Source organism: Pedobacter sp. ok626 (assembly GCF_900100435.1).
In the GTDB taxonomy this organism is placed as follows: Bacteria; Bacteroidota; Bacteroidia; order Sphingobacteriales; family Sphingobacteriaceae; genus Pedobacter.
The window spans coordinates 230,686-288,356 of sequence record NZ_FNEX01000004.1 but is presented as its reverse complement, the minus strand read 5'-3'; the positions used below and the strand labels follow the sequence as shown (position 1 = coordinate 288,356).

Genomic DNA, 57,671 nt, shown 5'->3' with positions numbered 1-57,671 from the left:
GCTCCAAAACCATTTGTTTTATTCCAGCTGATCACCAAATTGTCCATGATTGGCTGTGAGCTTTCTATATTCATCCCCCCTCCTGTATCCCCATAGTTGCCTATAATATTCAGGTTTCTTAACCTTGGTGAAGAAGACTTTAGGACCATCCCACCGGCATCAGAATTTACAAACTGGATACCATTTATCGTCCTGTATATCCCATAGTTTCCATTGCCCCCAGTAATGGTAAAACCATCTAATATGGCCTGTCCAACTTCGCCCATACTAAATACGACATGGTAGGCATTATCACCCCGGTTAACAATGTCAAAAGTACTCTTAGCCCCCACCCGCACATCGTCATTGTTAAAATCACCACTTAAAATACTTTTGTTAGCCATTTGCGTCAAATCTCTTTCGGCCAAACGGGTTTCAGTTCCCGCAAAACCTCCATAAACCATCACATCTGCTTTCAACAAAAACGAATTAAGCTGATCCTTAATCGTGATCAAATTCAGGTCTTCCGGTTTACGATTGGGTTGATATGTACCGGCTGCAACGAAAACAGAATCAAAAGCAATTGAATTGTTAATCATCAACTGGAGATCATCCGATGCATTTTGCCAGGAGAGTCCGTCTTTGGTCCCTGTTCCCACTTGTTTTACATATCTTTTAATGGGTGTGATCCGACTTACCATTATGGTATAGATTCTACTAGCAGGACCATCGCTGACCTTTATTTTAATGGTATTCATTCCTATGTTCAGGGGAACAACATTTTGGCTTCCAGAGGTCAAACCCTGAAATCCCCCAGCATTGATATCCATTTCTATCAGGGCAGCCGGATTACCTTGTGTAGCAACCAGCTTTACCGAACTTGCAGCAACAATTGCAGTGTATGAGAGTTGATTTGTCGAAAATGGCTGTAACAATCCCCCTCCGCTAAGGGTAAGTGCGGAAAGTTTGTCAAAAGCTGTTACCGTAGTAGCCGTCACTATTTCGGACCATACTCCTTGCCCAGTGACACTTGCTTTATCTGGCTTTACCCGATAATAATAAGTAACGTCCGATAAAGCAGATACCGTTTTCGAGGTTCCTGTTACCGTAAAGGGTGAGCCGACTATAGGCTCAGTAAAATCTGACCTAGTCGACACCTCCAACAGGTAATTGTCTACAATTCCATTAGCTGTCGCTGTCCAGTTGGCCGTAAACTCATTAGGCCCTATTCCCGTAGTTGTAGGCCCTTCTGCCATAACCATGGCGTAACTCTCTACCCATGATGATCCTGCACCAGTCACAGTTCCATCATAACCATTCCCGCTTAGATCATTTAACGTACTTCCTGACTGCTCAAAATTATAGTAAGCCAGCAATTGCGTGGGCAAAGATGAAGCTGTATTCAACATCTCAGCCTTTACATCTGCAGCCGTAAGCGTTGCGCTATACACCTTTACCTCATCTATTTTTCCTTTAAAATAGGTGTTTTCAGTTGCATTTTTACCAATAACAATCTTATGCGTGGCATCAAGTAACAAGGGGCTTCCCGAAAATGTTCCAGCACCAACCTCTATACCATTTGCATAGATTTTATATCCTGTTGGCGACACCGTATAGGCAATATGCAGCCACTGATTACTGATATACTTAAAAGCGGCATCTGCGGCAGTAGTCATAAAACCACTGCCATTTCCTATATCTGCATGTAGCCTATTCCCGTCAACAACTTGCATATCAAAAGAACCATCACCAGTCTCCCGGGTACTAAAAATGTGCATCGCACCAGAGGTGCTTTCCGGCATTACCCAAGCCATTACGGTAAAGTTATCTGCAATCCTGGTACTTTTAGCGGGAACGGTTACATATTGTGTACCGGTAAAGCGGAGCGCATTACCTGGTTGGGCATATAATTTAGAATTTGAGCAAAGGTAAGCAAGAATAAAAAATATGGAATAAGTAAGGATTTTTCTCATGTACGGAATCTAATTTTACGAACACGAAATTAAAGCGCATTTTTTCCAGAATGCGAACAACCTTGTCCTGATTCATTAAACAGGACAAACTTTTATTATCCCAAAAGAAAACGCGCTGACTAAGAACCTGATAAGGACTAAACTAGTTTTTCTGTTTTAATATTTCGGGCATATTGAATGGGACTTATACCTACCAATTTTTTAAAAGCACTATAAAATGCACTTCTTGACGCAAAACCGGCATTCCCTGCTAATGCTTCAATGGTAAAATACTGGACAGCTTCTGGATTAGCCATTAGGGTTTTAATATAATTGACCCGATAAGTATTGATAAAATCAACAAACCTTAACTTATAATAGTGATTTAAAACTGATGATAGTTTATTTGGCGAAATATCGAGCTCATCCGCCAGAATCCTTAAAGAAATGTCTTGCCTTCTAAAAGTTTCATGAACTTTAATGTGTTCTTCAATTTTGCGGTATAAGGATTCTGTCTCTTCATCTTTTTTTAAGGATAAAGCATGCTGCTTCTGAATTTTAATTAAGGTTAACGGCTTTACGTCCAGAAGTGAAGCAACACACTCCAGCGGCAATCGTTCAAGGTATCCAGGTTTGTTTTTAATGAAGTATAAATATCTTTCTTTGGCATTTCCAACCCTAACAATATAAGTACGCTCCTGAGCATCTTTATAATACTGCTCGACCATTACCCTGAATAAAAAGTTAAGATCAAAATGAGATAAAAACAATCTTTGAAGCGTGTCATAGTGCATGGCCAATAAGCTCACATCCTCCACAGCCACAATGGCTTCTTTTGACACGTTATCACCAAACAGACCGGAAATAGAACTGACAAACTCATTCTCTACAGATATATAGGTTACAATCTGTTTGCCGTTGTGGGTTGCCCGTCCCATAAGTGCACCCTTCTTAATAAAGTACATATAATGGCAAACACAGCCTTCTTCTACCAAAACTTCATTTTTACCAAGATCCAAAGCGATAATATTGGTATAAAACTCTTGAATTAGCGATTCGCTCATGGGATAAACCCTGCTCAGTAATTGAACAACGGCTTCAATATCTTCCTGAGCCACTTCATGCGATGATTTTTCTGTGGTAAACAAAATATGATACGTTAATATTAATCCTTCAAAAGTAATAGTAAAACTTACAATTGCAAGGTATCTCTTTAATTAGCATCCTTTTACCGAGATTAAGTCCCAAAGGGGACAAATTTCAGAGAAAGAGCCGTTCAGACATAATTTAATTTGTTTTGAAGCGTCAAAAAATATTATATTGCATTATTGTTTAACACCAATACTATAATAATACCTATACTTAAAATTTAAATTGACATTGCAATGCCAGAAGGAACAGTAAAATTTTTTAATGAGTCAAAAGGATTTGGATTCATCGTACCATCAAATGGTGACCCAGAAATTTTTGTACACGTTACAGGCCTTATTGATAAGGTAAGAGAAAACGACCACGTTACATACGAGGTTGAAAATGGTAAAAAAGGCTTAAATGCAACGAAAGTAAAACTTAGCTAAGCCCAGGACATCAAAAAAGCATCCACCTAGAGGGTGCTTTTTTTTAACATAAGATTGCGATATCGATTCTAGATATTTCAATAAAAGCCCAAATTTGGATTTGAAAAAACCAGCAAAATCGGGCAATTCCAATTTTAAATCAAATCTTAATCAGCCCTGCAGGAGACTAGTACCCTCGTTCTTAACATGGTCGTACCAAACTCCGGTCTGGCTCGGACCTCGTTCGGACCTTGTTCGGTAAAATCCAATTCAAACCTATCTAGCAATAGTATAGCAGTAAAACTGATGAGCGCTGTGCATACCGCTTCAATTTCGACCTCATAAAAACCTGAAAAAAATTATTATGGGGTAAAAACACTTAAAAATAAATCGGTTTTTTTTGCAACATTCTTTCTTTGACAATTGTCTAATAGTTGATGTTTGATGAAAGGATAACAATCCCTAAAATTCTTAATGGCGACCTCAGGGCCTTTGATCAATTGGTAAAACAATATGAAAGGTTAGTCTTTCACATCTGCTTTAAGCTTGTGAATAGTAACGACGATGCCCAGGATATTTGCCAGGAAGTATTCATCAAGGTTTTCAAAAGCCTGAAGAATTTCAACTATCAGTCTAAGCTTTCAACCTGGATTGCACGAATCGCATATTCAACGGCACTAAACCACATCAAAAAAAATAAAAGAGATAGTTTCGATCAATATCCGGAGGATATTGAAAATTATCATTTCACACTTACTGACCCTGAAAATGAATTGATAAAAAAGGACGTAAATAAATACATCAATTATCTGATGGCCCAACTGCCGCACCAATACAGAATGGTGCTTACATTATTCCATTTGGAGGAGTTTTCTTATCAGGAAATCGAACAAGTTACCTCATTCCCTGAGGGAACAATAAAAAGCTACCTCTTCCGTGGTCGAAAACTACTAAAAGAGAAATTGGAAGATTACTTAAAAAATGAAGTATGATGAAGAAATATAGTGAAGAGGACATACAAAAAATAGTATTCAATGCCCTTGCTACCCCACCCGAAGAAGGATTAAGGATGGATTTTGCTGCAAAACTACGCAACAAGCTACAACATCAATTGCAACGTAAAAACAGGATCAGGTTTTATACTGGTTGGGCATTCATCTTTGTTGCGGCCATGGCCCTATTGTTTCTTGGTTTACTACTGCTAGACAAAGCCTATGATACGCATATTACCAAATCAATAAGTGAACATAAATGGATCTTCATCGTCGCTTTCCCATTACTTTTTCTGATCCAGTACCTCGATCATATCACGATAAAAAAGAACTATTTCAAAGAAACTGTTACTTCAAAAAATAACTAAACTGCAACTTTATTCCATCGACAATTGTCTAATTGCCATAAACAGATCAACACATGAAAAAAGAAATCATCTTTCTGACCCCTATAGCCATCTGCATCGTAATCGCGGTCATCATTATCGCTCTTTATAACTATAGACTTAAAAAAAGAATCATCGATTTAGGTCCAATAGATGACAATAGCCTAAAATTCTTAATGAGTCTTTCTGGCTTAGGCTCAGAGGTACTTAAATGGGGGCTGGTATTTTTGTTTGGTGGAGCAGGGCTCATTCTGATAGAATTCCTTCCCTATCCAGCTGATGAGTCCAGCGTTCCGTATGGCGTAGTACTGATTAGTGTCGCCTTAGGTTTTCTAACCTATTACCTCATCATGAAAAAACAGCAGAAGTAAAATTTTATTTCAATTGCCATGCTTACGAAAAACACAATTTCCGTAATAGGGATTCTTATTGCCCTATTTTTTCTACCAGCAATCAGTGCTGCGCAGAATGTTCAGAAAAAAGCAATACCAACAACCAAAGCTACAGATTCGGCCACCACGCTATCTAATGTAACCATATCTACCAGAAAATCACTGATTAAGCAGGAAATTGATCGGATCAGCTATGATCTTCAAGCTGATCCGGATAGCAAATCGAATAGTATGCTGGAGATGATGAAAAAGATTCCTATGCTCAGTGTAGATGCGGATGACAACCTTGAGTTAAAGGGCGGCTCCAACTATAAAATCCTAATCAATGGAAGACCTTCGGCCATGATGGAGAGAAATCTAAAAGAAGTATTGCGTAGTATGCCAGCTTCAACGATTCAAAGGGTCGAGGTCATCACAACTCCCCCTTCAAAATATGATGCGGAAGGACTAGTCGGGATTATCAATATCATCACAAACAAAAAACTATCTCCTGGATACAATGGAACTATTAATCTGAATGCGACTACCCCTACTGGTGGGCCTGGAGCAGGGAGCTCGTTTTCAGCAAAATTAGGGAAGTTCGGTTTCACCGCTTTTAATGGTGGTGGTATCTATAATACACCGATCTCTTCTGACTACAACCATAGAACCTCCACCAATACGATATTAAACCAGGATAATTCGAAGAAAAAAGATAGTCACAGCGGCTACTTTGGCACGGAACTTAGTTATGAAATAGATAGTCTAAATTTACTATCAGCCTCTTTAAACGTTAGTGGAAGCAAAGAAAGTGGTTATAGTACACAACTGAGCGCTACAACAGGGCAATCAATGCAGCAGTATTTACTGAATAATAAAAGCATAGGCAATGGAAACGGCACAGATGCTTCGCTAAATTATCAGTTGGGTTCTGTTAAAAATAAAAAACAACTACTTACGCTGTCCTACCGTTTTTATACATATGGCTATCAAAGCGATAACGATATCCGTTTTTCTCAGCAGCTCAATTTTGATCAAACAGATTATCGACAATACAATAAGGGCAATTCAGCCGAACATACCATTCAGCTCGACTACGTCACTGTTTTCAAGAAAATAGGCATTGAAGCTGGAATTAAGAGCATTTTTAGAAGCAACAGCAGTAATTTTCATTATTTAAATTTCAACAACACGCTTGCCAATTTCGAGATCGACCCACTAAGAAGTAATAATTTTGAAAACAGTCAGAATGTATATGCAGCTTATAATACTTATCAATTCAGTTTAGGCCGCTTAAATGTTAAAGCTGGATTTAGATTGGAGTATACACAAATCCATGCTGATTTTATGAGCAGCCAGACTAGTGTTTCCCAAAAGCAAATGAATCTATTACCTGCCATAGCCATCAGCCACAAGTTAGGGATCGCTTCAACGCTTAATATGGGTTTCACACAGCGAATCCAACGCCCAGGAATTTATCAACTGAATCCTTTTGTAAACAGGTCAAATCCTAATGTGGAAACTAGTGGCAATCCAACGCTCCGTCCTATTGTAGCCAATGGTGTTCAACTCGGCTACAGTCTGCAAAAAAAGGCTTTTATGAATATTAATCTTGATTACACGGTGTTCAATTCCTTGATCAACCAGGTTGCTATCTATGATCCAGTCAGCAATATTACCCGCATCGCTTATCAGAACACAGGATCTGCCAAACTACTGAGTTCCAACATCAGCATTAACTATCCGATCACAAAAACCTGGAATTTTTCGGCCAATGGAAAAGTAATGTATGGTAAAATTGAGGGTACCGACGGAAAGGGATCCATCAGCACTAGTGGGGTAATGTATTCCCTGGGCATAAATAGCGGTATTAAGTTAAATAAAGGATGGCGAGCCAGCGCTAGTATGAACTACAAAAGCCGAAGCTTCACACTTCAGCGCGAAACTAATTATCAGAGCAGTTCCTCTTTTGGCTTATCCAAGGAGCTCATTGCCAACAGGCTCAGCTGCTCCGCCACGATCAACAATCCATTTATGAAGTACAGATCAAATATAATTCAGTTGACTGGATCCGAATTTGAACAAACCTCAACCGACATTTCCTACTTTCGCTCCTTCAAGGTTAGCCTCAATTACAGCTTTGGAAAGCTTAAGGATGCTGTTAAAAAGAGTACAAGATCTATTAAAAATGACGATGTTTCCAACTAAACATTGTCGTTAGCGATAATTTCCAGTAATTTAGTTTCATCCAAGACCTGGATCTTTCTGCCTGTTATGGTTAAAATTTTAAGTTTTGCAAACTCATTTAGCACTTTAAATAAGGTCTCGTAGGTTGTTCCAGCAAATGAAGAGATGTCCTGTCTGCTCATTTCTACACCAATAAAGCCATTTTCATCTATCCCAAACTGGTGTCCCAGAGAAACAAAGGCTTGCGCTATGCGTGCCTTCACCGACATATGTGCCAAATTTCGCATACTTCTGTGTGAATTCTGGAGTTCATTCGCAAAGAATTTCATGAGCTCATAGGTGAGGTTAGCATTTACCTTAAGCGTAACGTCGAAAAAATCCATTTCCAGAAAACAAACTACTGAAGGTTCTAATGCCGTAGCCGAAACAGGATAAAAAAGCTTTTCGCCTAATCCCATATGCCCTACAATATCTCCAGAGGTGGCAAAACGAATAATCAGTTCCTTTTCCTTATCCCACCTTTTATGAACTTTAAAGTTTCCTGTGTAAACAAAATAAATTCCGCTTACAGCATCTCCCTCATTAAATAGCAGCTCCCCTTTCTTCACTTCAAAATTACGTTTCTTAACCGCAAGTGCAGGTAACCATTCCGGCAAACAAAGCTTACATAAGAAACAACTTTTAAGATCACATAAATCACTGCATTCTTTCATGCCTCAAATATGCAACTTTTAAGACAATCCCCCAATGTTCAACACAGAAAACGCAAAACGAGCAAAACATTGCTAAAACAATATAAAAATATAATAAAAAAAATATTAATACAATATAAATATATCACAAACAATAATAATGTTTAAAAATACAAATAACAAACCATACCTTTGCACCGGCTTAGAAAACAGCTGCTTTAATTGATACAGCAATAAATAACAATTAAGTTCAAAATGAAAAAGCGTTTATTACAAATATCTTTGTTGTCCATTGCAGTGGCTATTTTAATCAGCATCATCGCCAAAGGTTTGGTATTACTGATTAACTTAGTCACCAACATCTGTTTCTACGGAAACTTTGATTTCTCTTTTAACAGTCCGGCCAACAACCATCTCGGGCTATGGGTCATCATTCTTCCAGCATCAGGGGGAGTCCTGGTTGGGCTCATGGCTTTATTTGGTTCTAAAGCCATCAGGGGGCATGGAATACCTGAGGCAATGGAACAAGTTCTTACCAATCAAAGCAAAATCAAGCCATCCATTGCATTTCTAAAGCCAATTTCATCTGCCATTGCCATCGGTTCAGGTGGCCCCTTTGGTGCCGAAGGACCAATCATCGCAACCGGCGGTGCATTAGGTTCAACCATTGGACAGTTATTTAAAATCACCTCCAATGAACGTAAAATTATCCTTGCGGCAGGTGCAACAGCTGGGATGTCGGCCATATTCGGCACCCCTATCGCAGCGATTTTCCTGGCCATTGAATTGTTACTTTTTGAGTTTTCCCCGAAGGCAATTTTACCTGTAGCACTTGCCTGTATCACAGGAGCTGCAGGACATCAACTACTTTTCGAATCGGGGCCGGTATTTCCAATGCCTGATTTACAGAGCCCGTCAAATATGGCATTGGGTATTTACAGTGCAATAGGTATAATTATTGGTTTTATGTCCTTAGGACTCACTAAAATCGTTTACTGGATTGAGGATACCTTTGAGAAACTACCTATCCATTGGATGTGGTGGCCAGCAATAGGTGGACTTGCGGTAGGCACAATAGGCTACTTTGCCCCCCATACCCTGGGCGTTGGCTATGATAACATCATCAGTATGTTATCTGGAAAAGCTTCCCTCGCGTTGATGCTTAGCTTATGCTTTTTTAAATTCCTTTCCTGGGCCATCGCTCTTGGAAGTGGAACATCTGGTGGAACCCTTGCTCCCCTATTGACCATAGGTGGTGCTACAGGTGCCGTTTTGGGTAGCATCATCCTTTTATTCTTTCCTGCATCAGGAATCAGCATCTCAATGGCCGCATTAATTGGCATGTCCTCGATGTTTGCTGGCGCGTCCAGAGCCTATTTAACAAGTATCACCTTTGCCTTGGAAGCGACCATGCAATCTCATGCTTTGCTTCCGCTATTGGGCGCCTGTACTGCATCCTACCTGATCTCTTTCTTCTTTATGGAGAACACCATCATGACCGAGAAAATTGCCAGAAGAGGCATTTACACCCCAGACTCCTATGAACCTGATGTGTTAAGAGGTATAACTGTTGCCCAGGTGCTTGGTGAAGGTGGAAAAATTGCAGTCGAAATGCAGATGATTAATGAACTCGCACATAAGGATCTTCCTATATTAAAAGAAAGTGATCGCCTTTCCAAAGCAGTAGAATTGATGGCATCTACTGGGGAAGAATTTTTACCGGTTGTCGCATCCGGGGATTTGAATAAAGTGATTGGGATACTTAATTATAAAGATGTGCTCCATGCCTACAAATTATATCATAGAGAAAATCAGGAGGCAGGTATTAATCTATCGCTCAAAAGACAACGCTTAAAAATCATTGTTAAAAGGCGTAAACTAATGGATAAAACCCAGAAACACATATAAACAAGTTATTATATGACAAAAAGTCAAAAAAATATTGGACTTTAGCTAAGATATAACTAAAAAAAACGAGTATTAAACAACCAAATAGAAGACAACATGAAAAATAGATACCGAAACACCAACAAACTGCTACTTTTTTCTGTAATCATCATTACTACCTATATATCATGCAGCTCAAGACTTAATTCCGCTAAAAACACTGCACAAAACGATCCAGAAGTAAGTCTAGGTTGGAAGCTTGGCGCGCAAGCCTATACTTTTAACAGATTTACTTTTACTCAGGCTTTAGATAAAATAGACAGTTGTGGTTTGCATTTTGTAGAAGCCTACCCTTCACAAATTATCGGTGGAGGAATACAGGAAAAGATGGATTTCCGTATGTCCGAAACAAGTAAAACCTATCTACAAAAACTGCTTAAAGCAAAGGGGATCCGCTTGGTTTCATACGGCGTAATAACGACAAAAGATAGCAATGATTGGGAAAAAATATTTGCATTTGCTAAGTCTATGGGTGTCGAAAATATCACCTGCGAACCACAGAACAAAGACATCCCCCTGGTTTCACAACTGTGCGATAAATATCAGATTAACGCGGCGATTCATAATCACCCCAACCCATCTACTTACTGGAAACCAGATGTTGTATTGAATACCATTAAAGGTCAAAGTAAACGTATGGGAGCCTGCGCTGACATTGGACATTGGGTTCGTTCGGGCTTAGATCCTATTGCAGCTTTAAAACAGTTAGAAGGTCATGTAATACAGCTGCATTTTAAAGACCTTAATGAATTTGGTAATGTTAAAGCTCATGATGTGCACTGGGGTACGGGCATAAGTAATATTAACGGCGTAATTGCCGAATTAAAACGTCAAAAATTTAAAGGAGTTATATCTGCAGAATACGAATACAATTGGGAAAACAGTGTTCCTGATGTGACAGCAAGTGTGATCAACTTTAGAAAAATGGTACAAGGAAAATAAAGGTTCCCAGTCCTATTGTTTCAGAAATTTGGCATTGATCTTTCATTTATAAGGATCAATGCCAAATTTTCTATTTCTCTTTAATATTAGAAAGGAAGTTTGTATACATTGTTTCGTAACAAGGCTTCATAGCCTCCAATGAAGGATATTTACATTCAAATTTTAACCTACAAAACTATACTTTATATAGTTATATAGATTTCACAACGCCAGTGTGCCAATAAGGGGCTCGAACGAAAGAATTTCTTCTAAATTGCGAGAATTGTATACAACTATCCTATTTCAAGCAAACTGGTTCGCTTCTTTAAGGTCATATTCTTTGAGTTTTTACGAGATAGTTATTTATGCAACAAATACAATTGGTGATCTGTTTATAAAGGTGTATCGACAGAAAGGCGATATGTTCCTATAGAAAACCCAAGAGAGCAATTGGAAATGCTTTGCTTTTGAAAATAAAAGGCGGTAATTTGTAACGTGTTATCTCTAGCTAAAATTAAAGGTTTGCGTCCCCTTATCTTCTCGGTGCATTTTGCAGTGTTACTGGGACTACTGGTTTTCACATGTATACCACTGACCATTACCTCTTCACTGCCTATCCAGATCTGGACCAAGCAATTAGCATTGTATACTGCTCTGGTGAGTATATTTTACCTTAATCTTCGGGTACTCATCCCCAAATTACTTTATAACAACCGCGGGGGCATTTTTGCGTTACTCGTTTTCCTGATCTGTATTACTGCGCCCCTTTTAAACCACCAGGCTGATAAACTGATAGACCTGCCGGGATTACTCCGCAGGTTTGCGCCTAGACATCCTCCAATGGAGGGGCAATACACCCCCGTAGGCGACCTCAGCATTATGATCATGACCATGATCGTCATCGGGATAGCTATCATTATATCCGTTACCCGAAAAGTCCAGGCCGATCTTTTAAAAGAAAAAGCCCTGGAGAATGACCGCATCGCGGGCGAACTGGCTGTTTTGCGCTCACAGATCAACCCGCATTTTTTCTTTAATGTTTTGCATACCATTTACGGGCTTACAGAGATCGATGCTGAGAGAGCTCGCCAGGCTATTTATACCCTGTCGCATATGATGCGCTATGTCTTATACGATACCCCTCAGCAATCAACAACGCTCGAAAAAGAGTTACAGCTGATCGACAGTTATCGGCAGTTAATGCAACTGCGTCTGCCTGAACATGTGCGGGTCGTTTTCAACCGGCCCGAAGCCCCAATTAATACCCCTTTGGCCCCGATGCTGCTGCTTCCCTTTGTAGAAAATGCTTTTAAGCATGGCATCAGTACGCTACGGCCAAGCCATATATATATATCGGCGCAGCTATGTCAGGGATTGCTGCGCTTTGAGGTACGTAATACTTTATTTACGGAACCGGCAAAGGAAACGGACGAGGGCAGCGGTATCGGTCTGGCCAATACGCGCCGACGCCTGGAACTGATCTATCCTGGCAAATACAAGCTCAATGTTAAAGAAGACCGCGAGCTTCAGGAATTCAGGATCGAACTTCAAATATCTTTGACATGACCATTCACTGTATCGCTGTTGATGATGAGCCGGTGGCTTTAGAAATGATCGCCGCTTACGTGGCCAAGACCCCCTTCTTAAACCTGGTTGATAAATGTTCCAGTGCTATGACTGCCCTTAATGTCCTCAATGAGCACCCCGAAGTACAGCTTGTTTTTTTAGATATCAGGATGGCCGAACTGAACGGGCTGGAGTTAGCCGGTATGGTTGCCAGTAGTGATAACCGCCGGTCGGTGCGTATCGTTTTTACAACTGCTTTTGATCAATACGCATTGGAAGGGTACAAGGTAGCTGCCTTGGATTACCTGTTAAAACCTTTCAGTTTTGTTGATTTTACCCGTGCAGCCAACCGTGCGCTGGAATATTTTACTTTATTGGAGCAAGATACACAGCCAGAATACCTTTTCGTATATGCCAATTACCAGCTGATACGGATCGATGTGGCACAGATCCTGTACGTAGAAAGCATGGCTGACTACATCAAGATTTTTTTGGAAGACCAGACAAAACCGGTAATAACACTAATGACTTTAAAAGTGGTGGAACAAAAACTGCCTGCAAATCATTTTGTTCGCCTGCACCGTTCGTTTATCGTGGCTATTAATAAAGTAATAGCCGTAACTAAAACATCTGTGCAGGTTGATCGGGCTACGATTCCGGTATCTGAACCTTACCGCGAGGCATTCGGCAATTTTATGAAAAGCTGGCGTCAGCCTCGTTCCTGAATTAATATTAAATTTTATTCATATCGCAAAGCTTCTATCGGATCAAGCCGGGAAGCCTTCAGTGCCGGGTAATAACCGAAGAAAACCCCAATGAGTGTACAGAAACCAAATGCCTCCATAATAGATGCTTTGTCAATAACAGGCTCCCAATTCAGCGCATTAGCGATAACAAACGCCAGCGTTTCGCCGATTAGTATTCCGATGAGGCCGCCGGTAACGCTGATGATAATAGCCTCCGTTAAGAATTGATTGAGGATATCCCTGCCGCGTGCGCCGATTGACATGCGCAGCCCGATCTCTTTGGTACGTTCGGTTACCGAGACGTACATGATATTCATGATGCCGATTCCCCCGATGACTAGCGATATAGCTGCTATGGCGGTCAATAACGCGGTCAGCAACGAGGTGATCGAGCTCAGGGTTTGTATGAGTTCGGCCTGTGTGCGCACCGTAAAATCATTATCCTGGGTCGGACGGAGCCGGTGCGTCTTACGGAGTATCTTTTCCATTTCATCGGCGGCGGCCTGCGACAGATTTTCAGATTTGGCCGAGGCATTAAAACTGCCGAAATAGATGGATGCGATGATCCGTTTTTGAACGGTGGTATAAGGCGCCAGGATAATATCGTCCTGATCCTGCCCGAATGTATTTTGTCCTTTTTTGTTGAGTACACCGATGACCTGGAAAGGGATCTTGTTAAAACGGATGATCTTGCCGACAGGATCGACACCTTTTGGAAAAACATTATCGACCACGGTTTGACCCAGCAGGCAAACTTTTCCGTAAGTGTGTACATCCCGGTCCGAAAACATTTTACCGTCTTTGAGGGATATATTTTTGATGGCAAGATAATCCTGGTTCACGCCATCAATGGTGGTCGGCCAGTTCAGTGAACCATTGATAGCCTGTCCTTTGGATTGTGATGAGGGCGATATGGCATTAATATAAGTAGCTTCTTTTTTTAAGGCATTAAGGTCTTTTTCGGTCAGTGTTTCCACATTGGCGCCCTGCAAACGCGCACCGCCCGGTGCATTGCTATTGGGCATTACCATCACCAGGTTGGAGCCCATGCTGGCAAGTGAATTATGCACACTGGCAGTGGATCCAGCGCCGATAGCACCGATGGTAATCACCGCCGCCACCCCAATAATGATACCGAGCATGGTAAGTACGGCTCTTAACTTATTGCGCTGCAGGGCCAATAGCGCGAGCCTGATCAGATTTAAAACTTTCATATGTGGTAATCTTCGGTTTCGGGTAAGGCGGCCAGCATCTCTTTGGCTGAACGCACCTGCTGGTTAATTTGGTCTTTCACCACGCGGCCATCCCTGAGCGTAATCGTACGACTGCTGAAAGCAGCGATATCCGGTTCATGGGTTACAAAAACAATGGTTTTGCCCTGGCTTTGGTTCAGGTCCTGCATCAACGCCATAATTTCATAAGATGTGCGCGTATCCAGATTACCGGTGGCCTCGTCGGCCAGGATCATCACAGGCTCGTTCACAAGTGCACGGGCGATAGCGACCCGTTGCTGCTGCCCTCCTGACATTTCGTTGGGCATGTGATTTATCCGGTCGCCCAGTTTTACAGCTTGCAAGGCGTTCGCCGCCCGCTCCCGTCGCTCGGCTGCCGTTACCATCGGATTATAAAACAGCGGCAGCTCGACATTTTCCAGGGCTGTGGTACGGGGCAGCAAGTTATAGGCCTGAAATACAAAACCGATTTTTTGATTGCGAAGTTTGGCCAGTTGATCTCGACTCTGTTCGCGCACAGATACGCCATCAAGCAGGTAAGTTCCGCTGGTTGGTTTATCCAGGCAGCCCAGAGTATTCAGCAAAGTTGTTTTGCCCGAGCCACTGCTACCCATGATCGTCACAAATTCGCCAGCAAACACATCAAAACTTACGCCTTTGAGTGCCCGAACAATTTCCGAACCCATCTGGAATTCCCGCGCTATATCATGTAATTCTAATATTTTCTTCATTACGGCTTTTTGTTTTTATCAGCGCCTCCCGGGCTGGGCAAAATAGAAGTCCCGGCTTCGGCCTGAACCGGTATCGGTAGCGAGGATACGACAGTATCTTTGACAGACAACCCTGACAGTATCTCGACGTGGGTATTGTCATCAAGCCCATAGCGCACCGGCGTTTGTATCAGCTCACTACCTTTTTTGAGCCACACGCTCCCGGGTTTACCCAGGCCAGTAATCGCATTACTGTTATTACCGTGTGCCATTGGTTTTAAAATAAACTGTTTTCTTAGTGAGGAATCCGGCGCAAAATTCAGCGATTTTGAACTGACCATCATTGCGTTATTCACCTCTTTGGTATAAACATTGATATTAGCGGTCATTCCGGGTTTAAGCATCAAGCTATCGTTTGGAGCATAGATGATAGTTGTATAGGTCACCACATTTGATGTGGTCTTTGGATGAAGGCGAACATCATACACCGTTCCTTTAAAAACATCATCAATATAGGCATCTACCGTAAAGCTAACGCGATTCCCAATTTTCACATTACCGATATCGGCCTCGTCCACATCTGCCATCACCTGCATCTTTGAAATATCCTTAGCGATCACAAAAAGCGTCGGTGTACTAAATGCTGCTGCAACGGTTTGGCCAAGGCTGACACTGCGCGAAAGCACCACACCATCTACCGGCGAATAGATATCGGTATACGACAAGTTTTTTTCAGCCGAGCGAAGCGCCGCAGAAGCATTATCGACGGCCGCTTTGGAAGAATTAAAATTGTTCAATGCCGATTCATAATCCTGCTTACTGATCGAGCCACTGCTATACAACAACTTTTGCCGGTTATAAAAATTCTGGTTATAAACCAGCTGGCTTTGCTGTGCGCGCAGGGTAGCGCTGGCCTGATCTACCGTTGCCTGTAAAAGTGATTTATCCAGTTGCGCCAATAGCTGGCCTTTTTTTACTTTCGAGTTGAAGTCGGCATTGATAACTTTAACGATGCCCGATACCTGGGTACCTACGGCTACGGTATCTACGGGTTGAATGGTACCGGTTGCCGTAACGGTTTGGGCGATGTAACCATAAGTTGGTACTTCGGTAGGCAGCACTATCGGTTTTTCTTTCTTTTTAGTAGTAATGAACCAAATACCGCCAAGCACTATAATGATGGCAGCGATAACAAGCATTCTTTTTGTATTTTTTTTCATAATGATCGTGCGCGGTTAAAGTTTAACAGGTGTGCCTTTGTAGAATTCGTAGATCTCTATCGTAAGCGCCGCGTTGTACTTGGCCTGGATATATTGTTGTAAGGCCTGGGTATACAGGGATTTTTGTTGTAGAAAGTCAACCATATTAACAATACCTACTTTCAATTGCTCATTAGCGACCCGGTAAGTTTCCTGGTTGTACCTAAAGGCCTCGGCGGCCGCATCATATTGATTTTGCGAATTGAGCACATTGATATAAGCCTTTTCGATAGTGAGCGCAAGGGTCGTTTTGGTATCTTTTAGTGATAACTTAGCCTGATCAATGTTGATCTTTGCTTCCGCCCGGTTCACTTGGTTAACCTTTCGGGTAAAAATGGGGATGGATAGACTAAGGCCAACCTGCTGGTTGAAGCCGTTATTCAACTGGTTAAAATAACCACTCCCAGCCCCCTGGTAACCACTACCGGCAAAGCCGGAAGCGGTAAGCGTTGGCAGATAACCTGAATTGGCTTTTTGCAGGGCGAATTCGGCCGATCGAACATACAATTCGCCATTTTTCACCTCTGGTCGGTCTTTCAGCGCTGTTTGTTGCACATTCAGCAGGTTATCCACCGCTTTTTTTGAAATGATGGTATCCGGTGTGATCACATCGAAAGTTGTAGCGCTCAGCTGAAGGAGCTGTTTCAGGCTGATCAGATCCTGGCGTTGGGCACTTTCGGCGGTAACCAATGTGTATTTGTCGTTTGCCAGCTGGGCTAGTAGCTGGGCAACATCCTTTTGTGCTATGCTGCCAGCTTGCAACCGCTTTTTTGCCTGCTCTACCTGAGCCTGTGAAGTAGCCACAACATTTTGCTGGTATATAATGGTTTCTTTATCCAGCAAAATATTCAAGTAATATTGAGTGATCTGCAGGGTCAGGTCATTTAATTGCTGCAGGATACTCAGGTTGGCTCGTTCCACCGCCACGTTCTTTTGCTGAATATCGCTTTTGATATACCCGCCCTGGTAAAGGGTCCAGGAAGAGCTCAGTCCATAATTACCCGAGCCGTAAACCGCATCATTGTGATAATGATTGACATATTGAGTAGCTGAACCATACAAATTGGGTAAAGCAGAGCCTCTGGAAAGAATCAGTTCCTGCTGACTGGTTTGCTGGCTGAGCCGCGCGCTGCTCACTTGAATGTTGTTTTTTCTTGCATAATCCAGACAGGTCTGCAGGTCCCATTTAACAACGCTCAGGCTGTCTTGGGCAAATACTGTAAGCCCGCTGATCAGACAGCTAAAAAATAAAGAAATTGCCTTTTTGGTCATGTGCTATGATACTCTTTAAAGGCACAAAGGAATAATATAAAACCTGCAAAAAAACCGAGTATCGATACTAAGCCGATTTGTATCGACGCTTTCCTTCGGTTTAACCCCATTAGGCTTTGAACTTAGAACTAACGGGTGGGTTCTTTGGGATTGATCCTTTTGATCCAGATTCATCGCAGAAAAAACCGATGTATACAAAAAAAGCAGCCTTTTCAGACTGCTTTTCAAAACTTGGGGTCATTTATGGTACAAATTTCAACCCGTTTTATTGCTGATTTGAAGCGGTTGGCCGATTTAAAAAGAAAAATGGATGAAATGGATGAGCTTGGAAGGCTGCTAAAAAGTTAAACTATTTTAGTCCACGAAAATGATTTTATATCGTCTGAAATTCATCACTACTAGGGATGAAATATTTTAATTAAGTCAGATATTGCTCTAAATCATCTTTCCAGATCACAAATCCATTTCGTTCATCCGAATAATCATGTAAAACGCGGCTGAAATTTATCGGTACTGATTGTAAAAATGCAAATCTCCCGTCATTTCGAATCTTATTAAGATCTTTATCAACATTATGAAGCGCATTTTTGAGCTCCGAAACTTCTTTTGAGGTATGCCATATATAAGTAGCCTCATCCGTATCCAGTGTCTCCATTACAATATGATATTGCTCCTTTCCAGCTAGAAGAAAAACAAAAGCAAACGGACTTAACACAAATCTTATTTTCAATACATTTCCAAGATGTAAGTCTGATAAATATCTTAGCTGTATTTTGTGCCGATAATTACCTCTAATCAATACATCCTTTAATAATTCTTCTCCCGACTCATATAATGTCTGGTTAGCATCACCGGCGCTAAGCTGGAACATTTCAACATTCTTACCTAAAAGATTTCCTTTTTTAAATAGATTCTTTTCAGCAAAACGAAAACGCACGCTGTCTACAACTTCACGATTCAATTTTTTCATGTCCTCGCATGTTGCTGATTTTCCGACTATAATACCTTTCTCTATAACTATACAGATAGTTATCGTAATCGTTTTTGTATTCAAAAATTTCTCAAAGTACGACTTCAGCACATCGAATTCCGGGCGCATATGGAGATTCTCAATACCAAATGAAACCTCTTGTTCTATCTCCTTTATAAATTCACAAAAGACAACCCCGCCATATAAAAAGTCAAGTGATTCAATTGCAACTTTAATATTCCGTTCAATGATTTGATCTTTAAAAGAACTTGTTAAATCACCTACTGGTTCTACCTTTTCATCAACTTCGATAACATCGTCAAATAATGTTCTATGCCGTATCAGTTTTTTGTAGTAAACGTTTCTTTTAAGAAACATCGCATTTAAATAATCAATCTTAATATCCCTGTAGTCATAAATCACCGGAGTTAGTTCAGAACGCTGTACACGACCAATATATTGAATCAGTTTACCTTCGAAAGAAAATGGGTAGACTAAAAATAAACATTGGGCATTATGAAGGTCGGATCCTTCTCCAAAAAATTGTCCAGTTGTAATAAGTACCTGGTAATTACCCGTCTTCAAGATCTTCCATTTAGCATTACGACTGGATTCCGAATCGTCGCCACTTAATGTAACTGTTTCAAAAGATTGTTTTAGATATTGGTGTAAAGTTTCAATATGCTCTTTTCTCTCGGTGAGTATAACCACTCGTTTTCCCGTACTCAATTGAAAAGTTACGCCCTTTAAAATCAGCTTATTTCTTTCAGAATCATGAATAAGTATATTTGATAGTGTTTCAAAGCGATCTGTTTTGGCATTGTACGCTACATTCAATGTTGTATTTCTGATAATAATCTCAGGTTGTTCCGATGCTCCCTTGTCGCTAGATTTCATTTCTGAAATGACCTCTCCCAGAAGTACAGAAATCAATCTGTCATCACTATTTTTCCGAAAGGGTGTTGCAGTAAGACCATATAAATAGTAAGAATGGAAAAGTGATACCGCATTTTTAAATGTTTCCGCAGCAATGTGGTGACACTCATCAACAATAATAATTCCAAAGGCACGAACCAGTTGGTCTGCTCCTGGCTTTTGTAATTCTTTGCCCAAGCTTTGTATCATCGCAATTGTGACCCGTTTCCCTATTTTTGTTTTACCTTGTCCTATCCTGCCAATATCCTGCTTTGGAATTCCCAGGAACGCTTCAATTCTTTCTGCCCATTGGTCTGCCAATTGATTACGATGTACGACAATTAGTGCAGGCTGCTGTTTATCCGCAATGATTTTAAGACCAACTACGGTCTTTCCAGAACCAGGTGGTGCAACGATTATACCTATGTCCTTTTTAGATGCAACTTCTACCGCAGGCAACTGATATTCCCTTAAAGAAGCATGAAATGAAAAAACCGAAGGAGTAAGTAATTTCCGATTATCATCCAGCTGATATTGAATATTATTTTTAATGCAATAAACCAATAACTTTCTAATAAAACCTTTTGGAATGATAGCGTATTCATTTACTTCCTCAATAAACTTAAAATATCTCTTTGTTCCAAACGTACTCCTACCGCTATTCTTTTTAATGATAAAGTCTGCATTGAAAAAATTAAGTTCATCCTTCAGAAAAGATGCCAAGGCAGTACTTATTCCATTTCGATTGATTTCAATAGTATTTGACAACTTAATTACAAGCTTGCCTGGTTCAATAACGTTTAAACTTTTAGAACTGGTCAACGAAAGAAATATTTGGTCTAAGTCATTAATAGAAATTCGGCGAATGCTGCTTAAAAACTCCCATTGATTTCTATAAGGGAGAGCTGTTTCTGACTCAATGAAGCAACTGTTCCCAAGTTCCAATGTAGGTTTATACAAAGGTAAGGCAATCAGATTTCCAAATCCTTTACCTGAATGTTTATCTTGATTGGGGAATAATCTGTCAAAACTAGAGTTTTTGTCAAAAGTAGAGACTATCCCTGCTCTCTCTAATAAAGTAAGTACAATTATTCTGCTCTTAAAAGCCGGATATGGTTGATTAAAAAATATCCAAACATGCCCACCTTTACCACTGCGCGAACGTTCCAGGTAAGAAGGGATATTGTAGCTTGCACATATAGTAATGAAACTTCTACAATCTTCCAACCAACTATTTTTATCAAAATCTGCCGCTATCAACCAAGACGTATTGTCTTGTAAAAGTGGATACAATCCTGTTAGCTGTCTACCTTCAAGATGCCTTTGAATCTGATCGTCAGTCAAAGGAAGATAATTTGCGGTCTCTGAACTATTGGGGTTTGTACTTTTTTTATAAACCTTGCTGATATAAGGATCATATAATTTAGCAGGCATGTAACCACTTTTAGTTCCTCTTGACCAATGAATAGCATAAACATCTTCGCGCCCTTTAAATAAAGACCTGTATAATAGTAGATTGTCCACTGTTGAAATTCTGAGATAGCAAATTAAACAAAAATAGAATAATTACCCTTTGTAATATATCAAAATCCATTCTATCATCAGCATCCATTTTGTTTTAAATTTTAATAATACGTATCTTTATATCATGACTACAATGACCATACAAGTTCCTGATGCCCTTGAGAGAGAGCATGATGAAACAACACGCCTTATTGCAGCCAAGCTATATGAAGCAGGTAAGCTTACTTTAAGACAAGCCGCTGAAATGTGCCAAATGAAAAAATGGGATTTTGCTGAAATCCTAATCAAATACGACGTGCACTACCTGGACGAAAGTGCAGCTGAAGATCTTGAAACATTTAGGCATGCTCATACAGGATAAAATTGTCATTACCGATGCCAGCTGTTTCATTACGCTGGACAAAATAGATGGTATGCATTTGCTCCAATCCTTGTACAAACAAGTAATAACAACTCCTGAGATAGCTGCTGAATTTGGTAAAAGACTACCTAATTGGGTTGATGTAAAAGCCGTGCAGAATCGTGATTTATTATATAATTATGCTGAAACTGTGGACATAGGTGAGGCCAGTGCGATGGCGCTTGCATCAGAAATCCATGCTGACCTACTCATTATAGATGATGCAGGAGCTAGGAGATTTGCTAAAAAGCTTGAACTTAACATCACCGGAACCGTTGGTGTTATACTTAACGCAAAGCTTAACGGTATCATTCCAGCAGTTAAACCATACATTGTCAAAATACAACAAACTAATTTCCGGATTTCCGATTGGTTAACTACACAGATTATTAAAGACGCTGGAGAAATGATCGCGATCTAAACCAAGGATCTTCTATTAAACTGTCCCTGATTTCATTTCCCCAACAATTCCGCTTGATCCATGGATATCGAACCACAAACGGATCAAGCGGAATTCTTGGGGAGAAGAAAATAATTTCTTTCTTTTGCACTTGTAAACCAAACGATAATTTTCATTTTGAACCAAGCCGAGCAAACCCTAATCAGCGCATTTTTACCGGAAGGTATTCTGGAGTATTTTGAATTAACCCAAGTAGATAAAGAATCTAAGTTGCTGAAAATCCATCTTCAAGAGAAAGATATATCCCCGGTTGGTTATAATGCTGAAGATTTGGAATCCAAAGGGTTGTTACCCGAAGTTAGCATTCAGGACTTTCCTATTCGTGGAATGAAGGTTGCCTTATGTATCAAGAGAAGGCGCTGGACTGTCAAGAATACCGGGAAAATCATCAGCAGGGACTGGGATTTAGTAAGAAAAGGGACACGAATGACAACGGAATTCGGTCTTTTTTTAAAAGGAATATTTGGATAATCACCCCATTAGCTGCTATCATTTAGGTCATTATTTTCAGGTTGATGGAAAGCAGTTGCAGGAACAGTATAAAGAGCATATCAGTGATTTCAAGGATTGGGATCAGAAGGAGCATGCCCATGAATGGTTGGTTTTCCCTGGGAACATGGGGCTTAGCTTAGGTATTGATGAAACCGCACTCTCCAATGGTGAACTCTACACGATTGTTACCAACAAGACTGCTAAAGGAAGAAAAGGCAGTATTGTAGCCATGATTAAAGGTACTCAGGCCGAACAAATCATTAAAGTATTGCAAAAAATCCCTGAGCGCATGCGCAAAAGGGTTCAGGAGGTAACCATGGATATGGCTCCGGCAATGATCCTTGCCATTAAGAAGTGTTTCAAAAATGCCTCCAGGGTCATTGATCGGTTCCACGTCCAGAAGTTGGCATATGATGCGGTACAGGAAGCCAGGATCAAATATAGGTGGGAAGCGATAGATCGGGAAAATGAAGCTATTGCTACAGCAAAGCGGACAAAGACAGCCTACATTCCGGAATTACTGGAAAATGGTGACACTTTGAAACAGCTACTTGCCAGAAGTAGATATCTGTTATTCAAACACTTCAAAAAATGGACGGAAACTCAAAAGCATCGAGCAACATTGCTTTTCGAACGTTATCCAATGATTAAAAAAGCTTATGCTTTGTCTACCAGGTTGGGAGATATCTTTAGGGATTGTAAACATAAGGAAATTGCCTTCACCAAGTTGGCACTTTGGTACAATCAGGTGGAAGATAGTGGTATTGACGCCTTTAAAACTGTCGCAAGATCAATAGAGGCACATCGCTTCGCGATCGTTAACTTCTTTATCAACAGATCTACAAATGCTTCTGCTGAATCATTTAACGCTAAAGTGAAAGCATTCAGGGCAACATCCAGAGGTGTAAGAGACATTAATTTCTTCTTGTTCAGGCTAGCTAAAATCTATGCTTAAATTTTCTTCCCCCCCAAGAATTCCGCTTGATCCCCACAAACATCAACAGTGTTGCTGCAATAACCTACCTGAAAAACAAGGAATTACAAAGACATAAAAAAGGGGAAAAGTGTCTTTAAATGACTCTTTTCCCCAGTGATGGGTGGAATATGGGGCTCGAACCCACGACCCTCGGTACCACAAACCGATGCTCTAACCAACTGAGCTAAAACCACCATGTTTTGCTTTCAACGCTACAAAAGTACGATTAAAATCATTTTTATCAAATGTTTTTAAAGATTATACCAAACATTTTTCCTAACCAATTATATTTCAGCTATTTTATTTTTTATAAAAATATTAATTGCCCCCTATAAATTGCTTTTAAAGCTTAAAAAGGTAGATTTGTTTCAAATATGATTGAAGTATATACAGACGGAGCAGCAAGTGGAAACCCCGGACCAGGTGGTTATGGCGTAATTTTAAGAGCTGGACAACACTATAAAGAGTTGAGCGCAGGCTTTAGGATGACTACCAATAACAGAATGGAACTCCTCGCCGTGATTGTTGCGCTACAGGCTTTAAAAACACCCGGACAGCAAGTCACTGTATTTTCCGATTCCAAATATGTAATTGATTCTGTTGAAAAGAAATGGGTATTTGGATGGTTAAAGACCGGCTTTAAAGGAAAAAAGAACAAAGACCTTTGGATGCGCTTTTTAAACGTATATAAATTACACGACGTTAAATTTGTTTGGGTTAAAGGACACAACAATCATCAAGAAAACGAACGTTGTGATCAACTTGCAGTAGCAGCCTCAAAAAACAAAGCTACACAAACTATTGATGTAGAATTTGAAGCTGAAAGAAATAATCCTTCATTGCTTTAATTAATAAGGGGGTTCGTTCCCTTCTTCCGCACGCGATAATATAAAAGGCCTTATCATTTTCACATGATAAGGCCTTTCAACTAATTACTATAAGTCTATCTAATCAGCACTGCCATTTAAGTTCAGTGATTCAACTTTAACCTTCACAGCGCTACCGTTAACGGGCGCATTATTTTTCTCCGAAGAATATTCTACCATCAAATCTTCTGCAACCTTAACCATTTGAGAAGATCCAATAAAGATAGAAGTACGTTGATGCAATTCTGTAGGTTCAATTTCTAATATCCTATTGAATCCATCAGACGCCACTCCCCCAGCCTGCTCAACAATAAAAGCCATTGGATTACATTCATAAAGTAACCTTAGTTTTCCATTCGGAGAACTGGAAGTAGTTGGATAGATATAAATTCCACCTTTGATCAGGTTTCTGTGAATATCGCCTACCATAGAACCGATATACCTTGAAGTATAAGGACGATTAGTCGCTTTATCTTCTACCTGAGCATATTTAATATATTTTTTCACGCCTTCTGGAAAGTGAACATAGTTACCTTCATTGATAGAATAAATATTTCCAGTCTCAGGTATTTTCAAATTCGGATGTGACAAGCAAAACTCACCAATAGAAGGATCTAAAGTAAAACCGTTTACTCCTTTTCCCGTAGTATAGACAAGCATGGTAGATGATCCGTAAATCACATAGCCCGCAGCAACCTGCTGAGTACCTTTTTGCAATACATCGGATAGTGTTGCCATCCCCTCGGTAGATTTTCTTCTGTAAATAGAAAAAATAGTCCCAACAGCAACGTTCACATCGATATTTGAAGAACCATCTAAGGGGTCAATACAAACAATATACTTGGCATTTTTTGATACCGGAGAATCAATAGGCACAAAGTCGTCCTCTTCTTCTGTAGCTACGATACAGCATTCGCCACCACTAGTAAGTGCACTGATAAACTGTGTATTCGCAAATACATCTAATTTTTGCTGCCCTTCACCCTGTATATTCACCGTCCCCGCTGAGCCTAAGATGTCTACCAAACCAGCTTTGTTCACCTCACGGTTCACTATCTTGGCAGCAATCCCAATGTCTCTCAGCAGTCTGGAAAGCTCTCCTTTTGCATAAGAGAAATCAGCCTGTTTCTCGATTATGAATTGACCAAGTGTTTTTATACCTGCCATATACTTAGTGTATTTTATACGTTATCTATTCCCTATTTCTATGGCGGCTAAGGTATGTATTTTTTCGTCCGAAATACAAAATCTAATTAAAGTTTTTATTCTATGCCAGCCAGAATTACCAGCTGCACCGGGATTTATGTGCAGACAATTTATTTTTTTGTCATACATCACTTTTAAGATATGGGAATGTCCGCAGATGAACAGCATCGGAGGCTTAGTGTAAATTTCTTTTTTTACCTGCGGAGCATACTTACCCGGATAACCGCCAATATGTGTCATCCAGACATCCACCTGCTCGCAGTTAAAACGAAGGTGCTCTGGATACAAAGAACGGATCTCTTTATCGTCAATATTTCCGTAAACACCCCTTAACGGTTTAAAGGCCGCAAGTCGCTCTGCTACATCAGACCCAAAATCTCCCGCATGCCAGATCTCATCACAATCATCAAAATGTTTAAAAACGGCATCATCTAAAAAACCGTGTGTATCCGACATTAACCCTATTTTCTTCATAATCGATTAAAAAGCAAGAAAAAAGTCTTTTAACAACTGTTTATAAGCAGCTGTATAAACACCTTCCATTTCATAAATGTTTAAATTTTGATGCAGCGTTTCCTTACCCGCATAATCCAAACAAACTATCCACCTGAATTCAGGTTTACTGTCGTCCGAATGAAGATGAATCACTACAGATGGAGATAAGCCATAAGCTGAAGCGATCTTAACCATATACGCAGCCTGTTTTATCGGCAAAATAAACCAAAAACTTCCCGACTTGTCCAGCAAATCAGCTACACGCTCCACCATAGATTCAAAAAACTGTGACGCAGCGTGCCGGGCAATTCCTTTTCTGTGTTCTTGATTTTTTAGGTCATTTACAAAAAATGGAGGATTGGAAACCACAAGATCATATTTCCGGTCTATTTGAAAGGCAGAAATATCTTTATGATATGCATTACAATTTGCAGCAAAGTCCGAGTTACTAAAATTACCCTTAGCCGCCAGTGCAGCCTGTTCATCAATTTCAACCGCATCGACCTGAGCATTTTCAAAACGCTGTGCCAGCATCATCGCAATCACCCCAGTTCCTGTTCCAATATCGAGAATATACCTAGCCCCTAACTGTTCTGCAATGGCCCCAAGTAATACGCCATCGGTATTAATTTTCATAGCACAACCGGACTGGTCTACTTCAAATTTTTTAAACTTAAAAACATTCCCCATGGGTTTCTGCGGTCGTATAATTGGTCGTATTCTCTAAAAGATTATCGCAAAGCTAAAGAAATCTAACAAAACAGGCAGATACTGCAATAAAATGAATGATATATTACACACGATCACACTGTTTTAAAATTTTAACGCTAAATTTGCATCTTCAAAAAAAAAGCATGATTTATTTCTTCTTAAGCCCATCCAATACGGTTTTCGCTTTACAAATAGAACGAAACCTATCCACAACTGATATTACGAAACTAGAATGGCTGTTTGGCGGCGCAAAACTTCAGCAAGAAAAAACATTGACTGATTTTTTTGTTGGTCCGCGCGCTGCAATGGTAACGCCATGGAGCACAAATGCTGTAGAGATCACTCAAAACATGGATATCCAAGACATTATCCGTATTGAGGAATTTCAAAAAGTAGAAGAAGACTTTGCAGGTTTCGATCCAATGCTTTCTCAAAAATACAATCAGCTTGATCAGGATATATATACTATAAATATACAACCAGAGCCCATTCTTCAAATTACTGACATTGCGGCTTACAATAAGCAGGAAGGTCTTTCATTGAGCGATGAGGAAGTAGATTATTTAAATACCCTAGCCACAAATTTAGGCAGACCATTGACTGATTCGGAAGTATTCGGATTTTCGCAAGTAAACTCTGAGCACTGCCGTCATAAAATCTTTAACGGTAAATTTGTGATTGATGGTGTAGAACAACCTACATCACTATTCAAACTGATCCGTAAAACTTCAGAAGAAAATCCTAACGATATTGTATCTGCTTACAAAGACAACGTAGCCTTTGTTAAAGGTCCAATAGTTCAACAATTTGCACCTAAACGTGCTGACATCCCTGATTATTACGCTTTAAGTGATTTTGAATCTGTAATCTCTATTAAAGCCGAAACACATAACTTCCCTACTACTGTTGAACCTTTTAATGGTGCTGCTACCGGATCTGGTGGTGAAATCAGAGACAGATTGGCTGGTGGACAAGGTTCTTTACCACTTGCAGGTACTGCAGTATATATGACTGCCCTATCTCGTTTAGAGGAAAACCGTCCATGGGAAAAAGGAGTTGAGGAAAGAGCATGGTTATACCAAACACCAATGGATATCCTGATCAAGGCTTCTAACGGAGCAACCGACTTTGGAAATAAGTTCGGTCAGCCATTGATCACAGGATCTGTATTGACTTTTGAACATGAAGAAGATTCACGCAAATTAGGATTCGACAAAGTAATCATGCTTGCAGGTGGTGTTGGTTATGGTAAAGCTAGTCAGGCTAAAAAACAAAAACCTTCAACTGGCGACAAGATTGTAGTTCTAGGTGGCGAAAACTATAGAATTGGTATGGGTGGTGCAGCGGTATCATCAGCCGATACTGGAGCCTTAGGTTCAGGTATCGAATTGAATGCTATTCAACGTTCGAACCCTGAAATGCAGAAAAGAGCAGCCAATGCAGTACGTGGTATGGTGGAGAGTGAGCACAATAGTATCGTCTCTATACATGATCACGGTGCTGGGGGTCATTTAAACTGCCTTTCAGAACTAGTTGAAGAAACAGGTGGAAAAATTGATCTGGATAAATTACCAGTAGGCGATCCTACCCTATCATCAAAAGAAATCATCGGTAATGAATCCCAGGAACGCATGGGCTTGGTGATTGGTGAAAAAGACATAGATACTTTACAAAAAATTGCAGATCGCGAACGTGCCCCAATGTATACTGTTGGTACCGTAACCGGCGATCACCGTTTTACTTTCGAATCGGCAACAACCGGTGTTAAACCAATGGATCTTGAATTGAAAGATATGTTTGGCAGTTCACCAAAAGTTGTGATGGAAGACAAAACCATCGACAGAAAATATCAATCAATTACTTACGACGCTAACTTGCTTAACGAATACCTGGAACAGGTATTACAACTGGAAGCTGTAGCCGCTAAAGATTGGTTAACGAATAAAGTTGATCGTTGTGTTGGTGGCCGTGTTGCTAAACAACAATGTACAGGTCCTTTGCAATTGCCACTAAACAACTGTGGTGTAATGGCATTGGATTTCCAGGGCAAAGAAGGTATCGCTACTTCAATTGGACATGCGCCGATTTCGGCATTGATAGATGCTGGAGCAGGTAGTCGCATTGCTATCGCTGAATCGCTTTCAAACATTGTTTGGGCACCATTAAAAGACGGATTAAAAAGCGTATCGCTTTCAGCCAACTGGATGTGGGCTTGTAAAAATGAAGGTGAAGACGCAAGGTTATACGAAGCTGTAAAAGCTTGTTCTGATTTTGCTATCAGTCTTGGAATCAATATCCCAACAGGTAAAGATTCGCTTTCAATGAAGCAAAAATACAAAGACGGCGACGTTATTGCTCCTGGAACAGTGATCATCTCCGCAGCAGGCAACTGTTCAAATGTTACTCAGGTAGTAGAACCTGTGTTACAGAAAAATGGCGGTTCCATCTATTACATCAACCTTTCTAATGATACTTATAAATTAGGCGGTTCTTCTTTCGCTCAGATTTTAAACAAAATCGGTGAAGAAACTCCAGATGTAAAAGACTCGGCTCAACTTAAGAATGCATTTAACACCATTCAGCAATTAATTACTGAAGAAAAAATACAAGCAGGACATGATATAGGTAGCGGTGGTTTAATCACTACTTTATTAGAACTTTGTTTTGCAGACCGCGATTTAGGCGCGAACCTTGACTTGTCTTCATTAGCTGAGCAAGATAGCATCAAATTGCTTTTTGCAGAAAACATTGGTATCGTATTCCAGGCTGATCCAACTGTTGAAGCCGTACTTGCAGCAAATGGTGTTGCTTTCCATAAAATCGGTGAAGCAACTTCTACGGCAACTTTAACAATTAAAAACGGTTCATCTGAGGCTTTAAGCTTTGATATCGATCACTTACGTGATGTATGGTTCAAAACATCTTATTTGCTGGATAAAAAACAAAGCGGACCTGTTAAAGCTAAAGAGCGTTTTGATAACTATAAAAACCAACCTTTAAAATACAATTTCCCTGCACAGTTTGACGGTAAAAAACCAGTTATTGATCAGAGCAAGCCTCGCCCTAAAGCAGCTATCCTACGAGAAAAAGGAAGTAACTCAGAGCGTGAGGTGGCTAATGCCATGTATCTTGCAGGTTTTGATGTGAAGGATGTACACATGACCGATTTAATCTCAGGAAGAGAAACATTGGAAGACATTCAATTCATTGGTGCTGTAGGTGGTTTCTCTAACTCTGACGTTTTGGGATCGGCCAAAGGATGGGCTGGTGCATTTATGTACAATGAAAAAGCTAAAATAGCTTTAGAGAACTTCTTCAATCGCCCAGACACATTATCTATTGGAATTTGCAACGGTTGTCAGCTATTTGTAGAACTTGGTCTTATCAATAAAGATCACGCTGAGAAACCAAAAATGCTGCATAATGAGAGTCATAAACACGAAAGTATTTTCACCTCGTTAACCCTACAAGAAAACAACTCGGTAATGCTTTCTACATTAGCAGGTAGCACACTTGGTGTTTGGGTTTCACATGGAGAAGGTCGTTTCCAATTGCCTTATTCGGAAGATCAATACGGTATCGTAGCTAAATATGCTTACGAAAGCTACCCAGCCAGTCCTAATGGATCGGATTACAATACAGCCATGATGTGTGATACCTCTGGTCGCCACCTTGTAATGATGCCTCACATTGAGCGTTCATTGTTCCAATGGCACTGGGCAAATTATCCTAAAGGACGTAAAGATGAGGTAACTCCATGGATGGAAGCATTTGTAAATGCCCGTAAATGGGTAGAGCAACACGCTAAATAATTATATAAGATCATTCAGTTGACACCTACTGTAGCACTTAAGGTGTTAACTGAATGATTTCCTTTACACTATTTACGCGTCACACTTAGTCAGACATTTTTTTTAATAAAAAACCAAAACAGTAAACATTCTGTAATTCAATTTGTTAAGAGCAGACACAAAATGTTTTTCTGTCATGAAAAAATTCAACATCGAAGCAGCTGATAGTCAAGGGCTCGGCCACTCGTACACAATTAAGCCGCTCAAAAATGAGCGCTATCAGATTTTTGACGAGCAACATGTGCGTGTTGCCACCATTGAAATAGATGATGAAGATCCCAGTCATTGTAGACAAAGCCTGGATTGCAGAGTTGATCTTTTCTTATTAAACGCCATTAGAGATGGCATCTTACACCACGATGGCGTACTCGCCAAGTAAATTTGTACTAATTTTATCCAATTTCGGCAATCCCGCGCAACATTCTGCAAAATCATACGTCTTATAGCTATAAGTACACAATATCATTTAATTTTGAGCACAATTACAAATAAGCGCATGAAATCACTATCCACTATACTCTTAGCATCACTGTTATTTTCACAGGTTAACAGCATAAAGGCTGCCCCGCTTTCTGCCATAAACATAAATAAGATTGCACAGACTTCTGACGAACGAGAAGTCAAAAATTTTAATGGCGTAGCTGCTGGTGGCCCAATTGAGGTCATCGTTAAATTTGGGGACAAAGAAAGTTTAAGATTCGAGGGCGATAAAGAAGCTATTGCTACTTTAATTGGCGAGGTAAAAAGTAATATTCTAATCATCAGGCCACAAACCAGCTGGACGAGTTGGGCAAAAAAATACGAGAATAAAAAAATCGTTGCCTATGTTACGGCTAAACAGATTAGCAGTTTAACCATGAGCGGTAATGGCAACCTTATAGTCAATGGTACAATTACGGCGACAGATTTTGCAACAACCCTAAGTGGATCTGGCACAATTAAGGCCAATGTAGAAGCTGATAAGATTACAGGACTTATTAGTGGGTCGGGAACAGCAAATATTAGCGGCAAAGCAGATGTTGCAAGCGTTACGCTTAGTGGTCCGGGTAACTTTGGCAATAAAACACTTATCGTAAATGCCCTTTCAGCTAGAATCAGCGGAAAGGGCACCATTAACATTACAGCCAACACGAAAATAAAAGCATTTATTAGTGGCTCAGGACATATATATTACAGTGGTGACGCTGAAGTTAAAGAAACAATTTTAGGTGCCGGTGGAGTAAGCAAAAAATAAAGGCCAATTAGTTTAGGTTTTTATTACCTTTAAATTGAAACCAATTTCTGCCCTCTATGTTTTTAGAAACAATTGTATTTATTTCCGTTGTTATACTTCTTATTGTCGTACTCCAATTAAAAAAGAGCATAACCGAAAAACTCGATTTTCTATATCTTAAAATTGAACAGCTATCCAATCAGCTGGTCGAAAAAGAAAAAACTGCTCCAGTTGTTGAAAAACGTATCGTAGAAAAACCTGCTATAGTTGTAGAAAAACCAATCGTAGAAAAGCCTGCAGAACAAATCGTTCAACAGGAAGTAGTAAAACCTTTCGTTCCTGAACCACCAAAAGAAAAAATTGAAGTTGCACCTATTGTAATCATTGAACCTGAAAGGATTGCTGTTGTTGAAACAGAACCTCTAACGCCACCTCCGATTAAAACCTCATCTTTCAGTGAACGAAACCCCGATCTGGAAAAATTCATTGGAGAGAACTTGTTCAACAAAATAGGTATCGTAATCCTTGTTTTAGGCATGGGCTTCTTCCTAAAATATGCAATCGATAAAGATTGGATCAATGAGATTGGCCGCGTAAGCATTGGTTTCATTTGTGGCGGCATCTTAGTTGGACTTGCCCATCGACTCCGCAAATCGTTTTCTACTTTCAGTTCCGTATTAGTAGGTGGTGGCGTAGCCATCCTCTATTTTACTGTAACTATCGGCTTTCACGAATACCAGCTCTTTAGTCAAACCCTTGCTTTTATCTTAACCATATTGATTACTGCATTTACAGTATTGTTATCAATAAGTTATGACCGGAAAGAACTCGCTATTTTTGCCATACTGGGAGGCTTTGGCGCGCCATTTATGGTGAGCACCGGCGAAGGTAATTACATTGTACTATTCACCTACATATTAACTTTAAATATTGGCATGCTGGTATTGGCCTATTACAAAAAATGGTCGATCATCAACATCATTTGTTACGGGTTTACAATTATATTATTTGGAGGATGGTTGAGCACCAAAGTATTGGCAACTAATGATAAATTCCCTCCTTATGTGGGAGCACTGGTTTTCGCATCCTTATTTTATCTCGTGTTTCTGTTAATGAACATCATCAATAACATCAAGGAGAAAACAGATTTCAATGCGCTTGAAATCGGGATATTGTTAAGCAATACCTTTTTATATTATTCAGCAGGAATGCTTATCCTGCATAATATTAGCGGAGGGGACTACCAGGGGCTGTTTACTGCATCACTTGGGCTGGTAAACCTAGTCTTCGCTTACGCATTGTATAGAAATGATAAAATAGACCGTAACCTTATTTACCTGCTGATTGGCCTGGTACTTACATTTATCAGTCTGGCGGCTCCAGTACAATTAAAAGGTAACCACATTACACTGTTCTGGGCTGCTGAAAGTGTATTGCTGTTGTGGCTATCGCAAAAGTCGGGCATCACACTGATTAAACAATCCTCTTTAATTATATTGGTTTTATTGGGGATTAGCCTTGTGATGGATTGGCAACATGTGTATGGAAGCAGTCTTTACAACACAACCAACCGCTTGACTCCTTTGGCAAACAAAGGGTTCGTAACCGGATTCGTTGTCGTGGCCGCAATAATACTGTATTCACGACTCCTTAAATCCGAAATCAAATCTATCCTTTTCAGGGAAATAAAAACTTCAAGGACCATACTCGCCATTGCAGCAATCGTAATCGGCTACCTGGTTATTGCATTTGAATTAAACTACCAGGCGTACAATTATTTCCCCTTGCTGAGAATACTCGCACTGGGCTGTTTCAGTTACCTTTTTGTTACGATTCTCTTCATTTGCATACGTAATATTGATGCTGAAGAGTTTAAATATATTGTTAGTGGAATTGCAGCAGTCTGCCTGCTGTGTTATCCGCTCATCTTTAATTCAGAAACCATTTTATTGAGAAATGGTTACCTTGAATTGCACAACACCAGCCTGGGAAGCTATTATTTTCATTATCTGCTGGTCGTATTGATTGCTTTTATGCTCTATACACTTTACAGGAATGAAAAAAGTATAAAATCCAACTCTGGATTAGTTGCCCTACAATGGTTCACTGCCTTTGTTGTACTGTATGTGGCCAGTGCCGAACTTGATCATCTGGTAGTGATGTCGCAATACTCGAAAGACAAGAGCCTGGCCTCTATTTTAGAGGGCAACCACAAAACAGGTTTCGCAATTTTATGGGGATGTTTTGCCTTTTTATGTATATATATAGGTATGAGATGGAAATCCAAAAATATCAGGATCATCTCTATCACTATACTAGCCATTACTTTACTTAAATTATTCATTATTGATTTAAGAGGTTTGTCTGAAGGCGGGAAAATTGCAGCCTTTATATCACTAGGAATATTATTACTTGTGATTTCTTTTATGTACCAGCGTTTGAAAAATCTATTGTTAACCAGCGACAAAAAGCTCGATAACAATCAAAACATTGAGAGTGTTGAGCACATCGCGAACCTTAAAAAAGAAAATGGAGATCATGAAATTTAAGCTCTTTATCTTTTTTTTATTTCTAATCATCTGGACAGCGGCTCCTGCACAGTCTTTTAAATGGCAGGCCGACCTGGAAAAGGTAAATGCAAATGGGTTTTATAAAATTGCACTAAGCCCTCAAATTCTATCAAAAACCGACAATACCGACCTTTCAGACATCAGGATTTTTGAAAAGGATAAAGAGATCGCTTACCTAATCAGGAAAATTGCTGATAGCATCTACCTAAAAGATACGACGGGCCTAAAATTGGCACATTACACTGCTATACCTGCCCCCTCGGTAACTGTAAGAGCAGACAAAGTAAATCAACGAACTATTGTACAAATAGATTTCAAAGCAAATTACCAGGTAGACAAAATAATATTAAACCTGGCAGGTTTCAGGTATTATAGAAGAAATGCCTGGCTAACAGAAATAAATCCACTTATCCGGGATAAAAAAAACCTTTATTTGGAAGACAGAATGGTCAACTTCATCATTTCTTCCGGAAAACAACCGGTGATTGAGCTTTCCGGCGAAAATAGATATAAAAAGCTCTTTTTAATTATCGATAATGAGGACAGCGCACCATTGTTGATAAAAAACATCAGGGCTTATCAGAAAAATATCGAGTTGATTACCTATCTTGAGAAAGATAAACGGTTCGTAATCAAAACGGGACAACAAAATATGTTGTTACCAAGATATGATTTGAGTTATTTTAATGACAGCATTAGCAATGCGGTGCCTTTCATCGGCGTATCGGGGTTTAAAATGCAGGCCGATCAGGAGCAGGTAAGGGATTCATCATCGATCAAAAAGAGCTGGATGTGGACTGCAATAGGCTTATTAATTCTGTTTTTAGGCTATTTATCTTATTTTATGGTGAAAGATATGCAACGCAAAAAGTAAGCGTATTAACAAAACCACTAAAATGAGGCCCTTAAATTATCATTTTCATAAAAATTGCAAATATTCACATTATTTTGTCATCAAAACAGTCAAATCGATAAATATTTCTTTGAATATTTGCCAACATTCGTATTTTTACAAACAATTTATTGAAAAACATCAATAAAAAACTTATTTTTGACCAAACTTTAAATAAATAGATGAAAAGCTTAAGAACAATTGCATTAAAAGAGGCACAAACAAGAATTTCACCAGAGGTAAAGTCTCCTTCGACTAAAATTTCTGATTTTTTTGGCGTGAATGTTTTTGATAAGAAAAAGATGAAAGACTACTTATCAAAAGAAGTATTTCAGAAACTTATTTCTTCAATTGACCAAGGTGAGTTGATTAACCACGAAGATGCCAATCACATTGCAACAGCTATGAAAAGCTGGGCAATGAGCAAAGGCGCTACTCATTACACCCACTGGTTTCAACCATTAACTGGTACAACTGCTGAGAAACATGATTCGTTTTTCGAGCCAAGCAGCGATGGTGCAATTGAAGTATTTGCTGGTAGTGCATTAGTTCAACAAGAGCCAGATGCTTCAAGTTTCCCTAATGGTGGTATCCGTAACACTTTCGAAGCGCGTGGTTACACGGCATGGGATCCTTCTTCTCCAGCTTTCATTATGGAAAGCAAAGCTGGTAAAACACTTTGTATTCCAACTGTATTTGTTGCTTACACAGGCGAAGCCTTAGATTATAAAGCTCCTTTATTAAAAGCACTTTCTGCTATGGATAAAGCGGCTGTTGATGTTTGTCAATATTTCGATAAAAGCATCACTAAAGTTACTGCATCTTTAGGTATCGAGCAGGAATATTTCCTGGTTGACCTTGCATTATATAATGCTCGTCCAGATTTAGCTTTAACTGGTCGTACTTTGTTCGGACACATGTCTGCAAAAGGACAACAATTAGAAGATCATTACTTCGGATCTATTCCTGAGCGTGTATTTACCTACATGGTTGACTTCGAAAACGAAGCTTTAAAATTGGGTATTCCTTTGAAAACCCGTCACAATGAGGTTGCTCCTTCTCAATTTGAATGTGCTCCAATTTATGAAGAAATTAACCTTGCAATTGACCATAACCAATTGTTAATGGACTTAATGGAAAAAGTTGCTTTGAGACATAATTTTAAAGTGCTTTTACATGAGAAACCATATGCTGGTATCAACGGATCGGGTAAACACAATAACTGGTCGTTAATTACTGATACTGGTAAGAACTTATTATCACCAGGTAAAACGCCTAAAAACAACCTGATGTTCTTAACGTTCTTCATCAACACTATCAAAGCGGTACACGAGCATGCAGATTTATTGAGAGCGAGTATTGCTTCGGTAAGCAACGATCACCGTTTAGGTGCTAACGAGGCTCCACCGGCAATCATCTCTATCTTCCTTGGTTCTCAACTTGCAGACGTACTAGATGAAATCGAATCTTCTAGAAGCATCATCAAGAAAGTAAAAAATGAAGATTCTTTATGGTTAGGTATCCCTAAAATCCCTCAGATTTCTTTCGATTCTACTGACCGTAACCGTACTTCTCCTTTTGCCTTCACTGGAAACAAATTTGAATTGAGAGCAGTTGGTTCTTCTGAGAACTCTTCTGCACCAATGACGGTTTTAAATGCTATCGTTGCTGATCAATTGAACAAATTCAAAATTGAAGTTGATAAATTGATCAAAAAAGGTGAGAAAAAAGATGTAGCCTTATTAACTGTATTAAAACGATACATCAAAGAATCTAAAGACATTCGTTTTGAAGGTAATGGTTACAGTGATGAATGGGCAGCCGAAGCAGAAAAACGCGGTCTATCAAACATCAAAACTACACCTAAAGCTTTAGATGCTTACGTTAGCGAAAAAACTACTGAGTTATTTGGTAAACTAAATATATTTAACCCACGTGAGTTACATGCACGTCATGAAATCTTGTTAGAAAGCTATTTCAAAAAACTTCAAATCGAAGCCAGAGTAATGGGTGACGTAACGAACAGCATGATCATCCCTGCTGCTATCGCTTACCAAAATACTTTAATCGAAAATGCAAAAGGATTAAAAGAACTTGGCTTAGGACAAGATGCTTTAGCTACACCTCTTGCCATCATCAATAAGCTATCTACACACTTAAGTGTTGTTAAAACTAGTATTGATGAAATGCTTGAGCAACGTAAACAAGTGAATACAATCGAAGAAAGTCGTGAAAAAGCAATTGCTTACGATGAGAAGGTTAAATCACACTTTGATACCATCCGTTACCACTGCGACAAACTAGAGCAAATTGTGGATGACAGTGTATGGCCTCTACCTAAATTCAGAGAGTTATTGTTTTTAAAATAAACCAAACCTCAATACTTTAACTATTTTTTAGTTTTATAACCTCTGTCTTAATTGGCAGGGGTTATTTTTTTCTATCTTTGCAGCAACATGAGTGATAACAGGTACAACCAACGTGGCGTTTCTGCCTCGAAAGAAGATGTGCACCAAGCCATCAAGAACATAGATAAAGGTATTTTTCCACAGGCCTTCTGTAAGATCATCCCCGATATTTTAGGTAATGATGAGGCTTTTTGTAACATTATGCATGCTGATGGTGCGGGTACAAAGTCTTCTTTAGCCTATGTTTACTGGAAAGAAACTGGCGACATTTCTGTATGGAAAGGCATTGCTCAGGATGCCATTATCATGAATATCGACGATTTGATTTGTGTGGGTGCTACGGATAATATCCTATTGTCATCAACCATTGGTCGTAATAAAAACCTAATCCCGGGCGAAGTAATTGCAGCCATTATCAATGGAACTGAAGAAATCCTTGCCGACCTACGTTCACAAGGCATTTCTATTTATTCTACTGGTGGCGAAACTGCAGATGTAGGTGATTTGGTACGCACTATCATTGTAGACTCTACTGTAACTTGTCGTATTGAACGTGATAAAATTATCAGCAATGATAATATCCAGGCCGGTGACGTAATTGTTGGTTTATCTTCTTCAGGGCAAGCGAGCTATGAAACTGAATACAATGGTGGAATGGGCTCTAATGGATTAACTTCTGCCCGTCACGATGTATTTGATAAATCTGTTGCCAATGCTTATCCAGAAAGCTTTGACCCAGCTGTGCCTTTTGACCTGGTATTTTCTGGTGGCAAAAAGCTGACTGACAAAGTTAAGATTGATGAAAACACAGAAGTTACTGCTGGCAAACTGGTATTGTCTCCTACGCGTACGTATGCACCGGTAATTAAAAAGGTGTTGGAAGGTTACAGAAGTCAGATTCACGGTATTGTACATTGCAGTGGTGGTGCACAAACTAAAGTGCTTCATTTTGTAAACAATGATGTACACATCATTAAAGATAATCTATTCCCTGTTCCTCCCCTGTTTCAATTGATCCAGGAGCAATCAGGTACAGACTGGAAAGAAATGTATAAAGTATTTAACATGGGCCACCGGATGGAACTTTATGTTCCTGCAGAAATTGCCGAAGCTATTATTGCCATTTCTAAAAGCTTCAACATCGATGCGCAAATCATCGGTCGCGTAGAAAGCTCAACTCAGAAACAAGTTACGATTAATAGCGAAAAAGGGAACTACACTTACTTTTAAGTAAAAGCAACCTTTAATAAAATACTACTTCATTAAGCTGCTGATTTGTTCATCAATTTCAGCAGCTTTCTTTTTGGCTTCCTCCAAAGGCAATCCAACCTTCATCGGGCGTTTATGCCCCGCAGCCGTCAACCATGCATCTTTCATCATCGATTGTTTTTGAGCAACCAGCTTAAGCAATTCTTCTTTTCTAGCATGTCTAATTACAGCCAGTACATTTGCTCCTGAAACAACCTGTTTTTCGCCCATATAAAGCAACAACTCCTTCGCCATGATCCAATGTCCCACTTCCGCCGGATGAACACCATCTGCGGCTAAATAAAATCCATCAATCTTAAATGCAGCGTCAACCTTCCTATGTGCTCCCAGATACTTCTTCATTGGGTAGTGTATATCGGCAACTTCCCAACCAGTTTTGCGTTGAGCCAATAACCAATCACTATATCGGTCTAACACAGCTGCATAACCTTTTTTCCCACCTCTCAACTCGTCATAAATTGGAGGTGTAAGATGAATGATCCTAATTCCTGCTTTTACATATTTATCATGTAGCCAATTAATCCCTTCTTTATATTTTGCAAAACGTCCTTCGTCAAATGGCATATACAACCCGTCATTCATTCCGTAGCAAGCAAAAACAAGATCTGGCTTAACGAGTGCCATTATCCTGTCCAAACGTTCATGAAGATCTGGACGTGGAAACTTCCCTCCTGCATGTCCTGGCTCGGATAATCCCGCAACCGTTTCACTAGGCAAGCCCATATTGATAAACTCTATTTTTTGATCTGGATAATTTATAGCACAATAGGCTTCAATATCTGTTATGTATTGCCCGCCATAAGTGATGCTATTTCCTAAAAAAAGTACTTTTTTAGTGCCCCCAGAAAATGGTTGTGCATTTGAAGTCTGTACTAGAGCCAGAAAAGCCAGCAAGACAAATAACCTTAGTGCAACGAATGATTTCATCTTCCTAAATTAAGATTTTAGGAAGATTCACAATCCTCAAAATTGGCTATTAATTCAGCGATTTTGGCATGAGGTCCTAGCTATTTTGTACTACTTATGATCATCGTTCACTTCCAACCAATGACCATCAGGATCCTTAAAGTAAATCTGCTTTATACCATCTACCCTATTAGTAACCGTATTCTGTGCCCCCGCCCAATTCTCATAACTGATCTTATCTGCCTTTAACTTTGCAGTAAACTCATCTATCGAAGCTACACTAAAGCATAAATGATCATTCTTTTCATGTACCACATTGCTCTTCGCACCTTGAATCAAGTGCAAATGTCCTGCAGCACCGATGGAAAACCAAGTATGCCTTCCATCTTTAAATGGTTCTGGAATGATCTCCAAATCAAATACTGTTTGATAAAAATCTGTTGCGATTTTTAAATCCGCCACATATACGGCGATGTGATTTAAAACAACAGCGTTCTTCTTCTTTTCAGTCTGTGCCATAGTATTTTGAAAGGATGTTAATGTAATGGCTAATAATGCGGTTAATACAAATGCTTTCATGACCCAATATCCAAAAAATAATTCAGCATTTACAAATAACCGCCTAAAAACAAAATGACCAGACAATCATCTTGCCTGGCCATCGTGCTTAAAGAAAAATCACCTTCTCAGAGAGCGCCTCAGCGTTCTTCGCTTTTCTGCGAAGCAATGCAGCGCTCGAAGAGAATGGTTATTTTTCCCCTTTATTTTACAATCTTCAACTCATTAATAATATTCTTCGCTCCGCCCAACACATCAATGCACCAAAGCACATAGCGAACATCTACACTAATTGTACGTTTAAATTTCTTATCAAAAGCGATATCACCACTCATTGCTTCCCAGTTACCATCAAAAGCAAGACCGATCAGCTCACCGTTGCCATTGATCACCGGAGAACCCGAGTTACCGCCTGTAATGTCATTATTGGTAATAAAACCAACAGTTAAAGTACCATCATTGCCATACTGACCGAAATTCTTTTTATTATAATTCTCAATCAGGTTTGCAGGTAAGTCAAACTCACTGTCTCCTGGAATATATTTCTGCATAATACCATCAATAGTAGTTGTAGTTTTATACACAATACCATCTTTTGGAGAGTAATCCTGTACATTTCCATAAGAAAGACGCATCGTAGAATTCGCATCCGGATACATGATTTTACCCGCATTCTTTTCTAAAATTGCTTTCAAATACAAATGATCCAATTCGGCTTTTTTCTTTTCGAAATCAGCTACCACTGAACCGAAATTAGTTTTAACATATTCAGCAGGAATAATATTTAATGCATATTGATATCCTGGATCACTAGTAACCGCATCAGCTGAAGGATTAGAAGCAATAAATGCTTTCAGTTTCTCTGGCTTAATGAAGTTGCTATTCTCCCAAAGGAAATTCGCGTACTTCTCAAATGTAGTTTCCGCATTTCCTGTCCAGTATTTCTCTGCGATTTCCGCAAAAAACTTAGGTTGCGATTTCACCGGAACATCAGCATAGAAAGAACTTAGAATCTTCGCGAATATTTTCTTGTCTGCAGTTTCATTATAAGTCTCCTCATAAGCCGTTACCGCATTGTTCATCTTCTCCTGAATCTGTTTGTAAGTTGCGGCATCATATTTACTTTTCGTAAAGTTGATTAAACCTTTTCCAAGACCCGAGGCATTGGTTGCCCATTGTGAAGCATTAAAACCCTCATTGATATAGGTGCGTTGTACAGAAATAGGATCAATATCTTTATAAATCTGATCGTATTGTTCCATTAAACCTGCAAACTCTGTTTTCTGTGCAGCCCATTGTGTAAATGATTGCTCTTCTGTCCTTTTAGCATCCGCAACTTTTAAGCGTTTTAACTGCTCAGTTTGTCCGATAAAGTATTTCCAGTAATTAGCAATCTGCGCATATTTAGAAGACAGCTTTAAACGAAGACTTACATCTTTGTCCATTTCTGCTTTCCATGCTTTTAAACGGATATCACGAAGTTTAACAATAGTAGGACTAACTTTCTCAGTAGCCAAATCAACGCCATAAGAAGTCAGGTACCTATCTGTACGACCTGGATAGCCATATACCATAGCAAAATCGCCATTTTTCACACCTTTAATAGAAACCGGAAGGAACTTCTTAGGTTTGTAAGGAACGTTCTGCACATTATATTTTGCAGGTTGGTTACCTGTTGAAGAATATACACGGAACACAGAGAAGTCGCCCGTTTGACGAGGCCATTCCCAGTTATCAGTATCGCCACCAAATTTACCGATGTTTTGAGGAGGCGTACCTACCAAACGAACATCATCAAAACGCTCATAAACAAAAAGGATAAACTGGTTAGATTTGTAAAAATCTTTTACGTTAGCTTCTAAGGTAGGACCTGTAGTAGCTGCTTTCGCGATTTCATTAAAAACCTCAGTCATTTTAGCATCCTTTTCAGCACCTTTTAGGCCTTTAGTAGCTTCGTTAACTTTAGCAGTAACGTCTTCCATTCTTTGCAAAAAGCGGACAAACAAACCAGCGATAGGTTTTTCTTCGCCATAATTCTTTGCATAGAAACCATTATCTAAAATGTTATTCTGCGGTGTAGAATTGGATGCAATCGCATCATAACCACAATGGTGATTGGTAAAAATCAAACCTTTATCCGATACAATCTCACCTGTGCAAAAGCCACCGAAATGAACAATTGCATCTTTTAAACTGGAACCATTTGCATTGTATAGATCTTTGGCAGTTAGCTTAAAACCTTGTTTTTTCATTTGCTCATAGTTCTTACCTATCAGCATCGGGATCCACATCCCTTCGTCTGCCTTCACCGTATTGGCGAAAGACAATAACATTACGCACAACAGCAGATAAACTGTTCTTTTCATATGATAATATATTAGTTAGTGTTGTCGCAAAGTTAATAATGATAAATCAATTGTACTCATCCTGGATGTATCAATTCTATGATCAGTGTTTTCAGAAAATTGATTTACAATTTTATAATTTCAAATAAGTATTGTAGAATGGTTAACTTTATCTGCTGCCATAATTCATCTACATCTAATGACACTTTCAAATAGAATAAATAAATTCTTGAATAAAAATTTGATGGATAAGGCAATCTTCGCGAGCTTACTTATTTTTCCACTCTTATTTGGCTGTTCTCAAAAGCAAGATAATGCTTCAAAGAAGGTACATATAGAAGAAAATAATAGTGCCTATACACTATACAAAAATGGCAAGCCCTATCATATAAAAGGTGCGGCAGGCTATTCAAATCTCCATACTTTAAAAAATATAGGTGGAAATACAATCCGAATATGGGACACAACCCATCTGGCTCAAATTTTAGATAGTGCCAAGGTAAATAACCTCTCTGTAATTGTTGGATTACCGATTGCCAATAGCGACTATATGGCGCTGTATAATGATCCAGCTAAAGTATCCAAACAGTTTAAGGCATTTAAATCCATTGTTAACCGATTCAAGAATAATCCAGCCGTACTAATGTGGTGTCTTGGAAATGAACTTGATTTCCCTTATAAATTAATATACAACAACTTCTATAATGCCATTAACGGGCTCACAAATATGATTCATAAAGATGATCCTGACCATCCAATTACAACGTCGGTATTAAACTTTAATAAAAAAAATATTTTTAATATAAAAACCCGTTGCGATATTGATGTGATCTCTTTTAATATATTTAGCAGAATAACCTTTCTGAGATCAGATCTGAAACAGGCAGCCTTATTTTGGAATGGGCCCTACATGCTTCTTGAATGGGGAATTAATGGGCCTTGGGAAGGAACTAAGCAAACTGCATGGGGAGCCTATATTGAGCAGACAAGTAATAAAAAAGCGGAGTTTTACTTGAACCGGTATAAAAAATATATGCCTACCGAAGATCCCAGATTTTTAGGAAGCTTTGTTTTCTTTTGGGGCAATAAACAAGAAGGTACACATACCTGGTTTAGTATGTTTGATGAAAATAGTTTGCAATCAGAAGCCGTTGATGTAATGCGATACCTGTGGACAGGCAAACACGGAGGACGAACTTTTCCTCAAATTAAACACATGCTTTTGAATAAAAAGAGCGCAATAGATAACATCATTCTCTCCCCAAATTCAAAATCGAATGCTGAAGTGATAATGTCCGACCAACATAATATCAAGTCCATTAGCTGGCAAATATTTAAGGAAGACTGGTATAAAAAGAACAATTTACATAGTACAAAAAAATTAAAACCACTGGAGAACCTAATCAAAGAAAGTCAATCGTTAAAAATTGATTTCACAGCTCCCAAAGAGGAAGGGCCATATCGCATATTCGCTACAATTTATGATGCAAATGGCCATTTCGCAACTTGTAATATACCATTTTACGTAGTAACTGATAAATGAGGCCCATCCAATCAATAGCAGCACCAACAAGGAGAGAGCAATTTACGCTTAGACTAATGATCACATTGGGGTTAATTTCGATGGGATTTTTTCTTCATAGTATGTTTAATGCCTCCCTTAAAGGATCCCCCCCTTTATACTGGATGCTTATCGCCACTTTTATTTTCACCTGCCTTAAAACTGTACATGAATGGCTTCATTATCTTTTCATAACTGTTCCAAAAACTCCGCCTAATACAAAAACCTATACCGTAGATATATTCACTACTTTTTGTGCTGGCGAGCCATATGGGATGATTGAAGAAACCCTAAAAGCTATCCAGGCCATAACTTACCCACATGAAACCTACTTATGTGACGAAGCAAATGATCCTTATCTCAAACAGCTATGCCAAGAACTTGGTGTTCATCATATTACGCGAACAATAAAAATAAATGCAAAGGCTGGAAACATTAACAATGCATTGAAACAGTCCTCTGGTGAATTGTGTGTCGTTTTAGATCCTGATCATGTGCCTTTTCCAAATTTTCTAGACCCTATAGTTTCACACTTTAATAATCCTGAAGTTGGGTTCGTCCAAATCGTTCAGGCCTATAAAAATAACTATGAAAATTTAATTGCTAAGGGAGCTGCACAACAAACCTATCAGTTTTATGGCCCCATAATGATGACCATGAATAAGTATGGAACCGTTCTTGCGATTGGAGCTAACTGCACTTTTCGCCGCACTGCCCTTGAATCCATAGGCGGTCATGCTGCAGGTTTGGCCGAAGATATGCATACCGCCATGCAATTACATTCCAAAGGCTGGAAATCAGTGTATGTCCCAAGGGTTCTTGCCCGAGGCCTCGTTCCTTCAACCTTATCAGCATATTATAAACAGCAATTAAAGTGGTCAAGAGGAGTTTTTGATTTACTTGTAAATGCTTATCCAAAGCTCTTCAAAGGCTTTACCTGGAAACAAAAAATACACTATGCAATAATACCAATGCATTACCTTTCTGGTGTTATTTACCTGATCAACTTTCTAATCCCCATCATCTCTTTGTTTTTTGATGTTAGTCCAATTAGAATAAATATTACCGATTTTGGACTGACTATATTCCCATTTATTGCTGCTACATTGATGATCCGTCATTTTGTGCAATGGTGGGTTATGGAAGATGATGAAAGGGGCTTTCATGTCGTTGGGGGATTGCTCATGATTGGTACCTGGTGGATATTTATATTAGGACTTGTATATACAATTATTGGAAAAAAGGTTCCCTATGTTCCTACGCCTAAAGACGGTAATGAAGCCAATAACTGGCCGTTAAATATTCCAAATATAGCCGTGCTCCTCTTGTCCTTAATCGCAATATTTTACGGTTTAAATTTCGACTGGAATCCTTACAACCTCATTATGGCTGGTTTTGCCGGCTTAAACAGCTTGATTCTGCTTTTTAATATTCTTGCGAGTAGACAACAACAATTAGCAGAGCTAAAAGCACGTCATCCTTTTGCCCATGCTTTTATTGCCTGGATTCAAAAAATAAAAATAAACTTTTGGTTGATCAGACGGCGCATGTATACCGGGATTCGTAGCGCAGCGCTAATCATTACAATCATTATGAGTTGTACCATTCTTTATTTTGCAAAAATATCGACCGCAAAAGATGTGCATATTAAAGTTCTAGACCATCAGTCAAATTTCTTCCTTACAGGAATTTTTGCGCCTCAAGGTTTTGATGGAATCTCATCTTTAAAAAGGGTAGAAAAAGAACAACAGGCTTACAATACCCATTACGATATCATATCCATTTATATCCCATGGGGAAATAAGGCTCAATGCTATCTCCCAAAAAAAACAGTTGATTCCATTTACAACAATGGTTCAATACCAATGATCACCTGGGAGCCATGGCAAAATCTATTTCAGCAGTATGAATTTAAAAAGGACGAGAAAGTATTTAACCATATTGTTGACGGGGAGTATGATGAATACCTGCAAAAATTCTCAGACCAGATAAAGGCATTAGACAAACCTGTTTATATCCGTTTCGCTCATGAAATGGACAACCCCTTCTACCCTTGGTCTAAAACAGGAAACAATACTCCAGAAGAATTTAAAAATGCATGGAGATACTTACATAACTTCTTTTTAGACCATGGCAATTATAATGTCATATGGATATGGAATCCATGGAAAGCCGAAACTGTTCAAAATTATTTCCCAGGGAAACAATTTGTTGATTGGATAGGCGTAACAAATTTGAATTATGGACGTATGAATTCAAATCAGCAATGGACCTCAATGGAAGACCTGTATTCACCCTTTCATCAAAGCCCGATCTTTCGTATAGGGTTACCAGTCATGCTTGCTGAAATGGGCTCTATTGCAGATGCAGGCCGTCAAGCTGAATGGTTTGAATCGGCATTTAAGGCAAAAAAGAAATTTAAAGAAATTAAAGGATTTATATTTTTCAATTCTGCTTACGACAAAAATGTTCCAAATAATAGTACGGAAACTTTGCTAAACTGGACTATACAGAATTCGGACAGTCTGAAAAATATTATGCAAGAATCTCGCAAGGATGCACAAAATCCAATAACTGTTCATCAAACTCCAGCATTTTTAACAGACTATACGAAACAGGATAAGCGCGTTGCTACGATATCAAATGAAGACAAATTCTTTCCGGGGACAAAAGGAATAAATTATAACACTGCACAAGACTGGAAGAAAAATTACCAGACCGTTACCATGAACGAAATCATTTCTGATTTTAAAGAAATGAAGAAAATAGGTATTAACACCATTAAACGTTATGGACCTGACATCTATGATCGTAACATACTAAAGTGCGCAAAAATGGCCGGAACTCGTATCCACTATGCCTATTGGATTTCGGATGACATCATCTTCGTAAACAATCCAAAAGAACTTGAAAAACTCAGCACAAAAATATTAACGTCTGTTAATTCTCTAAAAAACAACGAAAACATTGTGTCCTGGAACATCGGAAATGCAGTGCTTCAAAAACTTGAACTTTATTATTATAAACCTGAGCTGCTCTATCAACAAGACGCTTATTTATCATGGCTTAAAAAATTGATAACGAGCATAAAAAAGATAGACCCAAAAAGATATGTAACAGTGGATGTTGAGGTTTCAGAAAACATGATTTCAACTGTTGAAAGAATTAAAAGGGCAATACCTGAAATTGATTCATATGGCCTAACCTTAAATCAAAAACTTACAGGAATTAATCTAATTGATAAATTAGAGGTCCCCTATTTCTATACTGATGCAGTAGTTTCTACCTATCTTCAGCTATCTAAAAAACACAACGTCGGAACCTTCATATCCAATTGGCAGGACCAAAAAAAGATTGATCAGGTAGTTGTAAATGGAATAAAGGACTATGAAGGGAGACAAAAACTTAGCTACTCTCAACTTTTACATACCTGGAATAATGGACCAACACCTATGCAACCACCAATGGTTAAAATCCTGAAACCAGCAGTGAGTACATTTGCAGGCACAGAATTAACTTATAATGTTCTAATTAAAAAGGACAATAACTGGATCGTCCCTGTTAATGGGGTAAATGATTTAAAATTTGAATGGAATCTAGCAAAAATTGACAGGTTTAGAAATCCTATTTCCATGGAACATGTTGGTGATGGAACAAGTTTATGGCTTAGGATCCCTGAAAACCCGTCTTTACATAGACTTTACTTATCAGTTATAAAAGGAGATCAAGTTCTGGAAGTTATCACATCAGAACTTAATACCCCGTTATAAGTATCCATTTCCATCTATGCTAATCGTTTCAGCACCTATCTGTTCTTGTTTCTTATTGGCCTTAATTTTAAAATACCGCGCATCCGGGCAACGCATATCTGTAAAACGGCCTTTATGCATCGGAACCGAAATAACTTTTCCAGCTTGCAGCCTAAACAGTCTGGTTTCTTTCCAGGTTGAATTTTCTACACGTGTCTTAGTAGGTTGTGCTGGCTTACCTTCATTTCTAACCTGATCAATGGCATTCACACGTTTAAACTCTCCCACACCATTCATATGATATCCATCACTATCAAAGTCCGCTTCAAAACGTTTTCCAGCACCCTCAATCACAAACCTTAGTTTACCGTCACTAACAACCCTCAACGACATACTCACTTCTTCTCCAGGATACCAATAAAATTCTTTTCGAGCTGGAGCATCCTGCCAACTATCCTTTTGTCCTGTTTTTGGGTAGCCTGCTCTCCTAAAGAATGGTCGAAACGCTTTTCTTTCCGCACTAACTTTCCCATCTTCCTCTCTGATCACCGCCCAGGTCATACCCACATCTGTCTCCTGCTCATTCATACTCCCACCCATATAAATGGATGGATTATCTAAAAACTGTCCCGGCTTCTTGTCATTCCGTCTCGATGGATCAAATGTAATCTTCGGCAGTACAACAGTCCCGGCTATACCTAACCAAACATCCTTACTAGACACAACTTTCCTATAATAGGCTCCATTAAAACAAGGCTTAACACCATCAGGCTTTACCTCATCCTTAAAAAAAGAATTAGCCCTAATAACACCCCGCCCCACAACGGTATCCCTAGTTTCAACAACTGGATGATGATTTATATAATACAACGTAAAAACGGGCGTAACGATCAGCCCCAATAATAAATTCTTCATTAGTATAAAATACGCAAGCAATAAAAGCTTGCAATTAAAAAAATCTGTAAGTATATAAAATCTGTAGGTATACAAAAGTGGCTAAGCATTATGCCTAGCCACCCTGTTTAGAGAAAAATTACCTTCTCCGAAGAGGCCTAGGAAGTTTTGTCCTCCTTCAGGGCAAAAGATTCCAGACTCTGAGGAGAATGGTTATTTTTCCCTTTTCGAAATGCCTTAGCCACTTGAAACAAAGCCCTCGGCACATGAAAACAACATTTCCATTTGCCACCTTTTAAAGGCAACAACACCTCACCTCTTCTATTCAAATAAGCAAACCACTCACCATGTACTGGGTCTCTAAAACGATCCCATGAATAATCATGTAGCTTTTCAAACCACTCCATACACTGCTCATTGCCAGTCAATTCATATCCTTTAGCCATACAAACCAGCGCTTCAAGATGTACCCACCACAACTTCTGATCCCATTCCAATTGCTGCTGTGGTGCATTTTTAATATCCATAAAATAGAAAATGCCACCAAACTCCTTATCCCAACCATAATCAAGTGTATGCAAGGCGATTTCTGTAGCCTTTTCTATTAACTTTTGATCATTCAGGCGAACACCTAGATCCATCATAAACCACATGGCCTCGATCGTATGTCCCGGATTAATCGATCTTCCTTCGAAAGAATCCGAAAAAGAACCATCAACATTTACGTTCTCCAAAATCAATCCACTATCTTTCTGATAAAAAACATCCATCACTTCATGGATCACTGTTTTAAGCAAATCATCAACAGTTTTCTTATCCAGCAAGTGCTCCATTTCTAATGATAAATTACTCAGGATCATTGGCAAGGCAAAGTTTTTAAGGTTGCGAGTTCCAGGATAAGCCTTATTGTAATCCCCTTTTGGATTAGCCTGACGTTTTAAAATATTGTAAAAAGTATCTTTTGCAATCTGTGCATATTTCTCCTGTGGATCAGCTTTATAAAGTGCGGCAAAAGCCATACTCGCGAAGCAGTCTGAAAAAATATTATAAGGTTGTACTAAAGGTTTACCCGATTGATCCAATGAAAAATACCAGTTACCTTCACTATCACGACCGTGCTGCTCTATAAAATCGGCACCGTGTTTTGCCATCTCCAACCACTCAGGTCTGGCTTCCTGTTCATTATATAGCGTAGCAAAAGTCCAAACTTCTCTGGCCTGAAGCCACATAAATTTATCTGTATCAAACACGTTTCCTTCGCGGTCCAGGCAGTTAAAATATCCTCCAGCCACTTCATCTTTCGAATGTTTCATCCAAAAGGGAATCACATTGTCTATTAATTCCTGCTCGTAAATTTCACTATAGTTCTTCATCACGTCAATCAAATTGTTAATCCTAGGTATTCTTTATATCGGTTAAATAAATGGCCCGCCTGCAAGTATGCAGATTGTGGACTCATAAAATGTGAAAATTCAAATGTAATGGCCTTATCGTATCCGGCCCTTTTAGCAGCTTCCAGTTTCAACCGCAGCTTCTCGAACTTAATGGGTAAAAACTTGATGGGCATATCCCTATCAAAACTCTCTGCATTGGTCCAACACTGCAATCCATACTGATCTGCAATCTTTTTATTTACGGCAAAAAAATCATCCAGCTCATGATAGTCAATATGGCCATCCTGAAAGGCTACTGCATCTACAGCGCCACTTATACCTTCAAATATCTCACCCCATTCCTTTTCGTGTTCCTGCAAAGAAACGGCATCCTGTTTGGTCAATTCAGACGAAGCGGCCATCACCGCCTTTTTACCATCTATCCATGGCGAAATCAATGTTGGCAAACCACCACTCACATCTTTACATTGCTGACCGAGCGTTCTAAAGGCTTCAGTAGCTCCTTTTGTTCTTCTGCTGATCTCCATACTCAAATACCAACCACCAAAACTCTTGTAGTGGCCATATTGTTTCCAAACCTCATCAATCACATAGCGATTGGAATCTATTTCATGCTGAAGATTTCCGGTATCCCAATATTTGCCACTATCATACAACCCGAAGTAAAACTTCATGTTATACTTATCTGCCAACTGCAAAAACATCTCTACAGAATCTACTGGCGGATGATAGCAGCCAAAACTATCCTGCAAGTAAGCTGAAGGATAGGTAATAAAGCGACGGTAGCCGCTCCTAATCATAATTACAGTATCAATCCCCACAGACTTCATGTGCGCAAAATCTCTGTCCCATTCTACTCTACCCCAGTTTTGGTGGGGAATATCGTGCGAAATTTCGTCTATAAAAGTTCCTGTTATCTTCATAAATATTTTAATTCTTTTAAATAAGCCACCCAATCAATATAAGCACTTGCTTTAAGGTGTACACCATCCATGGTAATCTCCTTTTTCAAGTTTCCTTTTTCGTCCTGAAACAAAGGAACGATATCGATATAAGTAACCTTCTCCTCCTTAGCCAGCTGTTTAATCTTTGCATTCAGCCCAGGCACCATTGCATTACGTCCTTTTGTATAATCGGCCGTAGTCATCTCTTCATTTATCGGCAAAGCACTTTCGATATAAATCTTTGTTTTCGGTGATTTTGCCTTGATCATTCTAATGATCCTTTTGTAATTATTAATACTCACCTCGTAAGGCAGTTTTCTGAACAAATCATTGATCCCATCCATCAAGAAAATCGCTTTCGGTTTAGTCGTCAGTACTTCATCCATACGGGCCAAAATGCCAAATGAATTGTCCCCACCAATCCCACGATTCACAATCGGATATTTACTATCTGATAAGATCTCCTGCCACTCGCCGCGCTCGGTGATGCTGTTACCCAGGAATACTATTTCATTCTTAACATGAGGCATTTTTTTAAAATACTCCATGCGTTGCAGATAATATGGGTTGGCATAATTGCTATCAACCTTAACTTCTTTTTGTGCATTAGCCAGCATTGTACTGCCCAACAAAACACAAGTAGCTATCAATATTTTTGTACGATTCATATTACAATGCCTTAATTTTCTTTAAATAATCAGCCCATAAAATATAGGCAGCCGATCTTAGATGAAGCCCATCTAAACTCAATTCCTTTTTCAATTCCCCATCCGCCCCTGCAAATACCTCCTGAAGATTTACATAATTCAGCTGTTCCTTTCCACAAATCTCTTTCAACTGATTATTCATTTCCAGGATTGCCGGATTAGATAGTTTAGCATAAGATGCAGGGAGCATCGCCTTATTTATCGGCAATATGCTTTCTACATATATTTTTGTAGCTGGAGATTGGCTTTTAATCATACGGATAATTTTCCTGTAATTATTTAGGATAACCTCCTGGGGGGTTCCACGCTTCATATCATTGATACCGATCAAGATGAAGATCCTGACAGGTTTTGCCGCCAATATCTCATCCATCCTGGCGATTACACCATAAGTAACATCACCACTAATCCCTCTGTTCACCACGTGCTTATTTGGAATAAGCTCCTGCCATTTGCCCCCTTCAGTAATGCTGTTGCCTAGAAAAACAATTTCATTTTTCTGATTTGGCATTTTTTTAAAGAACTCCAGTCTTTGTAAATAATGACCATTGGCGTAACTGCTGTCGACTACAGCTTGCACTTGTGCATTACTATAAAAAGGCAATGCGAATAATATTCCTATCAAAAGTCTCTTCATCTTTAACTTAATTATGCAACTATTCTAAGTGATCGCTTCTTCTACAATTTTACTTTCTTCTTCTGGTTCAGCTTCTGCTGGCATAAGCGGCACCAACCAGGTCACTATAAAGGCTGGAATTGTGGCAATCAATACCCAGATAAAAAATTCCTTATAACCTAAATAGTCGCTTAATAAACCACTAATCATCGAAGGAATCATAAAACCTAGATTCATTAAGCCACTTCCAAAAGCATAATGTGCCATTTTATATTTCCCTGGAGCAATATTCTGCATCATAAACAAGATCAAACCAACAAAGCCGTATCCGTAGCCAAAATACTCTATAGCCACTGCAGATGCGATGATGTATAATTCTTGAGGCATCGCTACTGCCAGAAAAGCGTAAGCTGCAAATGGCAGGTTAAAAAAGGCACATAAAATAAGTAGCGTTTTTTTAGTCAACCCTTTATTAGAAACATAATAACCGGCAACGATAGAGCCCAGCACGAAAGCTATCGAGCCAAAAACGCCATAGAGCAAACCAATTTCTGAGGTGCTTAAACCCAATCCCCCAGATTCTCTGGATGCTTTAAAGAATAAAGGGACAATTTTAATGGCTTGTCCTTCTGCAAAACGATAGAAAACAATGAAACACAAGCTAAACCAAATGTTCTTCTTTTGAAAAAAGGTAATAATTACGTCTTTCAAAGTCGCGAAACCTTCTTTAACTGAACTCACCTGCTTTGCTTCATTTCCTGAAGGAAGAACCCGCATATTATACAAGCCAAGCGATACCATAATAATCCCGTAAGCGAACATCACCACCATCCAGGCATTATGAATACCAATTTCCTTTTCTAGCTGCCCTGCCATGTATACCAAAACACCACCGGATAAAACTTTAGCAATGTTGTAAAAGGCACCTTGCCAGCCCACAAATTTAGCTTGGAGCTTTGGAGTCAATTCGTTCAAGTATACCCCATCTGCTGCGGTATCGTGCGTAGAACCACTAATGGCAATGATCGTTAAAACAGCAATAGAGAAACTAAAAAAATGGTCCATCTGTAAGGTAAGCGCCAAAAGGCCAAACAGTAAACCCGTAAAAATTTGAGTGGTATAAACGAAAAACTTCTTTGTTTTATACATCTCCAAAAACGGTCCCCAAAGTGGTTTTATCGTCCATGGAAACATAATTAGTGAAGTCCAGAAGGCAATTTGCGTATCAGATATACCCATGTTTTTGTACATGATGGAGCTTGCTCCTGATAATGCAACAAAAGGCAATCCCATGGCAAACCAGGTCGTTGGTATCCAGAAGATGGGGTTTATCGTTTTCTTATTCAATTTTGACACTGTATATTGGTTTTATATGAGTTTTTTGATCTATTAGGTTTTCCAGAATAGTTTAGCACGCGTGCAGTACAAGGTAATTAAGGATACCACTCCGGTAAATAGTAAGCCTCTTAAAAATCCACCTGCCGGCAAATTGGCCACATTATCCAAATATACATCGGTGCCAGTGAGCTTCAATAAAGGGATCAGCAATAAATTTCCCGCTGTATAAGCTACCATTGGATTTTTACCATTATTCCCCAAGAAGGTAATGATTGCTGAGAAATAGCCCAGTCTTTCGAAAATGGTGAACGACAGCAATACCAGGAAAGCCAGGCCTGTATTCACAAAATAATAACTAAAAGTAGAGATGTCCTTTTTAATTCCCCCTTCAAAAGCTTCGAAAAACAGGCCTAAGATGAGTAGATAAACACCAACATTAGCAAATTTGGCAAACAGGGTTTTATCGCTGCCTTCGTTTAGTTTTTTTAATTGTTGCAGCAACAACAGCGATAAGGCTCCTGTAATGAATAGATTAGGAACCAACCAACGCATGTGCAAACAAACCACATTGCAAATCAGCAACAACCAGCATAAGGCAGCTGCGCTCAATAATTTGGCTTTAGCGCCTGCAATTAAATCCTGAATTGGAGCAGCACTTCTATTCAGCAACCACTCTCCGGCAAATGTCCCTGGCAGTACAATAAACAAATACTTAAGGTAATACACTTTATACATCCATGGTAAGGGCGACCAGTTAAAAAAGGCACTATTCCAAGTTCCAGCATCCTTAGCTGTTAACAATATTGCCATTAACAACGGTAGAATCCCAATTCTCAACAAAGGTTGATTGCGGGTAAGCCACCAGATCAATGTTCCAAAAAATGCCATATTGGCCAATACAATAATGATGATATCGCTGGAGCTTAAATTAAATCCATTTTTAAAAGGGTAAAACATTAAAAATGCCGCTGCCAAAGCGAAACCGACAATTTTAATCCCCAATGAAATCGCTTTATTGTTTAAATTATTAAAGCGGGCATACATGAGAAAGAGCACAAAGAAACAACCGATTGATAGCAAATATTCCTTCGCTCCTGCCGTAGCACTCATTACCCAGGCACGGGCATAAAAGGTAAACAAAGCAAATACAACCAATAATAGGTAGCGCTGAACCAATTGTCCCGCGGTTTTAAATACAGATTGTTCCCCTAGTTTCTTTTGCAGAGCTAATGGAATAGCCGCTCCCATAGTGAACAGGAAAAACGGAAATACCAGATCTACCCAGGTTATCCCTGGGAGCTCTGGTTTAAAAACATGATATGGCGGCGGTACTTGCGCATGGTACATCCAGGCAGGTAAAATCCCAAAAGAAACACTGCTTGATAAAACCATCAACAATATGGCCAGTCCTCTAAGTGCATCTAAAGCTTCTTCTCTTTTTTTCATAAACTAAGGCACCGTATTTTTGCCGTTGTAAAATTATTTTACAGTAATAGTAATCTCTTTTACCACCTCTTTCTGGCCAAGATTATTTGTGTTTTTAGCTACAAATGTAACCGTGTACACGCCAGGAGCAGCAAATTTATACGTGTAATTGTTCATCTTGTCGAGATACCCTTTGATGCCAACGCCCGTATCAGGTTTTGCTGCTGTAGGGAATATCGCTCTCGAAACAGCCCAATCTTCTGAAGCTAAAATTGTACTTGCTGGTGCAAAATATAACGCTGGTTCTGCAGTCTGTATCGTCCATTTGTTGATTGGATTTATGACATCAATCCCCAACCATCCCGCAGTTATTACACTGGCCAACTCAGTTTCAACATTTGCAGTATTCTTATTGTACAATTTAAATTCATAAACGCGCCATGTCCTGCCTCCTGTAGCAGCTGTTGTACTTGGCTGTCCCACATATTTGAAAGCAAAATAAACTGGCTTACCAGAAACAGGGAGATCAGATAAATCAACTTCACCTGATGAAGTTCTCACACCATTAGTACTTCCTATATCCGCGCTCAGTGTGAATCTACTTGTGATATCTGTCCAGGTTGCGGCTTGTATACCTTCAACACTATACACATTGTTGAAATCTGTTGAATACAAAAGGCTAAGGTTATTCTTTTGCGAGGCAAATACAACCTGAGTATTGATATTTAACTTCATTTTAGCATCAGTGGACTCTGTTCTATCTTTGTAACGGTATTCTTTACCAGGTTCACCAGAATAAAAAGAAACAACATCAGCGTAACCAGTAATAGAAAATTTTACCGAATCAGTTACTTTGTACTCCAGTTTATCTGTTTTAACATTAAAAGAAGGGTCAACCGGATCATTTTTCTGGCAAGCCAGCATTAAAGGCAAAGTCACTATGCCCAGCAAATATTTTAACTTATTCATGTCTATATATTTTATGAATTAAATTTATAATTAATTACCAACCACCGTTCTGCTTAATCGCTTTGTTAAGATTAAATTCGGCCGCAGGAATAGCGAACAACGTATCCTTTTCAGAAACATTCTGACCTGACTTCGCCGCATATTTATAGTCTGAAGGTGCACTTGTGGTAATTTGATTAGCTACACTTTTCATTGCCGAGTAGAACTGTCCCCATCTTACAAGATCAAAACGTCTCAATCCCTCATAGCCTAGCTCTAATGAGCGTTCTTTTCTAATGGCTGTTCTAAGCTCTTCTTTTGAAGCAGTTTCTATGGGTTTAAGATCAAAATTTGTACCTGCTATGTTTGAAAGTACGGCAGTAGCTGTTGCACCGGTACCAGCCCCACCTGTAAAGGTAATCGTAGGTGCGCTTGTATAGCCAGAGCCATTATTGGTCATATAAATAGAAGAAACACGCTTCAAAGTATTCAAAATCACAGTAGCCGTAGCACCAGTTCCACCACCACCAGTAAAGGTTACTGTAGGTACAGAAGTATAATCTGTTGTCCCACCATTGGTAACCGTTACCGATTTAACCTGCTCCAACAATGAACCCATAGATTTTCCATGCGCACGGCGTTTTACCTCATTCACCGCATCTACAGCAGTCGCTGTAGGGCCATTTATTTCATTCTCTGCTTCAGCAAGCATCAAAAGCACATCCGAATAACGTAATAATGGGAAATTAATTGAAGTAGTACCATTAAATTTAGGCGTTATGGTTTCGTATTCACGTCTCCATTTTGCATCATATCGGTTATAAATTTGTGATGGCGCGTAAGCAACTTTTCCACCATTGGTATCATAAGCATAAGCACTGATGTTCCAATCTCTTCTTAGATCGTCATTATCGAATGAATTATAGTAAGCTTCAGTAGTATGTTTCGCACCATAGCTAAAACCAATGGTAGCGTTGGCACCAATTCCGTTGATAGAACCTACGGATCCTTCTTCGTCCTGAGTACCATTCTTTTTACCAAACTCGACCTCCCAAAGTACTTCCTTTGTGTCGTATTTACCCTGGCACATGTTAATAAACACCTGTTTGTAATCAGGATTTAAACTGTGTCCCGCCGTCTTAACTTTTTGTGCCCATTTTACCACCTCCGAATATCGACTGGCATCACGCATTGGTGCGCCTGCCATTTTTAGGTTTACCCTGGCCAGCATCCCCCAAACGACAGATTGAGTTACCCTACCACTATGTGTATAGGTAGAAATTGGGTTAACCATATCCGC

General features: G+C 39.3%; 46 protein-coding genes and 1 tRNA gene (2 of these 47 only partly in view). 23 read left to right on the top strand and 24 right to left on the bottom strand.

Annotated features, from left to right (window positions below; genetic code table 11):
• Positions 1–1,952, bottom strand: the 5' portion of a protein-coding gene (locus tag BLS35_RS07710; protein WP_090779472.1) for an MBG domain-containing protein. It extends 6,886 nt beyond the left edge of the window; 1,952 of the gene's 8,838 nt are visible here — the first part of the coding sequence; its start codon is at positions 1,950–1,952; its stop codon lies beyond the left edge, outside the window.
• A 137-nt stretch (positions 1,953–2,089) separates the two neighbouring features.
• Positions 2,090–3,079, bottom strand: coding sequence for a helix-turn-helix domain-containing protein (locus BLS35_RS07705; RefSeq protein ID WP_090779470.1), 990 nt, complete (start codon positions 3,077–3,079; stop codon positions 2,090–2,092).
• A gap of 237 nt (positions 3,080–3,316) precedes the next feature.
• Here BLS35_RS07705 and BLS35_RS07700 point away from each other — a divergent pair, with 237 nt between their 5' ends.
• The 5 genes from BLS35_RS07700 (at position 3,317) to BLS35_RS07680 (ending at position 7,444) form a co-directional block, all read left to right on the top strand.
• Complete coding sequence (locus tag BLS35_RS07700) at positions 3,317–3,508, top strand: cold-shock protein (protein ID WP_090779468.1); 192 nt, start codon at positions 3,317–3,319, stop codon at positions 3,506–3,508.
• 416 nt (positions 3,509–3,924) lie between these two features.
• Positions 3,925–4,479, top strand: coding sequence for an RNA polymerase sigma factor (locus BLS35_RS07695; RefSeq protein ID WP_090779466.1), 555 nt, complete (start codon positions 3,925–3,927; stop codon positions 4,477–4,479).
• Entirely contained in the window at positions 4,476–4,847 is a 372-nt protein-coding gene (locus tag BLS35_RS07690; protein WP_090779463.1) for a hypothetical protein, read from the top strand. Before BLS35_RS07695 ends, BLS35_RS07690 begins: the two co-directional genes overlap by 4 nt.
• Before the next feature lie 53 nt (positions 4,848–4,900).
• Positions 4,901–5,236, top strand: coding sequence for a hypothetical protein (locus tag BLS35_RS07685; protein ID WP_090779461.1), 336 nt, complete (start codon positions 4,901–4,903; stop codon positions 5,234–5,236).
• Positions 5,237–5,254: 18 nt separating this feature from the next.
• Positions 5,255–7,444, top strand: a complete 2,190-nt coding sequence (locus BLS35_RS07680) for an outer membrane beta-barrel family protein (protein WP_090779459.1) — start codon at positions 5,255–5,257, stop codon at positions 7,442–7,444.
• Here the strand turns inward: BLS35_RS07680 and BLS35_RS07675 are convergent.
• Positions 7,441–8,136: a Crp/Fnr family transcriptional regulator gene (locus BLS35_RS07675; protein WP_090779457.1), complete on the bottom strand. Its 696-nt coding sequence runs from the start codon at positions 8,134–8,136 to the stop codon at positions 7,441–7,443. The two genes, BLS35_RS07680 and BLS35_RS07675, sit on opposite strands and share 4 nt — an antisense overlap.
• A 234-nt stretch (positions 8,137–8,370) precedes the next feature.
• Here BLS35_RS07675 and BLS35_RS07670 point away from each other — a divergent pair, with 234 nt between their 5' ends.
• From BLS35_RS07670 to BLS35_RS07655, 4 genes are all read left to right on the top strand, one after another.
• Positions 8,371–10,023 carry a chloride channel protein gene (locus tag BLS35_RS07670; RefSeq protein ID WP_090779454.1) on the top strand — a complete coding sequence of 551 codons (1,653 nt, stop codon included), beginning with the start codon at positions 8,371–8,373 and terminating at the stop codon, positions 10,021–10,023.
• Positions 10,024–10,119: 96 nt separating this feature from the next.
• A complete protein-coding gene (locus BLS35_RS07665) occupies positions 10,120–11,004 on the top strand; it encodes a sugar phosphate isomerase/epimerase family protein (RefSeq protein WP_090779452.1) in 885 nt (294 codons plus the stop codon).
• Positions 11,005–11,823: 819 nt separating this feature from the next.
• Complete coding sequence (locus tag BLS35_RS07660; RefSeq protein ID WP_132225918.1) at positions 11,824–12,549, top strand: sensor histidine kinase; 726 nt, start codon at positions 11,824–11,826, stop codon at positions 12,547–12,549.
• A complete protein-coding gene (locus BLS35_RS07655; RefSeq protein ID WP_090779448.1) occupies positions 12,546–13,274 on the top strand; it encodes a LytR/AlgR family response regulator transcription factor in 729 nt (242 codons plus the stop codon). The genes BLS35_RS07660 and BLS35_RS07655 overlap by 4 nt, the downstream gene beginning before the upstream one ends.
• A gap of 14 nt (positions 13,275–13,288) precedes the next feature.
• Here BLS35_RS07655 and BLS35_RS07650 read toward each other — a convergent pair whose 3' ends face one another.
• From BLS35_RS07650 to BLS35_RS07630, 5 genes are all read right to left on the bottom strand, one after another.
• Positions 13,289–14,509, bottom strand: coding sequence for an ABC transporter permease (locus BLS35_RS07650; protein WP_090779446.1), 1,221 nt, complete (start codon positions 14,507–14,509; stop codon positions 13,289–13,291).
• Positions 14,506–15,258: an ABC transporter ATP-binding protein gene (locus BLS35_RS07645; RefSeq protein ID WP_305790695.1), complete on the bottom strand. Its 753-nt coding sequence runs from the start codon at positions 15,256–15,258 to the stop codon at positions 14,506–14,508. The genes BLS35_RS07650 and BLS35_RS07645 overlap by 4 nt, the downstream gene beginning before the upstream one ends.
• The gene (locus BLS35_RS07640; RefSeq protein ID WP_090779442.1) at positions 15,258–16,457 is read right to left on the bottom strand and encodes an efflux RND transporter periplasmic adaptor subunit; all 1,200 of its coding nucleotides are present in this window, start codon (positions 16,455–16,457) and stop codon (positions 15,258–15,260) included. The genes BLS35_RS07645 and BLS35_RS07640 overlap by 1 nt, the downstream gene beginning before the upstream one ends.
• A 15-nt stretch (positions 16,458–16,472) precedes the next feature.
• The gene (locus BLS35_RS07635; protein ID WP_090779440.1) at positions 16,473–17,768 is read right to left on the bottom strand and encodes a TolC family protein; all 1,296 of its coding nucleotides are present in this window, start codon (positions 17,766–17,768) and stop codon (positions 16,473–16,475) included.
• 418 nt (positions 17,769–18,186) lie between these two features.
• A complete protein-coding gene (locus BLS35_RS07630; RefSeq protein WP_371328239.1) occupies positions 18,187–21,177 on the bottom strand; it encodes a TOTE conflict system archaeo-eukaryotic primase domain-containing protein in 2,991 nt (996 codons plus the stop codon).
• Positions 21,178–21,301: 124 nt separating this feature from the next.
• On the opposite strand from BLS35_RS07630, the gene BLS35_RS07625 reads away from it, so the two are divergent.
• The 4 genes from BLS35_RS07625 (at position 21,302) to BLS35_RS07610 (ending at position 23,484) form a co-directional block, all read left to right on the top strand.
• Positions 21,302–21,538 (top strand): UPF0175 family protein, encoded by a 237-nt coding sequence (locus BLS35_RS07625; RefSeq protein WP_090779438.1) that lies wholly within the window; start codon positions 21,302–21,304, stop codon positions 21,536–21,538.
• Positions 21,522–21,998 carry a PIN domain-containing protein gene (locus BLS35_RS07620; protein WP_090779436.1) on the top strand — a complete coding sequence of 159 codons (477 nt, stop codon included), beginning with the start codon at positions 21,522–21,524 and terminating at the stop codon, positions 21,996–21,998. Before BLS35_RS07625 ends, BLS35_RS07620 begins: the two co-directional genes overlap by 17 nt.
• A 156-nt stretch (positions 21,999–22,154) precedes the next feature.
• Positions 22,155–22,508 carry an ISAon1 family transposase N-terminal region protein gene (locus BLS35_RS07615; protein ID WP_090779434.1) on the top strand — a complete coding sequence of 118 codons (354 nt, stop codon included), beginning with the start codon at positions 22,155–22,157 and terminating at the stop codon, positions 22,506–22,508.
• Entirely contained in the window at positions 22,501–23,484 is a 984-nt protein-coding gene (locus BLS35_RS07610; RefSeq protein WP_090779432.1) for an ISAon1 family transposase, read from the top strand. Before BLS35_RS07615 ends, BLS35_RS07610 begins: the two co-directional genes overlap by 8 nt.
• Before the next feature lie 140 nt (positions 23,485–23,624).
• Here BLS35_RS07610 and BLS35_RS07605 read toward each other — a convergent pair.
• Positions 23,625–23,700: transfer RNA gene (locus tag BLS35_RS07605), tRNA-His, on the bottom strand.
• 179 nt (positions 23,701–23,879) lie between these two features.
• On the opposite strand from BLS35_RS07605, the gene rnhA reads away from it, so the two are divergent.
• Entirely contained in the window at positions 23,880–24,353 is a 474-nt protein-coding gene (gene rnhA, locus BLS35_RS07600) for a ribonuclease HI (protein WP_090779430.1), read from the top strand.
• A gap of 99 nt (positions 24,354–24,452) precedes the next feature.
• Here the strand turns inward: rnhA and fbp are convergent, their stop codons facing one another.
• From fbp to BLS35_RS07585, 3 genes are read right to left on the bottom strand one after another with little or no spacing between them, the layout of a single operon-like run.
• A complete protein-coding gene (gene fbp, locus BLS35_RS07595) occupies positions 24,453–25,538 on the bottom strand; it encodes a class 1 fructose-bisphosphatase (protein ID WP_090779428.1) in 1,086 nt (361 codons plus the stop codon).
• A 21-nt stretch (positions 25,539–25,559) separates the two neighbouring features.
• The gene (locus BLS35_RS07590) at positions 25,560–26,051 is read right to left on the bottom strand and encodes a metallophosphoesterase family protein (protein WP_090779425.1); all 492 of its coding nucleotides are present in this window, start codon (positions 26,049–26,051) and stop codon (positions 25,560–25,562) included.
• 6 nt (positions 26,052–26,057) lie between these two features.
• A complete protein-coding gene (locus tag BLS35_RS07585) occupies positions 26,058–26,708 on the bottom strand; it encodes a tRNA1(Val) (adenine(37)-N6)-methyltransferase (protein WP_254778731.1) in 651 nt (216 codons plus the stop codon).
• Between the two features lie 218 nt (positions 26,709–26,926).
• Here BLS35_RS07585 and purL point away from each other — a divergent pair, with 218 nt between their 5' ends.
• From purL to BLS35_RS07550, 7 genes are all read left to right on the top strand, one after another.
• The gene (gene purL, locus BLS35_RS07580) at positions 26,927–30,595 is read left to right on the top strand and encodes a phosphoribosylformylglycinamidine synthase (RefSeq protein WP_090779421.1); all 3,669 of its coding nucleotides are present in this window, start codon (positions 26,927–26,929) and stop codon (positions 30,593–30,595) included.
• Positions 30,596–30,770: 175 nt separating this feature from the next.
• Positions 30,771–31,013 carry a hypothetical protein gene (locus BLS35_RS07575; RefSeq protein ID WP_090779419.1) on the top strand — a complete coding sequence of 81 codons (243 nt, stop codon included), beginning with the start codon at positions 30,771–30,773 and terminating at the stop codon, positions 31,011–31,013.
• Between the two features lie 117 nt (positions 31,014–31,130).
• Positions 31,131–31,868: a head GIN domain-containing protein gene (locus BLS35_RS07570; protein WP_090779417.1), complete on the top strand. Its 738-nt coding sequence runs from the start codon at positions 31,131–31,133 to the stop codon at positions 31,866–31,868.
• Between the two features lie 56 nt (positions 31,869–31,924).
• A complete protein-coding gene (locus tag BLS35_RS07565; RefSeq protein ID WP_090779415.1) occupies positions 31,925–34,396 on the top strand; it encodes a DUF2339 domain-containing protein in 2,472 nt (823 codons plus the stop codon).
• Positions 34,386–35,291, top strand: coding sequence for a hypothetical protein (locus BLS35_RS07560; RefSeq protein WP_090779413.1), 906 nt, complete (start codon positions 34,386–34,388; stop codon positions 35,289–35,291). Before BLS35_RS07565 ends, BLS35_RS07560 begins: the two co-directional genes overlap by 11 nt.
• A 200-nt stretch (positions 35,292–35,491) precedes the next feature.
• A complete protein-coding gene (locus BLS35_RS07555; RefSeq protein WP_090779411.1) occupies positions 35,492–37,678 on the top strand; it encodes a glutamine synthetase III family protein in 2,187 nt (728 codons plus the stop codon).
• A gap of 87 nt (positions 37,679–37,765) precedes the next feature.
• Complete coding sequence (locus BLS35_RS07550; protein WP_090779409.1) at positions 37,766–38,947, top strand: AIR synthase-related protein; 1,182 nt, start codon at positions 37,766–37,768, stop codon at positions 38,945–38,947.
• A 24-nt stretch (positions 38,948–38,971) separates the two neighbouring features.
• Here the strand turns inward: BLS35_RS07550 and BLS35_RS07545 are convergent, their stop codons facing one another.
• The 3 genes from BLS35_RS07545 to BLS35_RS07535 all read right to left on the bottom strand — a co-directional run bounded on the left by BLS35_RS07545 (position 38,972) and on the right by BLS35_RS07535 (position 42,816).
• Positions 38,972–39,913 (bottom strand): SGNH/GDSL hydrolase family protein, encoded by a 942-nt coding sequence (locus BLS35_RS07545; protein ID WP_090779407.1) that lies wholly within the window; start codon positions 39,911–39,913, stop codon positions 38,972–38,974.
• A 90-nt stretch (positions 39,914–40,003) separates the two neighbouring features.
• On the bottom strand, positions 40,004–40,471 hold the full coding sequence (locus BLS35_RS07540) for a VOC family protein (protein WP_254778729.1): 468 nt from the start codon (positions 40,469–40,471) through the stop codon (positions 40,004–40,006).
• A 182-nt stretch (positions 40,472–40,653) separates the two neighbouring features.
• Positions 40,654–42,816 (bottom strand): S46 family peptidase, encoded by a 2,163-nt coding sequence (locus tag BLS35_RS07535; protein ID WP_090779405.1) that lies wholly within the window; start codon positions 42,814–42,816, stop codon positions 40,654–40,656.
• Between the two features lie 223 nt (positions 42,817–43,039).
• On the opposite strand from BLS35_RS07535, the gene BLS35_RS07530 reads away from it, so the two are divergent.
• Together BLS35_RS07530 and BLS35_RS07525 are read left to right on the top strand one after the other, a co-directional pair.
• A complete protein-coding gene (locus tag BLS35_RS07530) occupies positions 43,040–44,338 on the top strand; it encodes a glycoside hydrolase family 2 TIM barrel-domain containing protein (protein WP_090779740.1) in 1,299 nt (432 codons plus the stop codon).
• Positions 44,335–48,126, top strand: coding sequence for a glycosyltransferase family 2 protein (locus BLS35_RS07525; RefSeq protein ID WP_090779403.1), 3,792 nt, complete (start codon positions 44,335–44,337; stop codon positions 48,124–48,126). Before BLS35_RS07530 ends, BLS35_RS07525 begins: the two co-directional genes overlap by 4 nt.
• Here the strand turns inward: BLS35_RS07525 and BLS35_RS07520 are convergent.
• From BLS35_RS07520 to BLS35_RS07480, 9 genes are all read right to left on the bottom strand, one after another.
• Entirely contained in the window at positions 48,121–49,020 is a 900-nt protein-coding gene (locus BLS35_RS07520; RefSeq protein WP_090779401.1) for a hypothetical protein, read from the bottom strand. The genes BLS35_RS07525 and BLS35_RS07520 overlap by 6 nt on opposite strands.
• A 137-nt stretch (positions 49,021–49,157) precedes the next feature.
• Positions 49,158–50,372 (bottom strand): n-acyl-d-glucosamine 2-epimerase, encoded by a 1,215-nt coding sequence (locus BLS35_RS07515; protein ID WP_090779399.1) that lies wholly within the window; start codon positions 50,370–50,372, stop codon positions 49,158–49,160.
• An 8-nt stretch (positions 50,373–50,380) separates the two neighbouring features.
• The gene (locus tag BLS35_RS07510) at positions 50,381–51,316 is read right to left on the bottom strand and encodes a DUF4434 domain-containing protein (RefSeq protein ID WP_090779397.1); all 936 of its coding nucleotides are present in this window, start codon (positions 51,314–51,316) and stop codon (positions 50,381–50,383) included.
• Positions 51,313–52,005, bottom strand: a complete 693-nt coding sequence (locus BLS35_RS07505; RefSeq protein WP_090779395.1) for a GDSL-type esterase/lipase family protein — start codon at positions 52,003–52,005, stop codon at positions 51,313–51,315. Before BLS35_RS07505 ends, BLS35_RS07510 begins: the two co-directional genes overlap by 4 nt.
• A gap of 1 nt (position 52,006) precedes the next feature.
• The gene (locus BLS35_RS07500) at positions 52,007–52,681 is read right to left on the bottom strand and encodes a GDSL-type esterase/lipase family protein (RefSeq protein WP_090779393.1); all 675 of its coding nucleotides are present in this window, start codon (positions 52,679–52,681) and stop codon (positions 52,007–52,009) included.
• A gap of 24 nt (positions 52,682–52,705) precedes the next feature.
• Positions 52,706–54,016 (bottom strand): MFS transporter, encoded by a 1,311-nt coding sequence (locus BLS35_RS07495; RefSeq protein ID WP_254778727.1) that lies wholly within the window; start codon positions 54,014–54,016, stop codon positions 52,706–52,708.
• A 33-nt stretch (positions 54,017–54,049) separates the two neighbouring features.
• Entirely contained in the window at positions 54,050–55,444 is a 1,395-nt protein-coding gene (locus tag BLS35_RS07490) for a DUF5009 domain-containing protein (protein WP_090779389.1), read from the bottom strand.
• A 33-nt stretch (positions 55,445–55,477) separates the two neighbouring features.
• The gene (locus BLS35_RS07485) at positions 55,478–56,392 is read right to left on the bottom strand and encodes a DUF5017 domain-containing protein (RefSeq protein ID WP_090779387.1); all 915 of its coding nucleotides are present in this window, start codon (positions 56,390–56,392) and stop codon (positions 55,478–55,480) included.
• Between the two features lie 34 nt (positions 56,393–56,426).
• Positions 56,427–57,671, bottom strand: the 3' portion of a protein-coding gene (locus BLS35_RS07480; RefSeq protein WP_090779385.1) for a RagB/SusD family nutrient uptake outer membrane protein. It continues 564 nt past the right edge of the window; the window shows 1,245 of its 1,809 coding nt (coding positions 565–1,809); its start codon lies beyond the right edge, outside the window; its stop codon occupies positions 56,427–56,429.

Bases quoted from the DNA above. Each gene is read 5' to 3' on its own strand.
- BLS35_RS07680 (WP_090779459.1), top strand. From the start codon at position 5,255: ATGCTTACGAAAAACACAATTTCCGTAATAGGGATTCTTATTGCCCTA.
- BLS35_RS07535 (WP_090779405.1), bottom strand. From the start codon at position 42,816: ATGAAAAGAACAGTTTATCTGCTGTTGTGCGTAATGTTATTGTCTTTC.
- BLS35_RS07575 (WP_090779419.1), top strand. From the start codon at position 30,771: ATGAAAAAATTCAACATCGAAGCAGCTGATAGTCAAGGGCTCGGCCAC.
- BLS35_RS07570 (WP_090779417.1), top strand. From the start codon at position 31,131: ATGAAATCACTATCCACTATACTCTTAGCATCACTGTTATTTTCACAG.
- BLS35_RS07545 (WP_090779407.1), bottom strand. From the start codon at position 39,913: ATGAAATCATTCGTTGCACTAAGGTTATTTGTCTTGCTGGCTTTTCTG.
- BLS35_RS07555 (WP_090779411.1), top strand. From the start codon at position 35,492: ATGAAAAGCTTAAGAACAATTGCATTAAAAGAGGCACAAACAAGAATT.
- BLS35_RS07625 (WP_090779438.1), top strand. From the start codon at position 21,302: ATGACTACAATGACCATACAAGTTCCTGATGCCCTTGAGAGAGAGCAT.
- BLS35_RS07565 (WP_090779415.1), top strand. From the start codon at position 31,925: ATGTTTTTAGAAACAATTGTATTTATTTCCGTTGTTATACTTCTTATT.
- BLS35_RS07490 (WP_090779389.1), bottom strand. From the start codon at position 55,444: ATGAAAAAAAGAGAAGAAGCTTTAGATGCACTTAGAGGACTGGCCATA.
- BLS35_RS07670 (WP_090779454.1), top strand. From the start codon at position 8,371: ATGAAAAAGCGTTTATTACAAATATCTTTGTTGTCCATTGCAGTGGCT.
- rnhA (WP_090779430.1), top strand. From the start codon at position 23,880: ATGATTGAAGTATATACAGACGGAGCAGCAAGTGGAAACCCCGGACCA.
- BLS35_RS07515 (WP_090779399.1), bottom strand. From the start codon at position 50,372: ATGAAGAACTATAGTGAAATTTACGAGCAGGAATTAATAGACAATGTG.
- BLS35_RS07505 (WP_090779395.1), bottom strand. From the start codon at position 52,005: ATGAATCGTACAAAAATATTGATAGCTACTTGTGTTTTGTTGGGCAGT.
- BLS35_RS07525 (WP_090779403.1), top strand. From the start codon at position 44,335: ATGAGGCCCATCCAATCAATAGCAGCACCAACAAGGAGAGAGCAATTT.
- BLS35_RS07665 (WP_090779452.1), top strand. From the start codon at position 10,120: ATGAAAAATAGATACCGAAACACCAACAAACTGCTACTTTTTTCTGTA.
- BLS35_RS07620 (WP_090779436.1), top strand. From the start codon at position 21,522: ATGCTCATACAGGATAAAATTGTCATTACCGATGCCAGCTGTTTCATT.
- BLS35_RS07520 (WP_090779401.1), bottom strand. From the start codon at position 49,020: ATGAAGAATTTATTATTGGGGCTGATCGTTACGCCCGTTTTTACGTTG.
- BLS35_RS07675 (WP_090779457.1), bottom strand. From the start codon at position 8,136: ATGAAAGAATGCAGTGATTTATGTGATCTTAAAAGTTGTTTCTTATGT.
- BLS35_RS07590 (WP_090779425.1), bottom strand. From the start codon at position 26,051: ATGAAGAAAATAGGGTTAATGTCGGATACACACGGTTTTTTAGATGAT.
- BLS35_RS07645 (WP_305790695.1), bottom strand. From the start codon at position 15,258: ATGAAGAAAATATTAGAATTACATGATATAGCGCGGGAATTCCAGATG.
- BLS35_RS07550 (WP_090779409.1), top strand. From the start codon at position 37,766: ATGAGTGATAACAGGTACAACCAACGTGGCGTTTCTGCCTCGAAAGAA.
- BLS35_RS07585 (WP_254778731.1), bottom strand. From the start codon at position 26,708: ATGAAAATTAATACCGATGGCGTATTACTTGGGGCCATTGCAGAACAG.
- BLS35_RS07700 (WP_090779468.1), top strand. From the start codon at position 3,317: ATGCCAGAAGGAACAGTAAAATTTTTTAATGAGTCAAAAGGATTTGGA.
- BLS35_RS07685 (WP_090779461.1), top strand. From the start codon at position 4,901: ATGAAAAAAGAAATCATCTTTCTGACCCCTATAGCCATCTGCATCGTA.
- BLS35_RS07530 (WP_090779740.1), top strand. From the start codon at position 43,040: ATGGATAAGGCAATCTTCGCGAGCTTACTTATTTTTCCACTCTTATTT.
- BLS35_RS07650 (WP_090779446.1), bottom strand. From the start codon at position 14,509: ATGAAAGTTTTAAATCTGATCAGGCTCGCGCTATTGGCCCTGCAGCGC.
- purL (WP_090779421.1), top strand. From the start codon at position 26,927: ATGATTTATTTCTTCTTAAGCCCATCCAATACGGTTTTCGCTTTACAA.
- BLS35_RS07485 (WP_090779387.1), bottom strand. From the start codon at position 56,392: ATGAATAAGTTAAAATATTTGCTGGGCATAGTGACTTTGCCTTTAATG.
- BLS35_RS07500 (WP_090779393.1), bottom strand. From the start codon at position 52,681: ATGAAGAGACTTTTGATAGGAATATTATTCGCATTGCCTTTTTATAGT.
- BLS35_RS07560 (WP_090779413.1), top strand. From the start codon at position 34,386: ATGAAATTTAAGCTCTTTATCTTTTTTTTATTTCTAATCATCTGGACA.
- BLS35_RS07655 (WP_090779448.1), top strand. From the start codon at position 12,546: ATGACCATTCACTGTATCGCTGTTGATGATGAGCCGGTGGCTTTAGAA.
- BLS35_RS07695 (WP_090779466.1), top strand. From the start codon at position 3,925: ATGTTTGATGAAAGGATAACAATCCCTAAAATTCTTAATGGCGACCTC.
- BLS35_RS07660 (WP_132225918.1), top strand. From the start codon at position 11,824: ATGGAGGGGCAATACACCCCCGTAGGCGACCTCAGCATTATGATCATG.
- BLS35_RS07640 (WP_090779442.1), bottom strand. From the start codon at position 16,457: ATGAAAAAAAATACAAAAAGAATGCTTGTTATCGCTGCCATCATTATA.
- BLS35_RS07540 (WP_254778729.1), bottom strand. From the start codon at position 40,471: ATGAAAGCATTTGTATTAACCGCATTATTAGCCATTACATTAACATCC.
- BLS35_RS07510 (WP_090779397.1), bottom strand. From the start codon at position 51,316: ATGAAGATAACAGGAACTTTTATAGACGAAATTTCGCACGATATTCCC.
- BLS35_RS07690 (WP_090779463.1), top strand. From the start codon at position 4,476: ATGATGAAGAAATATAGTGAAGAGGACATACAAAAAATAGTATTCAAT.
- fbp (WP_090779428.1), bottom strand. From the start codon at position 25,538: ATGGCAGGTATAAAAACACTTGGTCAATTCATAATCGAGAAACAGGCT.
- BLS35_RS07635 (WP_090779440.1), bottom strand. From the start codon at position 17,768: ATGACCAAAAAGGCAATTTCTTTATTTTTTAGCTGTCTGATCAGCGGG.